Raw genomic sequence first — 57671 nt, 5'->3', positions numbered from 1 at the left:
CGGCAGTGAAGTTCGTGTCGCCATGGTCGCCGTTCCCGTTACTTCGGATTCTGGCGAGCAGATTGCGAATTATGCTATATACCGGGATATCACAGAGCAAAAACATGCAGAAGAACGGCTGCGGGAAAGCGAGGCGCGGTTCCAGGAAATGGCCGATACGGCGCCGGTGCTGATTTGGATGACCGGGACGGATGGCCTTTGCAATTATTTCAACAAACCGTGGCTTGAGTTTACTAACCGAACCATGGAGCAGGAAGTGGGCACGGGATGGATCGAGGGCGTGCATCCAGACGATGTGCAAGGTTGCTTCGATGGCTTCCTGCCTGCCTTCCATGCACGAAAGCCGTTCAGAATCGAGTATCGCCTGAAGCGGGCGGATGGTGAATACCGGTGGGTGACTGAAAGTGGCATTCCCAGATATACCGGCGCGGGAGACTTCGCGGGTTATATCGGTTCCAACATTGACATCACGGACCTCAAGAGGGCAGTGGAGGAGCGAGAGAGGCTGCGCCAGCTAGAGTCAGATCTCGCGCACATCAATCGCGTGAGTATGATGGGCGAGCTGGCGGCATCCCTGGCGCACGAGGTCAAGCAGCCGATCGCTGCTGCTGGCATCAACGCCAATGCCTGCATCCAGTGGCTCATGCGCGATACGCCGGATATTGCCGAGGCATGCAAGGCGGCCTCGAGAATGGTCAATAACGCGAAGAGCGTTGCCGATATCCTCGACCGGGTTACCTCACTCTACAGACGAGATAACCCACAACGGGAACTGGTGAATGTAAACGAAATCATTCGAGAGATGATCGTTTTGCTGCGTGAAAAGGCGAATCGCAACTCCGTTACAATACGCACAGAGTGCGACGCAGGGCTTGCGGCGATCATGGCGGATCGCGTGCAACTGCAACAGGTGTTGATGAACCTCATGCTCAACGGCATCGAGTCGATGAAAGAAACGGGCGGGGAATTGACCGTCACATCGAAGAACACTTCCGATAGTCAATTATCGATTTCTGTCAGTGATTCTGGTATCGGAATCGCTCCTGATCGAGTCGATAACATTTTCGAAGCGTTCTTCACCACCAAACCGCAGGGCACAGGCATGGGGTTGTCGATCAGCCGAAAGATTATCGAGTCGCATGGCGGTCGCTTGTGGGTAAGCGCCAACTCCGGACGGGGCGCAACCTTTCAATTTACATTGGCATCCTCATCTCCCACCGACTAACCCGGAATGTAGGCGACATCCTGATAATGTGCTACCAACGCCAATCGCGAAGTGGGCGAGCTTCCTAACGAGAAGCTCGATGCAGCCCTAAACCCAGGTGAGGACAACATGGCAAAGACGGTGGCCGAAATATTCATCGAAACGCTGGCGAACGCAGGCGTAGAGCGTGTCTATGGCGTAGTAGGAGACTCCCTGAACGGATTAACCGATGTCATTCGGAAAAGTAAACAGATCGAATGGCTGCATGTAAGACATGAAGAGGTGGCTGCGTTTGCGGCCGGCGCGGAAGCTCACCTCACAAGAGAAATTGCCGTGTGCGCGGGCAGTTGCGGTCCGGGCAATCTGCACCTCATCAATGGTCTTTTCGATTGCCATCGGAATCGCGTGCCAGTGCTTGCGATTGCGGCACAAATTCCTAGTCACGAGATTGGGAGCGGCTACTTTCAGGAGACCCGTCCAGACCATCTGTTCAAAGATTGCAGCCACTACTGCGAGCTGGTTTCGCAACCAGAACAGATACCGCGAGTTTTGGGCATCGCCATGCGCACGGCTATCACGAAGCATGGCGTTGCCGTGGTCATAATTCCCGGTGACGTGGCGTTGCGCGAGTGTTCCGCGCCCGCGCTTTCGCTCGGCATCGAGAGTTCAGCCTCGCGCCTCTTCCCATCGGACGATGAACTGCGCAATGCCGCTGACAATCTTAACAACGCGCGCAAGGTCACCATCCTTGGTGGAGCTGGCTGTGAGGGCGCTCATGCGGAACTGATTGCAGTGGCCGAGCGATTGAAGGCGCCGATTGTCCATGCGTTGCGTGGAAAGGAATTTATCGAGTACGACAACCCTTATGACGTGGGGATGACCGGACTGCTGGGTTTCTCATCCGGCTACCACGCCATGATGAATTGCGATGCGCTGCTCATGCTGGGAACGGATTTTCCCTATCAGCAGTTCTATCCGAAGAGCGCGAAGATCATTCAGGTGGATCGGCTCGGTGACCAGATTGGACGACGCACTCCGGTGGATCTGGGCCTGATTGGAAATGTGAAGGACACGCTGGAACGGTTGATTCCGCTGATTGAAAGTAAGTCTGACCGTTCCTATCTCGATCTCTGCCTCAGCCACTACAAAGATGCGCGCAAGAGTCTCGACGATCTCGCCGTGGGTGAACCGGGCCGCACTCCGATCCATCCACAGTACGTTGCAAAGGTTTTGGATGAGCTAGCGGCCGAAGATGCAGTCTTTACCTGCGACGTGGGCACCCCTACGGTCTGGTCTGCGCGCTATCTCCACATGAACGGCAAGCGCAGATTGCTCGGCTCCTTCACGCATGGCTCGATGGCGAATGCTCTGCCCCAGGCTATCGGCGTGCAGGCCAGTCATCCTGGCAGGCAGGTCATCACCCTTTCCGGCGACGGCGGGCTCGCGATGCTGCTCGGCGACCTGCTGACGCTCCGACAGCTCAAACTGCCAGTAAAGCTGGTGGTTTTCAGTAACAGCTCTCTGGGCTTTGTAGAACTGGAGATGAAAGCAGCCGGACTGGTCGATTATGGTACAGACCTGGTCAATCCGAATTTTGCGAAGCTGGCCGAATCAGCTGATATTTTTGGTGTTCGCGTGGAAAAACCGGAAGAGCTGCGCCCGGCGCTGACCAAAGCGCTGGCGTACAAGGGCCCTGCGCTGGTTGAGGTGCTGGTGAATCGTCAGGAGCTGTCTATGCCGCCGACTATCAGTGTTGAGCAGGCCATGGGCTTTAGCCTCTACCTGATTCGCGCTGTGCTGAGCGGGCGAGGCGACGAAGTGATCGACCTCGCCAAGACCAACCTTATACGCTGAGCAATCGTAACCGGATCATCGGAGAGATGAATCGGAACCGCGAATCGCAGACAGCATGTCGGCAATCTCCGGACGATTTGCCATCTGTTTTCTCGGGGCTGGTGAGCCTCCGCATTCCATCGTCGTTGGCTATTTTGCTGCGGTAGTCGAAAGTTCGTGCTCATAGCTGCCGGTGGTTGACCCGGGGCTGTTTCAGCCGTGCCGCCATGCAAATAACAAATTTCGGCCTCCGGAGATCCACAAACAGGCCCATAATTGATGTGCGAATGGAGGGTGGTCATGAAGACGAATTTCTCCCGCCGGGAATTTCTTGCTGCTGCGGGTGTGGCAGTCGGCGCTGTGGCCGCGCCGGGCGTGGCATCGGTTCTGAAAACGCCGGCTGCGCGCGTCGCCATCGGCCAATGCGCAGAATACAACCGCCAGGTCACGGATGTGCTCGCCGTGATGTTTGATCAGCTCGGCGGCATCGGGCCGCTGGTGCGGGGCAAGACTGTCGCAATCAAGCTGAACATGACCGGCACAACCCAAATGAAGCTAGGCAACCTGCCCAATCAGACCACGCACTGGGTGCATCCGCAGGTCATCGGTTCTTTGATTACGCTGCTTGGCTCGGCCGGTGCGCGGCGCATTCGCCTGCTCGAAAGTGTGCCCGCTGGAACCAAGCCAATTGAGGAATTCATGATCGCGTCGGGCTGGAAGCCGCAGGATTTCGCCGGCGCCGCAAAGTCGGTCGAATTTGAAAATACCAACTTCCTGGGCAACGCCAAAACCTATGCGCGCTTCATGGTCCCCGGCGGGGGCCTGATGTACGCAGGTTACGATCTGAACCATTCCTATCGAGATTGCGATGTATTCATTTCGCTGGCCAAACTGAAAGAGCACCGCACGGCAGGGGTTACGCTGTCGATGAAAAACTGTTTCGGCATCACGCCCTGCACCATCTACAGCGACGAGGTGCCAGAAGACGAACCCGCCATCGTCCCCATCGGCTACCGGGGTCCCATGCACTCCGGCTCACGCACGCCTCCCAAGAGCGCGCCCCAGCCGGTGGCTCAATCCACAGATCCGGGCTTCCGCGTGCCGCGCATCACCGCCGATCTCGTTGCTTCGCGGCCCATTCACCTTGCCGTCATCGATGGCATCTACACCATGACCGCTGGCGAACTACCCTATCGGGACGGCGGAAAGTGGGTCAATCAGGCCATCCATCCCGGCCTGCTGGTTGCAGGCATGAATTGCGTGGCGACCGATGCGGTGGCTACTGCGATCATGGGCTTCGACCCAATGGCCGATCGCGGAAAGCCGCCGTTCCAGAAGTGCGACAGCACGCTGCGGCTTGCAGAGAGCCTGGGCGTGGGCACACGCGACCTGACCCGCATTGAAGTCGTCGGTCCTCCCATTGAAAAGGTGCGTTATCCCTATCCGCTGCTAACGCACTGGGGATGATCAAGCTGCAGATACATCGCGTGGGTAGCCATTCCAACCGCTGCGCTTTTCATCGATTGCACATACCTCGATCCGCAGGTCCAAATCTTTAGTACCCGCAGATACGTCTATTGGCAGGTTAGAATTGCGTTGCCAATCCGCGCCATCTCTATTGCGCATATAAAGGAAAAACGCCTTGCCCATTTCGCGCCGAAGATTCTTCTCCTCCGTTGCCGGTGCCGGCATACTCACCGCCGCTTCGCGCTTTACCCTGGCCGATTCGCAAACCGAGCGCGCTACCCGCGCCATGCCCATTCCGCGCATCAAGGACATCAGCGTCATCGAGTGTGAGCCGCAAGGCGCGCGCCTGACCGTGGTCAAAATCACCACTGACCAGGACGGTCTTTACGGCTACGGCTGCGCCACCTTCACGCAGCGCGCCGACTTGGTGAAGCCCGCGGTGGAGCGATACCTCAAGCCCTTCCTCGTCGGCAAAACCACCGATCGCATCGAAGACATCTGGCAATCCTGCTACGACAGCTCGTACTGGAAAAACGGCCCGGTCCTGAACAACGCCATCAGCGGCATCGACCAGGCGTTATGGGACATCAAGGGCCGCCAGGCCGGCATGCCCGTCTACCAGCTGGCAGGCGGCAAGTGCCGAGAAGCCGTCGATGCCTACACGCATGCCAGTGGCGCTGAGTTCGAGGAAGTTGTGGACAACGCAAGGAAGCTGATGGCGCAAGGATTTCGCAACGTGCGGGTACAGGTGGGCCTGCCCGGCATGGCGGGGTACGGTTCGCAGCACAAGGATCAGGGAAGACCAACGGCGCTGCACGACAAGCCTCTCTTTGATCGTGGGGCACAAATGCGTCGCGCGATCAAGCTGCTCGAAATCTGCCGCCACCAGCTCGGAGACGAGGTCGAGCTGCTCCATGACATGCACGAGCGCCTCTCGCCTAACGAAGCCGTTCAGTTCTGCAAAGAGGCCGAAGCGTTCCGCATGTTTTTTCTCGAGGACCCGCTCTCGCCCGAGGACCTGGGCTACTTCCGCCAGATCCGCCAGAACTGCGCTACCCCCATTGCCATGGGCGAGCTCTTCAACAGCCCGCACGAGTGGCAGCCGCTCATCACCGAGCAGCTCATCGACTACATCCGCGTGCATGTTTCGCAGGCGGGAGGTTTCAGTCCGGCGCGCAAGATTGCAATTCTCGCCGAGCAGTTCGGCGTAAAGACCGCGTGGCATGGTCCCGGCGATGTTTCGCCCGTGGGCCATATGGCCAATGTAACTCTCGACTTAGTAAGCTATAACTTCGGCATCCAAGAGTACACGCCCTTCAACGAGCGAACCCAGGCCATCTTTCAGGGATGTCCGGAGATGCGCGACGGCTACCTTTGGGTCAGCGAGAAACCGGGCTGGGGCATCGAGATCGACGAGAAAGAAGCAGCCAAGGCGCCCTTCACTGCGAGCCCGCTGAATGGCGGATGGGGCGAAATCCGCCTGCGTGACGGCACCGTGATCAAGCAGTAATGCTCATGAATGAACAGAATGCGCGTTGCCGAATTGCCCGCGATGCAACCAGAAGCCACTAGACAGGGCCGAATCGATCTTGGAAACGTGCGTTGGCCTGAAGTCGACTTAAAAACATGAGAGACCGGCTACTATGATCCATGGATTGAGGAGACACAGATTATGCTGCGCTTTGTTTTCGTATGGTTTCTGGCCCTCTTAGTATTCACACCAGTCCGGGTAAAATGTGCACCGCAACATGATCATACGTCGGATCAGCCAGACCGGATGGGAACAGTCCACTTCGACACGTCATGCCGCCCAGAGGTGCGCGACGAATTCGATCAGGCGGTCGCGACTTTACATTCCTTCGGCTATCGGAAGTCAGCGCAGTTATTTGCTGACGTCTTGAGCACAGATCCCAATTGCAGCATGGCAGAGTGGGGCATTGCGATGAGCCACTACCGCCAATTGTGGGATCCGCCGACTAAGGACGATCTTAGGATCGGCCTCGAAGCCGCTCAAAAAGGTTTGTCGATGGGGCCGAAGACTCAAAGGGAACACGACTACCTGGGTGCTATTCAGGGCTTCTATCAAAACGCTGGCTTAGAGAGTCACAGCATCCGCGCCAAACGGTATGAGACTGCAATGGAGTCACTGTACGGCCGGTATCCACAGGACAGCGAAGCTGCCATCTTTTATGCTCTGTCTTTGATCGCGAATGCTCCGCTCAATGACAAGACCTACGCCAATCAGAAGAAGGCGACCCAAATTCTCGAGCCGATCATTTTGCAGCAGCCGCGACATCCGGGTGTAGCGCACTACATAATCCATGCCGACGATAATCCGGCGTTGGCTCAGCTAGCTTTGGATGCGGCGAAGAACTATTCCCAGATTGCCCCTGACTCGCCTCACGCACTGCATATGCCCTCTCACATTTTTACAAGGCTCGGTTTATGGGACGACTCTATTGCCTCAAACCTCGCCTCGGCCGACAGCGCGCGCAAACTGAAGCTGGCCGGCGACGAGTTACATGCCCTGGATTACCTGGTCTATGCGTATCTGCAAACGGGGCGCATAACGGAAGCCCGCAAACTGACCCAACAACTTCCCGTTGTAGAACCGGGCGATGCGGCCCGCTATGCCGGGCGATACGCGACAGCTGCGATACCAGCCCGGTATTGGATCGAGCGCCAGCAGTGGGAAGCTGCCGCAGCCCTTCCCTTGCCTCCACAAACCTCTCCAGGGGACGCATATGCATCGACCCAGGCGGCTCTTCATTTCGCCCGCGCGCTTGGCGCATCAAGGCTCGGAGACATTAAGGCAGCCCAGGCTGCAATGCAACCTCTGCTTTCCTTGCGCGACGTACTTGCGCAGAGCGGCGACAGAGATGCGGATCAGGTGAACGTTCAACTGAAGATTGTGAGCGCCTGGATCAAATGGGCGGATGGTGATCACGATGCGGCCCTGCAAGAGATGAGAACCGCCGCAGCAATGGAAGACGCAACCGAAAAATCTCCTGTCAGTCCAGGCTCCATCGCTCCCGCGCCGGAGATGCTGGGCGATATGTTGCTTTTGGCAAAGCAGCCGAAGCTCGCGTTGGCGGCCTATGAGTCAGCCCTGAAATCCACCCCGGGACGCCTCAGAGCAGAATACGGCGCCGCTGTTTCCGCTCAGGAGGCAGGACTACGGCTCGCCGCGGAGCGGCATTACCGCAGGCTGCTCACAAACTGCAGCCATGCCGATTCAGATCTTCAGGAACTCGCGCAGGCAAATTCCTTTTTCGGCAAAGACTAGCTCCGTTTTGATTCGGTGCCCACGAAACTCCACTCGCAGACAAGAAGGTCGCCTTACATCCGCTCGACACCTTCAGCTCTCAGCAGGCTGAAGACCGCGCTCGCGATTTAGAGTGGCAAACCGACAGCATGCCAGTTAATGCAAAATCGCCGATCTACTCAAGCACCTCCCGATCTGAGTTTGCCGAAATTTCTGACAATACTGGTCGAATTCAGTTCCTACAGAGGAGATGCGTCAGCGGAAGTCGTAGAGTTCTGCTTCAGGCAAGTCAGATTCTCACTGCATGGTCACGTGGCGCCTGGTCCTACCGTCTTCGGGTCCGCAGCGATTAACATTGAAGCATGGCTATTCAAGAGATCGTCACTGCGATTGACGCATACATCGCCAGATTGAAGGCGGCACGAGATCTGCTTACGTCTCCGTATACACCGTCAGAAACTAAAGACACAAAACCAACGCGGCGAAAGAGCCGGAGAAATCCGCAATCTATTCAAGTGCCCGTTGCACTGCCCAGCGTTTCAGAAGTCGAAGTCCAAATTGTTCCAGCCCGGATGCCGCGTCAACGACGGCATCCGGAAAGGCCTGTATCACACACGTTCTCCGCACTCGGCGGCCCGGTTCCCAAAGGACCGGTGGTCATTCGTTCATCCGACCTGGCTCGCATGCGGTCTGGGCTAAGTCAAGCCCATCCCACGGCCCCGTCACAGCAAGACACGGCATCTCGTAACGCCTTGGAAGAGCTTGCTCAAGAAGTTGCAAAGCGCCTTGCGTCGGGTGGGGGGCTTCATAGAGATTGATGGACCGACGCCTATTCTCTAGCATAGGGAGCACCGCTGAAGTCTGGGATACGGCTGTACTCAATTGCCGAAGGCGCAGAGCCGCCAGACCGTACAATGGGATGTTCTGGTTTACGGCCAGATTCGATTGCCTGGCTCACCCTCCAAACTTCGGTTGCACTGCTGCAAAAGATCGCAGCAACTCCACCACGATTCTAACTTCAGTGGGACGCCGCCGTTGGTGGAATAGAAGTGGTGATTTCGTTGAGTGCATGGACACATTCGTATATTTTGCGGCGACGCATACGGAGCCGGCAACCGGAGCTCAGTCTGAGTTGGGTACGATTTGCGTCATGGGGCCAATGGAGGTGGTTTATTGCGGGTGGCGGAGCTTCGGATATATGCGGCATAGCGCTTGAGGCCTTGCAAATCCAGGATACTCACATCGCGACCTTCCACAGCGATTAGCCCCTGGTGTTTGAGCCGGGAAAAAGCCCGCGAGACCACGTCGCGCACAGAACCGATGCGACTTGCGATCTCATGATTCGAAAGGCGCAGGCGAAATGATATCGGATGATCTGCGGACAAGATGGTAGATTGCACTTCCGAAAGAAGAAAGAGTGCGAGGCGCTGTCCAACCTCATGAAGTGACAGCGCCTCGACGAGCGTTGCATGCTTCCTGACCTTACCTGCCATCAGCCTAAGCGCTGCGATCGCTAGAGATGGATACTTGGCGCAAAATTCATGAACATCGCTCTTTTCAATAAAGAGCACATTCGCATCTGCTTCCGCGATCGCCGAGGCCGGATAAGGTCCATCATCAAACACAGGAACGTCCCCGAGCACAGAGCCAGCCGCATCAACGTACATCACCTGTTCGCGTCCATCTTCATTCTGTTGGAAGGCGCGAATTTTGCCACTGACAACGACAAAGAGCCCTCTCGCCGGTTCCCCCGATAGGAACAACATCTCGCCTTTCTGAAGGTGCAATTCTACGGTTCGCAACGCGATGTCGGTGAGCGCTTCGACTGTCAGGCCGCCGAAGAGTGCCGTGCATTGCAGAGCCGCGATCCGCTTCGTTTTCATGACATCTCCGCAATTCGCACGATGGTCTGCAAAAAGGTGCGGTTCTCTGACTTAAGTCATAGCATGCTCGGTGGCCTCGGAATACTCTTTGGTCAGAGCAGGCTCCTCGGTGCTACTGAGGAGGAAAACGATGGTTGCGACTCAAAGACTTCGTGAAATTGGCCAGAGTCTCTGGCTCGATAACATCCCCCGCGGTCTGCTCGCCAGCGGTACGCTTGAGCGCTACATCCGTGATCTCCCGATCACCGGTTTCACCTCGAATCCCACGATCTACGATCATGCAATTAAGAACACTCACGACTATGATGACGCCATTGGCCGGAAACTAAAAGAGGGCAGGTCGGGCGAGGCCCTATTGTTTGAGTTGGCGATCGAGGACCTCAGGCAGGCCGCCGACCTTTTCCGGCCGATCCACGACCGGACAAATGGTGTGGATGGTTGGATGTCTCTTGAGGTTTCGCCCCTGCTAGCCCGCAGCACAGAAGGCACTCTTGCTGAGGCCAACGCTCTCCACGCTCGCGTAGACCGGCCCAATCTCTTTATCAAGATACCGGGAACGAATGCTGGTCTCCTGGCAATTGAAGAGGCTATTTTTGCCGGCGTGCCGATTAACGTAACGCTTCTTTTTTCTGAAACACAGTATGTTGGAGCTGCCAAAGCCTACTTGCGCGGGATCGAGCGGCGCATCGCCACGGGCCGGAATCCCAATGTGGGCTCCGTGGCTTCGCTCTTTGTCAGTCGCTGGGATGTCGCGGTAAGAAACAAAGTGCCAGAGGATTTGCACAACAAGCTTGGCGTCGCCATCGCCTCGGAAGTCTATGAGAGATACCGCATCTTGCATGACTCGCCGCGTTGGCAGCGCATTTTAGACGCTGGCGCCCACTCCCAACGCCTCCTTTGGGCCAGTACCGGAACCAAGGATCCCAAAGCCTCGGATGTCCTTTATGTCCAATCGCTCGCCAGACCCTTCACCGTGAATACTGTACCTGAGGCCACACTGAAAGCGCTCGCCGAACATGAAGAATTCGGCGAAGCATTACCCGTGGATGCCGACGCGGTGCTGGCCAAATTCGCCGGGGCTGGCATTGATACTGAGCGTTTGGCAGCGCAGCTTCTTGAAGAAGGGAACGTATCATTCGAGAAATCCTGGAACGATCGGCTGGTGTGCATCGATTCTAAAAACGATGCGCTCAAAGCTGCTTAACTTCGTACACGATGAAGATGGAAAGCCGAAGGTCGGTGATGACGATTATTCATCCGGTCAGCGGTCGCTCGATTGCATTAAGTTTTACTGTCTTAAGGGAGAGAGGAACATGTACTTGATCTGGGTCCTGATTGCGATGCCCTTTGTGGGTCTGCTTTGGTTCATCTACCTGGTCGTCCGAACGGGAAGAATGCACCCACCGTAGCTCTTACGAGTATCGAAGCATACGCGCCTCACTGAATTTATTCTGACAACCTGCTTGCGCACCACTCCACGAACATCAACCTGAGAAAGCAGGGGAAAGACGATGTTGGGAGGATATTTCAAGCTTTGTTTGATCGTCGGATGCTTTTCCCTGGCGACCCTTTCAGCAACTGCTCAAGAGGTGGTACATGCCTTGTGCGGTACGGTTCGTTCGATCGATTCGTCTGCCAAGACGATCACGGTCAGCACCGATGATGGCTCCGAGGGGCTCTTCAGAGACTTCCCGAGGTCGAACGCCAAGCAAGACCTCCTGCAGTCTTATAGAGAGCGATGCAGGAATTACAGTCACAACGGGCACCTTAGCGGCTTCATGAAGAACTTAGACTTGGGATAGCTACTAATGGAGTGCAAGCAATGATCAAGATAAAGCGCGTGTACGACACAGTCGACGTCGAAGACGGAACCCGATTTCTCGTTGACCGATTATGGCCGAGAGGGGTTGGGAAGGATGAAATGAAGGTAGATACTTGGCTTAAAGATGTGGCTCCCAGCACGGAATTGCGAAAGTGGTTTGGCCACGATCCCACCAAGTGGAGTGAATTCCGCCGCCACTATTTCTCTGAGCTAAGAACAAATCCAAATGTGTGGCAGCCAATTGTCGAGGCCGAGAAGAAAGGAGCCGTAACTCTGCTCTATGGCGCGAAGGACGAAACATACAACAATGCGGTTGCCCTTCGTGAATTCTTGAACGCTCATTTGTTTCGTCCGAAATGAACTAAATGCGATTCCCCTGACCTCGCGCGCAATATGAAACCATGCTTGCCCGTGATCTTGCACACATGGAGTTGCGCGATATTCAATATCGTGTCACGATATATATATATGAACAACCAACCAGCTGTGCCTGGCCCGGACTTGCTACTCAGGACATTAGCTGAATTTCGCTATGAACTGCGGCGTTTTTTGCACTTCAGCGAATGCGCGGCTTTGGAAGCGGGATTGCAGCCGCAGCAACATCAACTTCTGCTCCAGTTGGCTGGCGCTCCCGAGAATACGGCTCTAACGATTTCGTATGTGGCCGAACGGCTTGGACTGAAGCACAATAGTGCTGTTGAACTCGCTGACCGCTCGGAGCGCGAGGGACTGCTCGAACGTACGGCTGATGTGGATGACAAGAGGCGAGCTATTTTGCGTGTCACCCGCAAAGGCAGGCTGCTTCTTGGCCGACTCGCTGGCGACCATGCGAAAGAGCTCAATGAACTCGCGCCTCGGCTGACAAAGGCGTTGAAGTACATCTCATTCAATATGCACAGATCAACCGATGCGGAGGCTCGATGAGGTCTCGACCTTCCGCGTTGCGCGACTTCACTGTGGATCGACGGGTATGGCTTTTGACAGGAGTGGCGCTGTTTATCGGCGCGGGTGCGGCAGGTTTGGCTGTGCTCTTGCTGCGAGCCATTGCTCTGGCGACAAACCTCTTTTACTACCATCGTTTGAGCTTGGCTTTGGTCGGCCCTGCGGGATCTCCGCTCTCACCGTGGATCATGCCCGTTGTACCAGTTCTTGGCGGACTATTGGTAGGATTCCTCGCACACTACGGGTCAGATAAGATACGCGGGCACGGAATCCCAGAAGCAATTGAAGCAATCCTGCTACGCGGCGCGCGCGTAGAGCCCAAGGTAGCGCTGCTTAAACCTCTTTCTGCAGCGATCGCCATCGGCTCGGGTGGGCCGTTCGGCGCGGAAGGGCCGATCATCATGACTGGCGGCGCCTTCGGCTCACTTGTTGCACAATGGCTACACCTTACGGATGCCGAACGAACTACGTTGCTGGTGGCCGGCGCGGCTGCGGGTATGTCTGCAACGTTTGCAGCGCCGATCGCTGCGATTCTGCTGGCGGTCGAGTTATTGTTGTTCGAGTGGAGGCCACGTTCTCTGGTACCAGTCGCAGTGGCAAGTGTTGTCGCTGGCGCATTGCGGATCAGCTGGCTCGGAGCGGGGCCATTATTTCCCGTCGAACTGCACTCGTCCACTCCAACGAGCCTGGCGCTCCTTGTTGCCTGTCCAATTGGAATGCTTGTTGGCCTTGCCTCTGCCGGCCTGAGCCGCTTGATGTATAGCCTCGAAGATGGGTTTGAGCATGTTTGTGGTCATCTGAATGTGCATTGGATGTGGTGGCCGGCGATTGGCGGCCTCGGCATTGGCATCGGCGGTTTCTTTTTCCCGCGTGGGTTGGGTGTTGGGTACGATAACATTGCGGAATTGTTGCGCGGGAACGCTCCAATTTCGATGCTGCTGGGGCTGCTTGTCGCCAAGTCGCTGATGTGGACATTTTCGCTGAGTTCCGGTACATCGGGCGGCGTATTGGCTCCTTTGTTGATGATCGGCGCTGCGCTGGGGGAAACGGTTGCTCGACTGGCGCATATGCCAGGCGAAATACAGGCTCTTTGGGCGTTGATGGGGATGGGAGCAATGCTCTCGGGAGCGTTGGGTGTGCCCCTTACGGCGATCCTCTTCTCACTGGAGCTGACCCATGCTCTGCCTGCTCTATTACCTATGACACTCGCATGCACAGCTTCGTACCTTGTTACCTCACTGATCATGCCTCGGTCTATTCTCACGGAGAAGCTGAATCGCCGGGGGTACCATCTGTCTCGCGAATATGGCGTGGACCCACTTGAGATGGTCTGTGTGGGGGATGTGATGGCGGAACTGTCAGCCGAAATTGAGGAGGCCAGCGACGAGCTAGAGCTTCAGCCCAATGTGCTTGCATATACAGATGAGACTTGCCGGTCCGTGGCGGAGGAGATGGCAATGACAGGGGTGGTGAAGATGCAGGTGGTAGATCGCGAGACTGGTCAGGTCTGTGGAAGTATCAGCACGCAGGAACTATTGATTGGACGCAGGCGAGCTATCGTGCGCGAGTTGGAGCGGAACAGATCTTTCCAGCTTGAGTCACAAAGAGAGGGATAACTCTAGGCGGATTCGAACGTTGAACAATTCACGTTCCCAAGAGCTCATCGTCGACCACGACGCTGTTGGGTTCGCTCTATGTGCCGCCCCATGATTTGGATTCCAGAACGCGTCTTCGTTGTCGGCATCGCTTCCGTCTAAACAGGCAAAGTCCTTCTCGACGAGTACTGCCAGCACTCCGCCACGAACGGAAAAATCACGATAGAATCCGACCTGGTCGCTTTCACACCATCCGCGCGTATCTCCGGTCGAGAGCAGGACCACAACCTCTTGCGGCCGGTAACGAAGCGACATCTCTGTTATGACGTCTGAGTGTTCCAAAGCATACGTCCGCTTTGCGCCATCCTCTGGAGCAAAGTGGATTGTCTTCTCGATTCGTCCGCGTGTGCCAAGCGAGCTGTCTCTGAACGCGTGACCCGAAGTCGTAATGAATTTCCTTTGATTCGCAGCTTCATATCGTTATTTCTGAACATTCTCTCTTGCAGACAACGAACTGCAGTGGCCAAGGCCCTCTGTGTCAGCAGTAGCATTTCCACCTGCTTGAATGTGAGTCGACGACTTGGTTGTGAGTCGACGAACAGTATCTTGGTTCGTCAATACACGTCTCGGTGATAGCGATGATCTTCCTTCAGGGTATGCACATATTCTTCGGCCACCTGCGCCGACATGCCGCCCTGTGTTTCTACAATGCGATGCAACGTAGCATTTACGTCCTTCGCCATGTGTGATGCATCACCGCACACGTATACGCTGGCGCCATCCTGCAGCCAACTCCAGACAACGGCGCTTGTTCAAACATTCTGTCTTGTACATAGATTTTGTCGTCTTGATCGCGTAAGAAAGCGGTGTCGAGGCGAGTCAAGTGGCCATCCATACCCGAAACTTCGATCGCGTGCGGGATTGAAGACGCTGTGGAGTGAAGCGAACTCTTCGTCAACACTACTCAAACACTATTGCCTTCGCAAGCTGCCAAAACCGCAAGATGATAGGCTTGGATGTGCCCGATCGGCGTTATGTGGGCGCGTCTCGTATTGAACCTGGCCTGGAGGGCATACAAGTAAGAGTTGGCGTTGATGCGCTGCGTCTGAATCTCTGCCGACAGAGAGACGCTTGCGTTTCCCATTCTCGTGCCACTCCTGGTAGTAGATAGCGGAGTCATACCTCTCGGACCTGCCGTTTACCAGCACCCGATTCGGCTTTAATCACCCTTTTGCAGCGATGACCACCGGGTCTTCTATCGGGTGTGTCGATTCGCTTGGTGAGATTCCCTTCCATAATTAGAAAGTGTGGCAAAACGGTATCCGCTACCGTACCCACGGCTGGAATGTTCATCTTAAGCTATAGAAGGAATTGTGTTTATTTTGGTCGGGGCGGAGGGATTCGAACCCCCGACCCTCTGCTCCCAAAGCAGATGCGCTACCAGACTGCGCTACGCCCCGATACCGGTCCTTCGATAGACGCCGCTTTCAGTTGGTCCGAATGCGGAATCACTCTTCGATTGTACCCTGACTCGGAATTGTTGTCCTTGGTCTCAACCAACAGGCCGCCAGTGAGCCAGCATCGTCACAAGCCAGATCACGAAGGCAACAGGAATGGCGAAGACGATGGCGATGCCTGCGCCAAGAACGAAAAGGAAGCCCCAGTCTCGCCAGGTATGGCGGTGCGGCTCGGCGATGGAGCGGGTGAGCAGTCGGTAATTGCGGCGGTTGGCCTTCCAGAAGATGTCGAAGGCGTCGCCGAGGATGGGAATCGTTCCGATAAGCAGGCCGATGGAGACATTGGTCAGCATTCGCACGAGGGTGATGTAGGGAGTACCGCGGATCCAGGCAACGAGTGGAATGACGAGCGAGAGAATCCCAACCAGGACGTCTCCCAGGCCGGGGATAAGGCCGATGATGCCGTCGATCCCAAATCGAATGCGGGTTCCCGGGATCACGAAGGCTTCGTCGAGAAGAATCTCAAGCCATTGGAGGCGGTCGTCGCTCAGAAGCATGCTGCCTTGGTTCCAGCGATTTCCGGGTCGGGCGCTGGCGGTTTGGCCTGCCCTGCGGCTGGGTTCGGGCGGCTCGACGAGTCCTTGCGGTTGATAGGACGGCATTGGTTTCCTCCCGCCTCACCCGGAAGCGGCGAAACAGATCGCGGTCTCAAGACCGTATCTCAGCTTCGATGCTACAATCAGACATGCGGATGGCGGCTATAGTTCAGCGGCAGAACGCCTGACTGTGGCTCAGGATGTCGTGGGTTCGATCCCCACTAGCCGCCCCAATTCTCGCACAAATCCAGAAGATTCTGTTCTAATCGACTTCGTGATCCCGCCGATTCTTTCGGACGATTCCTCATCAACTCCAGTGCAGAGCATATCGGCCAGCCAGGTCGACGGGCGGCATTCGTCTTTCGAGCGCCCGCATGCGGACTGGTTTACGCCCTTTGAACCGCTGTCGTGGCTGCGAGGCGGTCATGCGCAGACTTTGGCTGGAAACTACTGGCCGCGCGTTCTCCGCGAGATTCCGCATGATCCGGTGGCAGTTGACGTTGATCCTGCGGACCGCAGCCGGGTTTTGTGCCATTGCCACTGGCAGGCGGAACAGGTACGGGCGGATAGGCTGACTCTAGTGCTGCTGCACGGCTTGGAGGGCTCTTCGGATTCGCGCTACATCCTTGGAATCACGCAACTGGCCTGGGATGCCGGTTGCAACATCATTCGCATGAATATGCGGAACTGCGGCGGCACGGATACCTGGTCTCCCACGCTCTACCACTCCGGATTGTCGGCAGACGTGGAAGCTGTGCTGCATTATTTCGTAGATCTGTACGGGCTCCGGCGGGTGGCTATGGCCGGTTATTCGATGGGTGGGAATCTGGTGTTGAAGCTGGCGGGTGAGCTTGGCGCACAGGCCCCCGAGTGGCTGGTGGGCGTCGTGGGAGTAAGCCCGGCGATCGATCTGGCAGCCAGCGCCGATGCGCTGCATGAACCTTCCAATTGCATGTACGAGCGTCATTTTTTGCGCAACCTCATGCGGCGGTTCCGGCGCAAATCCGAGCTGTTTCCGGATATCTATTCCATGGACGGCTTGGGGCAGATCCGGACGATTCGGGAGTTTGACGACCGGATCACGGCGCGCCACAGCGGATTTTCTGGGGCAGACGATTATTATTTCCGGGCGGCGAGCGCCAGGGTGGTTGCGCGAATTACGATTCCAGCGCTGGTGCTCCATGCTTTAGATGACCCCTTCATTCGTCTTACTCAAGAATCGAGACACGCCTTGATGGCGAACCGTGCCGTCACGCTGGTCGAGACACAGCACGGAGGCCATTGCGCATTTCTCCAGAAGACGAATAGAAGCGATGCGACGAGCTTTCCATTTGTTCCTCGAGATTGCCGTCACTGGGCCGAAGCATCGTTGGTTCGCTATCTGATGGCCGTGGCGGGGCATGGCGATGGAAGCTGACTGGGAAGTTGAGATCGGCCCCGGGGCGCCAATTCTGGATGCGCTTTGGCCGGGGTTTGTGGATCTGAGATGTTTTCCCGAACGCGTCTGCGATTTGGAGGAGGCTAGTCTGTTTCCCGCGCTGTCCGGCGCTCTTCTGCGGTTGAATGGACCGGATTCACATCCCGAGTCTAGCGAAGAGGATGGAGCAGGAGTTTTGTCCGTTTGGACCTCCAAATGCGATGTCTGGCGCCTGGAAGGCGGTATCGAGCAGTGCGATCCGGATGAAATGGACGCCGACCCTCTGGATTGCGTGGCTGGAGTGGCTTGCTATATCGATCTTTTGCCAAGAGACCGGGTTACACTTGCGGAGATCGATCGATTGGAAGCGTGGATTCGCAGCAAAGTAGAGAGGATTCGGCAGATGACGGCGCACCGCTGCCGGGCCGATCTGGTGATTCGGCGCGCCTTCGTCGGCGAGCAGGACGGTCTTGGCGTCACAGCCTACCTATCCGCTTGTGGCGCGACCCCCGCTGAAGCCGATGAATCGCTTGGCTGGGCGCTGGCAGTTTTTGCGAAAGCCATCCATGAAACCACGCGGATTCCGACAAAGCACCGAACGAAATTTGAGGCGATACAATAGTTTTGCGGTAAGCCTGTGGGCGAGTAGCTCAATTGGATAGAGCACCGGCCTTCTAAGCCGGGGGTTGCAGGTTCAAGCCCTGCCTCGCCTACCATTTAGAATCAATAGCTTATAAGGTATGTCCATTTCGATTGGACTTTATTTTGTGGACTTTTGTGGGAGTCCGGCTCAGGTCGATCTTTCGAGAACACCATGCCAAACACATCAACTGCATCCCTCTTGGCTTGATTTCGAACGCGAGTGGTGCTCAAGAATTTGCATTCGACACGTGGCAAGGCCCAACACGCTCCATCAGAGAGCGTCGCGCCGCCTATCCAATTTGAGGGGCAGGGACGGATTTCAGTTGCTGGCCATTGCGGGAAGCTGGGCCTTGATCCAGCGGTTGACGCGGGCGTCGAGGAGGTCGAGCGGGAGCGCGCCGCCGGAGAGGATTTCGTCATGGAAGGTCTTCAGGTCGAACTTAGAGCCCAACTGCTGTTTTGCGCGTTCGCGTAGCTCGCGGATCTTGAGCTGGCCGAGTTTGTAGCTACATGCCTGGCCCGGACCGGAGATGTAGCGGTCGGTCTCGGCCTGGATGGTGGGTTCGTCGATGGCGTGGGAACCACGCATATACTCCACGACCTGATCGCGGCTCCAGCCCTCGTCGTGAATGCCGGTATCGACAACCAGACGGACAGCCCGAAATAGCTCCGAACGAAGGCGGCCATAATCGGAGCCTGGGTCCTGATAGAAGCCAATCTCTTTGCCGAGTTCCTCGGCGTAAAGGCCCCAGCCCTCGGTGTATGCGGAGTTTCCGCCATGTTTACGGAACTCTGGCAGGCCGGTGAGGGACTGCTGGATAGTGATCTGAAGGTGGTGTCCGGGAACGCCCTCGTGATAGGCGACAGCCTCGTCGTTGATATAGCTGCGATGGGTGGGGTCAGAAACCGCGACGGAGACGCGGCCGGGACGCTTGCCATCCGGGGTTCCACCCTGGTAATGCGTGGCGGCGGTAGCCTGGAAGGGCGGGATCGGCTCGACAGTGACGGCGGTTTTGGGCAGCAGATTGAAGAGTTCAGGCAGGCGCGGCTGCATTTGAGCAATGTACTTGCGGAAGTCTTCGACGATGGCTTCTGCGGAGACAGCCTGATACTTGGGATCGTTTTCGACGTGGTCGCGGAAGCTGGCGAGGTCCGGATAGCCGTTGGCCTTGGCGAGTGCTGTCATCTCTCCGGTGATGCGGTCGACCTCCTTAAGGCCGATTTCGTGAATCTGCGTGGCTGTGAGGTCAGTCGTGGTGAAGCGGCGGAGAGTGGCCTGGTAGCGGCGCTTGCCTCCGCCGAGGGAGTTGATAGAGAGCGTAGTGCGGGTGTGGGGGATGTAATCCGTAGTGATGAAGGCAGCAAACTGCTTGTAGGCCGGAAAAACCTCATTGTTGACCGTGGATGTGATCTCGTCCGTGAGACGCTTTTTCTCCGCATCGGAAAAGCTAGCGGGGAATTTCTTCAGCGGCAGGACGAAGGGGTTGGCAGCGATAACGCCCTCGGCCTGGCCAGGAATCTTTTCGGCGATGAAATTGACGGGCACGAGGTGATCGCTCACGCCGGCGCGGAGGACATCCTCGGTCTGGAGGAAGGCCTTGGGGATCTGATGGAGGCGAGAGATGTAGTCCTCGTAATGCTTTACCGAGTCGAATGGCATGGACAGCGGAAGGTCAGCGAGGTTGGCATGGATGCCCCCTCCGCCGCCTGACGCACTGAGAGGCATCTCGAACTCTTTGAGGTCGTAGTCCTCGACGCGCTGCTGGAGCTGGCGGAGAAAGAGGTCGTGAGAGATCAGATCCTGCTCGGGAAAGCCTGTAGCATCAATGGCCTTGATGCTGGCCAGGTCCGCGAGGTCGCGCTGGTGCCGGGCGGCAGAGGCAGCGAGGGAGTAATCGCCGAGTTGGTCGTTGTAGCGATAGTCGGCGACGGCAGTCGCCAGGATGGGATTCATCTTGAGGGTGGCCTGCCACGAGTCGTCAAAGAGGGCGTTCTGGGCGGCGAGGCGCGATGCCACGGATTCGTGCGGGGTTGCGGGCGTTTGGGCTGAGGCGAACGGAGAAACACTAGCCAGAAAAAGGGCGGTGGTAGCCAGCAGGTTGGGACGCATGCGGACCAGATTAGCAGAGCACTTCGAACCGCGGACGGAAAAGTTCAGCGGGCGAAGTCAGTGCTTACGGTCTCGGGGGCCTCGATTCTGGGACTCACAACGGTGTAATTCATCCCCTTTATGCATATCGAAAAAGGGCCTTGAAGCCGTAGTCCATGTGCTGCTGGATATGGCAATGGAACAGAGCAAGCCCGGGCTGATCCGCCGTAAAGTCGACGACGGCCCGGCCATAGTACGGCACGACAACCGTATCCTTAATTATGCCGGCGGTCTTTTTCCCATTGATTTCGGCCAGCTCCCACAGATGGCGGTGCAGGTGCATGGGATGGGCATCGTCTGTGCGATTTCGCATGACAAGCCGATAACGCGCGCCTTGCTGCAACACAAATTCCCGTTCGTGCGGATAAGGCTTGCCGTTTACAAGCCACAAATTGAATTTGCCGGCTCCGCCCGGGATCTTCTCAAAGATCAACTCGATCGTCTGTTGCGGCGCGGGTGAGCTGGAACCGGCGGCCCCGAAGATGGTGTAGTCCCAGCGCGCTTTAGGCGGATCGACCCACTGCGGTGGACGGTGCTGGTCCGCGTATTCGACCACAACGCCCAGTCCCGATTCGCGCACCGTCTTCTCCGTCGAGCCAAGAACCCAGACCCCAGGATTCTTCATTTCGACCTCGACATCAATGCGTTCACCCGCGCCGACAAAGATCGAATCGAGCAATTGCGGAGTTGGGACAGGGTTTCCATCCAGCGCGATTACTTTCATCCGGTGTCCGGCAAAGGCAATGCGGCGGTTTTCAATCGCGCTGGCATTGAGGAAGTGAATCAACAGCCGCTGGCCCTGGCGGACACGGATCGGCTCGCCCGATCCAAGAGCCTTGTCATTGATCGAGTAGGTCATCGAACCAACTTCAAGGCCGTCCGGATCGGTATTGAGCGTGGCTGGCTTCTCCAGCAACGGCCCATCATGCGTATCGTCGTCTTCATCGTCCATCGTGCCGGTAAAAAACGGCTCCCAGTCTCGCAGCGCGAGGAAGAGCTCCTGATCGTATTGGCCCGGATCGCGACCGTTCTCGACATACACAAAGCCAAACTGACCGGTGTAAGCGCCCTTGTGTAGATCATCCATCGCCATTGCGTGGGAGTGATACCAGCGGCTTCCGGCAGGTCCGGGAGTGAGATTAAAGCGCCGCTTCCCGCGCGGAGCCACAACCGGCGCACCTTCTTCCTCCGTGCCATCGACCTCCGGAGGGATCAGCATCCCGTGCCAATGCACCAGTTCCGGTGTATCCGTATCGTTGATTACCTCGACCGTGACCGGCCTACCCTCGCGCATCCGCAGCACCGGCCCGGGCGCAATGCCGTTGTAGCCAATGGTCGAAAGAATATGCGAGCGGTCGAGCTCGACGGTCACCGGAGCGATCCGCAGAGTGTAATCGGCTTTGCTTTCAACGGCTGCGGCCTGTGCGCCAAACAGAATTCGTGACGCTCCGGCCTGCGCCAGAGCCATGCCGCCAAGCTTGAGGATTTCGCGTCTGTTCACAATCACGCCGGAGGGAAATCAGGGCCGTGCAATGACTGCATCCTCTCACGCGCAAAGCTGCCCAGACAAGTTGCTCAGACAACCAGCCACGCACTTGAGGCCTGCACGCTCAGGGCGCTGCAACCAACCGCCGGGTTGGACCGTCTAACCGGCAAACGTCTTCGGTTCTCGCGCGTTTTCTCCACGCGGAGGTTCCTCCATGAAGATTTCGCGTATTGCCATCACGGCGATCTCAGCCATGGCCTTCTGCGGAGCCCTCTGGGCCTGGCAGCAGACGGCTGACTTTGGCTTTGGCAACGACGACTCACCCACCAATGTGAAGGCGGAGTTCTACTGGTCCCGCCTGGCTTATTCCTCGCGCCTCTCTTACGCTGCGAGTGCCCAGACCTTTGGTGGCTATGGCCGCCGCTGGTTCAATTCCTGGTCGCGCGACTATCCCAAAGCTGACCGCCAGTTTCTCATTGCCATGCACCGGTTGACCCGCATCGACGGCCGCCCTACGGAGCAGGTGGTAACGCTCGACTCCGATGAAATCTTCAATTATCCCTGGATTTACGCCGTTCAGGTGCAGAACTGGGCCTTTACAGACGCGGAAGCCAAGCGGCTGCGGGAGTATCTCCTCAAAGGCGGCTTTCTCATGGTGGATGATTTCCACGGCACTGAAGATTGGGAGAATTTCATGAATGGCATGCGGCAGGTGTTGCCCGACAAGCCTATTGAAAACCTCCAAAGCGGAGATGAAATCTTCCACACCCTCTACGACATCGACGATAAGATGCAAATACCCGGCGAACAATACGTCTGGTCTGGCCGCACTTACGAGAAAGACGGATATCAGCCTAAGTGGCGTGCGATTCGCGACGACAAGGGCCGCATTATCGTCGCTATCTGTCATAACATGCACTTGGGCGATGCATGGGAGTGGGCGGACGATCCGAACTATCCCGAAACCTTCGCGTCGATGGCCTTTCGTGTCGGGCTGGATTACATCATCTATGGAATGACTCATTGAACTCTACCGGGCCAAGATAAGAGCCCAGCACAGCAATCGGTTTACGGAGAACTGGAAACGCGGATGTTTCAGTTCCTATTCAAGTACCCGAGCCCGGTGTTTACCAAAGGCCGGTTCGCGCTGCTCAGTGCGTGGCCGGCTTGGCTGCTGCCTGTATTCATCTTGATTTCCGTCGGAGGGCTGGCTCTGCTCATCCGCTGGCGATTGCGACACTCAGAAGCGAAGGTCCACGGCGGCAGGGCAGGCGCGATCTGGGGCATGCAGTCAACCTTGGTTGCGCTGCTGCTGCTCCTGTTGTGGCAGCCGGCCATGATCGTAGGCGAACTGAGTTCGAGGCAGAACATCATCGCCGTAGTAGTCGATGGATCGCGCAGCATGGGTATTGCCGACGGCGACGGAAAAACGCGCGAGGACGCCGCCATCGCAGCGTTGGATAACGGTGTTTTGGCTGGACTGAAAAATCGCTTCCAGACGCGCATTTACCGACTTGGGGGAGGACTGACGCAAGTCGGTGCTCCGAATGAAATCGCGCCCGTAGATGCTGCTACTCACATCGGTCAAGGGCTGGAGCAACTCGCGCAAGAAACTCGAGACCTCCCGGTCGGAGCCATACTCCTGTTGAGTGACGGAAGCCAGAACTCAGCAGGCATCGGCAGCTCCGGTATCGGCTCAGATGCGTTGCAGGCCCTCAGGGAGCGCCATTTGCCCGTGCACACCATAGGGTTCGGTAAGCCCGAACATGAACACGATGTAGAGATCGAAGACGTCAGTGTGGCGGCAAGCGCTGTGGTGAATGCGAAGATTTCAACCGCGGTCACTCTGATGCAACACGGCTATGCGGGGCGCCAGGCAACGCTCACTGTACGTGACGGTGATAAGACTCTCGCGCAGCGCCAGATCACATTGACGACGGACGGCCAGTTGCAGACCGAACCGTTGTTTTTTCCCGCTGGCAGTGCGGGCGCAAAGAGTCTCGCCTTTGCAGTAGAGCCGCTCCCCGGCGAGGAATCGATCACCAACAACGTGATGACGCGTCCCATCGTGGTCGGCAACGCCAAACGGCGCATTCTCTACATTGAGGGCGAGCCGCGCTGGGAGTACAAGTTCATCCGCCGCGCAGAAGAGGATGATCCGACAGTACAGATCGTATCTATGTTGCGCACAAGCGAAAACAAGATCTATCGCCAGGGCATCAGCGACCCGGCCGAGCTCGCCGGAGGCTTTCCCGTGCGCGCCGAGGATCTCTTCAGCTACTCCGGCATCATCATCGGCTCCGTCGCCGCCGATTACTTCACCCCCTTGCAGCAGGAACTGCTGCGCGAGTATGTCGATCGCCGTGGTGGCGGCCTTCTTTTTCTCGGCGGCAGTTCTTCTCTCAGCGACGGAGGCTGGCGCGCCTCCAGCTTGAGTGAATTGCTGCCCACATTTCTGCCATCGGGTAATCACAACTTCCGCCGCAATCCCGCCACCGTAGAACTGACTGCGGCGGGCATCGACTCACCCATCACGCGCCTGCTCGACGATCCCGAAAAAAATGCGGAGCGCTGGAAAAAGCTGACCTATCTCGCGGACTATGAAGACCCCGGTTCCCTCAAACCAGGCGCGACCGAACTAGTCGATCTACATACCGGACGTCGCACATTGCCGCTGCTCGTCACGCAGAGCTACGGAAGCGGGCGCACGGCCATCCTGGCCACTGGCGGAACCTGGCGCTGGCAGATGAGTGAAGCGCTTGGCGATCCCTCCCACGATCTTTTCTGGCAGCAACTCCTGCGCTGGCTGGTTGCCGAGTCACCCGGTCCGGTTGCTGCCTCTATTCCGTCGCGCCTGCTCATGGATGAGGGAAGCGTGCAGCTTATCGCGCAGGTACGCGACCGGACATTTCAACCTGCAGCAGACGCGCATGTCACCGCACACATCGTCGGCCCCGGCGGTGTCGATGCCCTCGTCGAACTAACGCCCTCCCAAACCACGCCAGGACAATACCAGACAGAGTGGACGGCGGAGAAACCCGGCACGTATCTGGCGGAAGTGGCAGCGGAATCCGCAAGCAGCCAGCAGCAGGAACTGGGCCGCGACGTAGTCACGTTCCAGCGCGAGAACGGCGTCGCAGAGAACTTTCACACGGAGCAGAATCGCGCCTTTCTCGAACAACTCGCATCGCAAACCGGCGGTCGCTATTGGAAACCCTCCGAATTGAAGAATCTGCCGCGTGACATCTCCTACTCCGAAGCCGGCATCTCAGTCCGTACCGTCAAAGAGCTGTGGAACATGCCCATCGTGTTCCTATTCCTGCTAGGCCTGCCAATCGCCGAGTGGCTGCTGCGGCGAAAGTGGGGAATCGTATGAAGCGCGCGATCTTATTGGCTTCCGCGTGTTTCTTCGCGCTCCAGGCGCACGCCACGACTTACTACGTCATCGTCGCTGGTCTTGGCGGAGAGCTCGACTACGAGCAGCGTTTTACATCAGCCGCAAAGGACCTTGACCGCATCTTCCAATCCTCAGGCCCCACCGCACACGTCGTTACTCTCAAAGGAGCGCAAGCCACGGCAGCGCAGTTCCGCGACGCGATGAGCTCAGTCGCGCGCGAGGCGAAAGCCGAAGATGACTTTGTGCTGATCCTCATCGGCCACGGCTCATTCGATGGCGTTGAATACAAATTTAATCTCATAGGCCCTGACGTGACTGCAGGCGAAATCGCCGCCTTGTGCGGCCGCATCCCATCGCGCCGCCAACTCATCGTCGATACCACCAGCGCCAGCGGCGGCGCGGTGTCGGCGCTCGAGAAGTCGGGTCGCGCCGTCATCGCCGCGACCAAATCCGGCACTGAGAAAAATGCAACCGTCTTCGTTCGGTATTGGATAGAAGCATTGCAAGACCCTTCCGTCGACACAGACAAAAGCGACTCCGTCAGTGCCATGGAAGCCTTTCGTTACACAACACAGAAAACCGCTGCTTTTTACGATGCTGAGAAACGGCTTGCAACTGAACACGCGGTCTTCAACGACGTGGGTCACGGTGAAGCTGTGCGCGAATCCGGCAATGGTGAGGGATCGCTGTTGTCGAGCTTCACGCTGCTGCGCCTCGGCGCGAGTCAAACGGCCGCCAACGATCCGGCGAAGCTCGCGTTACTGGCCAGGAAGGAAGAACTGGAGCAGAAGATAGATATCCTGAAGTATCAGAAAGCGGCGATGGATCCTGCGGATTACAAGAAACAGCTCACGGATGCTCTGGTAGAACTGGCACAAGTGCAGGGGAAGCTCGATGAATAAGACAAAGCCAATACGACACGTCACTTGGCTTCCGGCCATCCTGCTCACGTGCTTCGTGTCGGCCCGGGCCGTTGTCCCTGACGACTGCTGGATGCAGCGCAAGCACGGCCATGATGCTGAAGCGCAGGCCTGCTTCGAAGCGCTCATGCGAAGCTCTGATGTTTACCTCCGCGCCGAAGGCTTCTGGGGAGTCGAAGACTGGGATCGCGCCAATGAGCAGTTCCGTCTCGCCACACAGCCAGCAGACAGCAATGCGCTTTACAAAGTGCGCTGGGGTCTGTTGCTGCACGAGCGTTTCAACCAATCCGATGCTGCCGATCTCTTTCGTGAAGCACTCCAGAAAGATCCCGGGAATGCCGAGGCATATCTCGGACTTGCGCGCGTCTCCGCCGATGGCTTCGACGGCAAAGCCGCAACCTATCTTGCGAAAGCCATCGAACTCGATCCGAAATTCTCCGAGCCCCATGAGCTGATGGCTGAACTAGCTCTTGAAAACGATGATCGCGATGCAGCCGCTGCCGAGGCCGAAAAAGCTCTCGCCCTTGAGGCTGATTCGCTTGATGCCATGGCCACACATGCAGCTATCGAATTGCTGGCCGATCGCGCTCCCGATGGATGGTTCACTAAGATGGCGGCCATCAACCCCCATTATGGCGAAGGATACGCGCAGGTCGCACATCAGCTTGAGTTGCACTATCGCTACGAGGATGCAGTCACGTATTACCGCAAGGCGATCGATGCTGCCCCGCGTCTTTGGTCAGCTCATTCGGCTCTGGGCATCGAGCTGATGCGGCTGGGCAAAGAAGACGAGTCGCGCCAGCAACTGGAACTGAGCTACAACAATGGCTATCGTAATAAAGCCACGGTCAACAGCCTGCGACTGCTCGACAGCTACAAGAACTTCGATACGATCCGCGATAACACAACGATTCTGAAACTCCATAAGTCAGAGGCCGCGCTGCTTCAGCCCTACATGCAGGCGGAACTGCATTCGATTCTCGCCGCTTATGAAAAGAAATACCAAATGAAGCTTCCCGGCCCTGTGCAGGTCGAAGTCTATCCCGACCACGAAGACTTTGCTGTGCGCACCATGGGCATGCCTGGGTTGGGCGCTCTCGGCGTGACCTTTGGCGACGTGGTCGCAATGGACAGCCCATCGGCGCGCAAGCCGGGAGACTTCAACTGGGGCGCAACGCTCTGGCATGAGATGAGCCATGTCTACATCCTTACCGCGACCAATCATCGCGTGCCGCGCTGGTTCACAGAAGGCCTCGCTGTGCACGAAGAAGGCGAGCGCTCGCCCGAGTGGAGCGATCGCGTTACGCCTGATGTACTCGTCGCGATACGCGACAAGAAGCTTTTGCCCGTCGTCAAGCTGGATCGCGGCTTCGTCTATCCCGAGTATCCCGCGCAGGTCATTGTTTCCTACTTCCAGGCCGGCGCCATCTGCGAGTTCATCAAGGAAAAGTGGAGCGAAGGCAAGCTCCTCGACATGGTTCATTCGTATGCAAAGATGCAGAGCACGCAGCAGGTGATCCAGCAGGACCTCAACCTCGCGCCAGAGAACTTCGACAAGCAATTCCTCGCGTGGATCGACCAGAAGTACGGCCCGGAAGTCGCGCATTTCGATCAGTGGCGCGATAAGCTCAAGGCGCTCGTCGCTGCGGCGCAGCAGCAACAGTATGACGTTGTGCTGAAGGATTTACCTGCCGTGCTTGCCATGTATCCCGAGTACGTGGACGAAGCAAACGCCTACGAATTGATGGCCGAAGCGGACAAGGCTCACGACGATTCCAAAGCAGAAGCTGCAATCCTGACTGCATATGAACATCAGGGCGGCCAGATGACGAATATGTTGAAACGCCTGGCTGCACTCGAAGAAGCTGCCGGAGAAAAGGCGGAAGCCGTAGCAACGCTTGAACGCCTGAATTACATCTACCCAGTGAAAGACGAAGATCTGCATAGGCATTTAGGCGACCTGCTCTATGCGCAGCAGCAATATGGCCGCGCCATCGTTGAATATAACGCTCTCATAGCGTCCAATCCCGTAGACAAGGCCGGCGCGCAGTTCAGTCTTGCGCAAGCGTACTTCGCTGCAAACCAAAAGGACAAGGCCGAAGAAAGCGTACTGGCCGCGCTCGAAACCGCGCCTGGCTATCGCCCCGCGCAGAAGCTGCTTCTGCAACTGCAACAAGCATCTGCAACTCCCAAATGACGCGAAAGGAATTCGATGACTTCATTTACTGGATTGGATGAGGATGCAGAGCTGCTGCAACAACGCATCGAACGCTTCCATGTAGTGCGCGAAAAAATTCTGCGACAGGTGCGAGAGGTGATCGTGGGCCAGCACGAGGTGCTGGAACAGATCCTCATCGCTCTCTTCGTAGGCGGCCATTGCCTCATGACCGGTATGCCCGGTACTGCTAAAACGCTGATGGTGCGAACCATGGCCGAGGCGCTCGGCCTTGAGTTTCGCCGCATCCAGTTCACGCCCGACCTGATGCCCTCGGATATCACCGGCACCGACATCATTGAAGAAGATCTCGAAACCGGTCATCGCAAATGGACCTTCGTCGAAGGGCCGATCTTCGGCAACATACTGCTGGCCGACGAGATCAACCGCACTCCACCGAAGACGCAATCCGCCCTTCTCGAAGCCATGCAGGAGCACTCATGCACCGTGCGCGGCCACATCTATCGCCTGCCCGCGCCGTTCTTCGTGCTGGCAACACAAAACCCCATCGAGCTCGAAGGCACGTATTCACTGCCGGAAGCGCAACTCGACCGGTTCCTCTTCAATGCGCTCCTCGAAGACCTGAGCGCCGAAGACGAGTTGAAAGTCATCGACCGCACCACGACCACTCGCCAGACAAAGGTCGAAGCTGTGACCTCAGCCGAAGACCTGCTCGACTTCCAGCAGCTCGTGCGCATGGTGCCCATTGCCGAAACTATTTCGCGCTACGTCATAAGCCTGGTACGCGCGACGCGGCCCAGGAATGAGACTGCGCCAGCATTCATCAAGAAGTACGTCAACTACGGAGCCAGTGTGCGCGCCGCGCAGTTTATCGTTCTGGCTGCCAAGGCGCGGGCGCTCTCATATAAGCGCTATCACGTCACGTACGACGACATCACAGCCATGACCACACCAGTACTGCGGCATCGCGTTCTGCTCAATTTCCATGCAGAATCCGACCGCATCGACACAGACGAGATTCTCAGGCAGCTCGTGGCGTATGTACCGCGGCCCAGCGAGAAATAAAGGAAGAATGGATGCAGCGTTTCCTCGATCCCGCAGTGCTAGCCGGCATCTCCTCGCTCGATCTGCTGGCGAAGACGGTCGTGGACGGCTTCGTCGCCGGCTTGCATCGTTCCGCCGACTTTGGCTTCAGTCAGGAGTTCGCCGAATACCGCGCCTATACACCGGGAGATGATCTGCGTCACGTCGATTGGAATCTCTTTGCCCGAACGGAACGCTGCTATCTCAAGCGCTATCGCGGCGAAAGCAACAGCCAGCTCACGGTGCTGCTCGACGCCAGCAACTCCATGCAATACACCTCGGGCGTGCCAAACAAAATGGACTACGCACGCTACCTCGCCGCTGCGCTCTTCTATCTGGCGATTCACAATCAGCGCGATGCCGCGGGACTCATTGTTTTCGACGAGGATGTGCGCGAATACATTCGTCCCTCCACGCGGCAAGGACAGTTGGCGCGCCTCTTCGCGGGCCTCGAACAAGCCACGCCGCAAGCACAGACTGATTTCGCCAAGCCGCTCCAACACTTGCAGAATGCTCAGCACCGGCGAGGCATCGCCATCGTCATCTCGGACTTCTATGAGAGTCCTGAAACGATCATGAACGACATTGCGCCACTGCGCTTTCGCGGCAATGAAGTGATTCTCTTTCACATTCTCGACCCACAGGAGATCAGGCCTGCGATGAAGGAGTCGGCCATCCTCGTCGATCTCGAGACTAACCAGAGAATTGAAGTCGTGCCCGAATACACCAGGACCGCATATCGAGCCAGGATCGACGCGCACATCGAGCAGCTTCGATCTCTCGCTCGCGGAGCAGGCATGGATTACCAGCTTCTCATCACCAGTCAACCACTCGATCTGGCGCTGCGCGAGTACCTCACGCTGAGACAGACAGGCAACTGATGGGCTTTCTTGCGCCATGGTTTCTCGCTGGCCTGGCAGCGCTCGGCGTACCCGTATTCGTGCATCTGTTGCGCCGTCATGTCACCACACCGCGCCCGGTAAGCTCGCTCATGTTCTTTGAGCGCGGCACGCAGAGTTCGACGCAGCACCGGCGGCTCCGCTATCTGCTGTTGTTCGCCCTGCGCTCTGCCGTATTGCTGCTGCTCGTGCTTGCCTTTGCTAATCCGTTTGTGCGGCGCTCGACGGCCGATGCCAATGGACACACGCATCTGATCGTGCTCGACAACTCATTCAGCATGCGTGCAGGAACGAGCTTTGCCGACGCCAAACGGCAAGCTTTTGCAGCACTCGCAGCAAAGCCTCATAACGACAAAGCGCAGATCATAGCCCTTGGCGGACAACTCGAAATCCTCACGCAGCCTATCGCCGACGACGCCCGACTTCGCTCTGCGCTCGATAGCATCCAGCCAGGCGACGGTCATGCCAGCTTTGGCGAACTCGCACGAGCCGTCCGCTCCCTCGCAGAAACCGTGCATGGTCCAATCGATCTTCATCTCTTCAGCGACATGCAGCGCAGCGCGATGCCGGCCAGCTTCGCCGACGTGGTTCTGCCAGTTAATGCGAAGCTGTTTCTGCATCCTGTTGCGGAAGGAGCCCCGACGCCGAACTGGACAGTCGAAAGCGTGGAAGCTCCCTCTGCATTATCCGATCCCAAAGATCCCAGGCGCTCCCGCGTCCGTGCTGTCATTGCTGGCTTCCACACGCCTGCAACGGCCAAGACCGTATCGCTCGTCGTGAACGGAAAGGCGATAGCGACGAAGAAAATTGATGTACCGGCGAATGGCCATGCAACCGTCGACTTTGCGCCGCTCGATGTCGGATATGGCTTCAACCGCTGCACTGTAACCATTGACGGTGACGCGTTTCCCAACGACGACCAAAGCGTCTTCGCAGTGCGGAGGTCCGATCCGGAGCGGGTGCTCTTTGTTCATGCCGCTGGAGATACGCGCTCGTTCACTTACTTCAGCGCGGCGTTGGCAGCCGCAGCGCAAGGATCGTTTGTGCTGCAATCAATGTCGTCAGAGCAGACCGCCGATATCGATCCATCGCGGTTTGCCTTCGTAGTGCTGTCGGACGCCGTGGCTCTGCCATCGATCTTCGAACATACGCTGGCGCAATACGTCACCAAGGGCGGCAGCGTGCTGATTACCCTGGGCACGAACGCGCCACGCCGCTCGGCCATCCCATTATGGGGCGGCGAGGTGCGGGATACGCATAATTTTGCACGCAGCGGCGATCCGGCAGCCGTCGGCCAAGTCGACTTCAGTTTTCCAGCTCTTCAGCAGACGCAGCCTGGTCGAGACAACGGCGGCTGGGCCGATGTCAAAGTCTTTTATGCGGCGGAGGTGAATCCCGACCAGGCGCGTGTGGCGGCACGGCTCACCGGCGGCACGCCGCTCTTGCTGGAAAAACAGCTTGGCGAGGGCCGCATAATGCTCTTCGCTTCGGGGTTCGAAAACTTCACCAACGATCTGCCGTTGCATCCCGTCTTCGTTGCCTTCGTGGATCACACCGCCCGCTACCTGTCGGGTTCGGAGGGGCTGAGCGGGTCGAGAATCGTGGATTCGTTCGTCCAACTGCGCGCAACGGCTGCGCCCGTAGGAACAGTGGCAAATGTCGAAGTGATTGATCCGGATGGGCGTAGGCCGCTTTCGCTAAGCGAAGCCCGCGCCGCGCAAACCTTTCGCCTCGCCCGTGCGGGCTTCTATCAGGTCCGCTTCGCCAACGGGCGCAACGCGGTGATTGGAGTGAATCCCGACCGCCGCGAATCGGATCTGGAGCCGCTGTCCAAAGACGTGCAGCAGCTCTGGAGCGGAAACTCCGGCAACGGCGCTTCGCAGGATGGAACTGCTGTAGACCATCAAGAGAAATATCACCCCATATCACTCTGGTTCTACGTTATGCTGCTTGCATTGGCAGCCACAATTGCCGAAATGGCGGTTGCGAGCGGCTACATGGGCACGCAGCGGGAGGAAACATGAGCTACCGCGTTGAGCTCAATTCCTATATCGCGCAACTACAGAAAAGACTGCGGTTGGGAGCGTGGCTGCGCGGCGCAGCTATCTTTACCGGCACGGCGCTCGTGGTTACGGTGGCTCTGGTGCTGGTGCTCAACCAGCTAGCCTTCCCGGCCCAGGGTGTCACGCTTTCTCGTGTCGTCATTCTAGCCGTGCTCGCTGCCGCCGCAGTATTCGGGATCGCGTTGCCTATTAAGCGCTTGACTGAGGCTCAGTCAGTGCGTCATGCCGAAACGGCCAATCCCGAACTAGGTCATCGTTTGACAACCTTCCAGGAACGGGCCAGTCAGGGAAACAATCCGTTCCTCGAACTGTTGGCCGCAGACACTCTGGCCTATGCCCAGGATGCCGAGCCAGCAATACTCGTGCCAGATAAACATCTCTTCGCTCTTGGCGGCGCTGGTCTCGCCTGCCTCGCTGTCCTCGTTTGGATAATCGCTGCCGGACCCGGCTATCTCGGCTACGGAGCGTCGCTGCTCTGGGCCGGTCCTAAGAAGAACGCCGCTCCTCTGTACGTACTCTCCGTTGCCCCCGGCAACGTAACCGTGCGCCGTAACAGCGACCAGCTCGTCACTGCCAACATCACCGGCATGCAACCCGGCAAGGCGCAGATATTTGCGCGCTACCAAAGCGCCGCCGGATGGGAACCAGTCGCGATGCAGCGCACGCCCGGTTCTGGTTCAAACTCCGGCGCAACCTTTCAGTTCCTTTTCGCCGGATTGCCGGAAAACGTCGAGTACTACGTGGGAGCTGGACCGCTCGTTTCGCCGCACTATAAAGTCCGCGTGGTCGACCTGCCGTCCGTCAACGAGATTCACGTCACTTATCACTATCCTGCGTGGACCGGCATGAAACCCGTAACCGAAGAGCACTCCGGCGATCTGCGCGCCATCGAAGGTACCGACGCCACCATTCAGGTTGAGACAGACCATCCGTTGAAAGACGGGCAGTTCGTTTTGGATAACGGTCAGACGGTCCATCTAAGCGGAGGCCAAAACAATCTTTACCAAGGCTCCATTCATATGGAGAAAGACGGCGCCTATCATCTTGCCGCGATCGATGAAGGCCAGCCGGTCCGCCTCTCCGAAGACTACTTCATCGCCACGGATAAAGCCGCTCCGCCTGAAATCTCCATCGTCCGGCCCGGCGGCGATTACCGCGCCAGCCCCATTGAAGAGGTCACCATCGGCGTGAAAGGTACGGCCGAGTTCGGCCTGAAAGACATGCACCTGCATTACTCCGTCAACGGTGGTCCAGATCGCGAAATGAGTCTGTTGAAAACTCCAGACGCAAGAAGCGCGGACGGCTCCCACACGCTGCCGTTGGAGGATTTCAAGTTGGCTCCCGGCGATCTGGTCAGCCTCTACGCAACTGCCAGGGACGGTCACAGCGAGGCACGCACCGACATTTCTTTCATCCAGATCGATCCCTTCGAGCGCGAGTTTTCCCAGTCGCAGCAATCCGGCGGTGGAGCAGGCGGCAGCGGCGGCCAGAGCGGCGATCAGACTGAGATCTCCAAGCGCGAGAAAGAGTTGATTGCCGCCACATGGAAGCAACAGAACGACAAGACCGCAACCCCAACCAGCGCAGCAGCGCAGGGCGAGTTCCTTTCCCAGGCACAACAAAAGTTGCGCGATCAGGTCAACGCGCTTTCCGTTCGCATGCAGAGCCGCGACATCTCCGAAGCCAACCAGGAGTTCACTGATTTCGATCGGGACATGCGCGACGCGGCCGTCGCCATGGCGCCATCGGCGGAAAAACTGCAATCCATGCAATGGAAGGATGCGATTCCGCTCGAACAAAAGGCGCTCCAGGCGCTGCTGCGCGCCGAAGCCACCTTCCGCAAGATTCAGGTCGCCTTCGGTCAGCAAGGCGGCGGTGGTGGCGGAGGAGGCAATACCGGTCGCGACCTGGCGAGTCTCTTCGATCTGGAGTTAGATACGGCGAAGAATCAGTACGAAACTGCGCAGAGCGCCAACCCCGCCCAGCAGCACGAAAAGGATGTTGAAGACACGCTTGCCAAGCTCGATGCCTTAGCCAAACGGCAGGAAGACCTCGCCAACCGGCAGCAGAATCCGCAGCAATCCTTCCAGGAACGTTGGGAACAGGAGATGTTGCGCCGCGAAGCAGAGCAGCTGCAACGGCAAATGGAGCAACTCGCGCAAAATGGCCAGCAAAACTCGAATGGCTCGCAATCGGGCCAAGCGAGTTCGCAACGAAGCACATCCTCCGAGAGCCGTTCTGGCGGCCAATCCGGTGGCCAGGCCGATTCTGAAAACCAAACCAGCTCTTCCTCACCTCGTCAAGAATCTGGTGGCCAATCGTCTGGCTCTCAATCCTCCGATTCTTCGTCAAGCCAGTCCTCCGGCGCGTCATCCGATCAGCGCATCGAACAAGCGCTGAGCCGACTGCGGCAGGCAACGGATGCGATGAAGCGCAGTGGAGATCCCGGTAGCAATGCCAACGCGCAGCAAGCCGCCGAAAAACTGAATCAAGCCTCAAACCTCCTCGCAGGCACCCAGAAACAGCTCGCCTCGGGCAAGATGGACTCTTTGGCGCGCGAAGCCGAGCGGCTGAGGCAAGAGGAACGCGCCCAGGCCGGACAGATCGGCAAATTTGCCAATCAGCAAGACGCTCCCGACGTTACGGATTTGAACGCGATGCTGGCGCGCCGTCACGAGCTTACGCAACTTGCCCAGGATCGGCAAAAACTCTCCGATAGCCTCTCAAATTTGCAGAAGAATCTTCGCGAAACTGCACGGGAGATGGCCGCCAATCAGCCCGGTGTTGCGCAGGGCCTTCGCAATGCGCTTACTGAGATGGATAACTCCGATCTCGACAATCGCGTACAACGATCGGCCGACTGGTTGCGCCGTGGCATCGACCCCACCGCCAATGGAGCGGAAGACAAGGTCGCCCAGGGACTCGCGCAGTTGAGCCAACAAATTCAACAGGCACAGAAGGGAATGGGGCAAGCGAAACAAGGAGGAAAACAAGGTGCCGGGCAAGACAACGCCGAACTCGTCGATCAGGTTGAGCGGTTGCGGAATCAGATCGAATCTCACTTCGGAGCAATGCCCCCGTCGAAAGGGAATAACGGACAGCTTGGCCGGAACGGCCAACCGGGCACGGACGGGCAAGCTGGACAGAACGCACGAGGCCAGAGCGGCCGGCAATCCAACTTTGGCTCCGGCCAACCCGGCGGCAACCAGCAAACGAGATCCGGCGGCAACCAGCAAACGAGATCCGGCGGCAACGGCTCCCCAAGTAACCAGGAATCGGGCGCGCTGAGCGGAGAAGTTCGCTACGGCGGCGGCCAATCCGTTGACGGTACTGTGTGGAACAACATCAACACCGGCAACAATCGCTACGGTCATCCGCCGCAACATTCTGCGGCAACTGGCGCTTCCGGCAATCCTCAAGATGCCGAGGGGAACGATCAGTTCGCCATGCGTGAACTGAATCAACTACGCCAGATGGTCACAGCCGATCCGCAGGCTGCCAAAGACATAGCCGAGCTGACCCGGCAGATGCAACACCTTGATCCAAGCCGCTTTCCTGGGAATCCCGCAATGGTCGAGCAGATGCACCGCGAGATACTCTCCTCTTTGGACCGGATTGAGCTTAGGTTACAGCGCGAGGGCGTTTCGTCCGACATCCGTACAGGGAAGCCGGACTCCGTGCCAGTCGGTTATCAGGAATCGGTTGCCGAATACTATCGACAACTAAGCAAGAATCCATAGACGTTCCGCGCTCTACTCTTCGCGCAGCAGGATCATGGGATCGACCGCGAGTGCGTGCCGTGCCGGGATCCATGCAGCGACAAGGCCCACGACGAGCATCGTCAGGATGACTCCGCCGAGTACGACCGGGTCTTTCGGCGTGGCCTGGTAGACAATGTAGGACAGCACCCGGGTTGCGAGCACACCGAGGACCATGCCCGCCAGCGAGCCAATTGCGAGCAGGCGAAAAGCGCGTCCCAGCGCGGCATTTAACACATTGCGCTGATTCGCACCGAGCGCCACACGGATGCCCAACTCCCGCAGACGTTTGCTCACCGAGTACGACGCCATGCCGAAGATGCCGGTGATGGCGAGCATCGCACCCAGCAGGCCCAGCACACCCAGGGATACAGTGGCTACGCGGGCGGCGAACAGAGCGGAATCCAATTCACTGTTCCAGGTCTTGATCTCAAGCGGCAGTGCGGGATCGAGTTTACGCAGCGAACGCTGTAACGCGGCGGCGATCTCCTGCGCGTCGCGCTGCGATCGAACAATGATCCAGGTATTGTTGGAGGGCTGCTGCAGGAACGAGTAAAACATGGCCGGTTCAGGATCTTCCGTCAGGGTTTCGTACTTACCGTCTTCCACCACGCCCACGACTTCAACTCGCGTGCCACCCCAGACTTTGAAATGACCGCCTACGGCTTTATCGACCGTGCCAAGAACCTTGCGGGCAAATGTCCGATTGACGACAGCGACCATCGGTGCCTTGCTCTCATCGTGCAGTGTAAAGGTTCGCCCCGCCAGGATCGCAGTCCCGGCTGCGGTGAAATAATCCGGTGAGACATTGAACTGCTGCGCATCCGCGACGGAATTCGTGGGCCGGAAGTCCGTCGTGCTATCGGTGAAAACGGATGAGTCGTTGCCGCCGATACTCAGCGGCAGCCGGTCCGAATAGCCCACCGCAGTTACGCCAGGGATGGCCTCCGCGGCATCGAGCATGTGCCGCTGCATAAGAGGTCGTTGATCGCCGTCATAACCTGCCATGTGCAGATCGGTGTTGACCAGCAACGCTCCCTGCGGCTGGAAACCGTAATCGCTTCGTAGCGACCGCGCCAAGCCGCGCACCGCGACCAGTGATGCGGTGACCAGAACGGCGCAGATGGCGATCTGCAGGCTCAACAACACGTCACGCAGCGTGAAGCGGCGCAAGCTGCCCAACCCAGAAGAGCCTGAACGGATGACCTGCCAGGGATCGGCGCGCAGCACCTGCCGAACTGGAACCGAGCCGAACAGCAGGCCACTGAAGAGGGCGAGCAGCAGCGCCACGGCGTAGGTTCTTGCATCCGGATTGACCGGCACATTGATCGGTATGCCGGGGATTGGCCTCCATGTGCTCAACACGCGCAGAATGGCCACTGCTCCCACGATGCCGCACACTCCTCCGGCCAGGGATACGAGAAGCGCCTCCGTGAAAAGCTGGCGGAGGATGAGTTGGCGGCGGGCTCCAAGAGCCATGCGCAACGCGATCTCCCGCGAGCGATCAGCCGCGCGCGCGGCGAAGAGACTGCCGAGGTTGGCGCAGGCGGCCAGCAGGATGAGCGTCGCCAAGAGCATAAGACCAGCCATGAAGGCGCGCGCCGGGCGGCCGAGCGTATCTCCCACGAGCCCTGGCCGCGCCAGGGAGAACTTCAGGCCATCGTCGTCTTTCGGATACGATTTCGCCAGCGAGGCCGCAATAGTGTTCAAATCCGAGGTCGCCGCGCCAGGCGTCACCCCGGGCTTCAGATGGCCGATCACCCAGGTGAAGTGCGAGCCGCGCTCCTCCAGCGGGTCCCATCCGCCAATCTGTTGCAGATCCACCAGCGGCGCCCAGAGATCAGGCGCGAAGAAGAGTTCTGTACCTCGGAAATCGCGCGGCGCAACCCCCGCAATCGTGTACGGATGCTTGTTGATTTGAACGGTACGACCCACGGCGGCGGGATCGCTGTTGAAATGACTGTGCCAGTAGGCATAGCTCAGGACGATGTAGGGCACACTGTTCTTTCCATGCTCGTCGGAACTATGCAGGAAGCGGCCCAGATAAGGTTGGATGCCGAGGGAATCGAAATAATTGCCGCTCACCATGTAGGGCCAGACGACGGAGGGACTCCCGCTGCCGGTATCGAGCCCAACGCCACCGATAATGTCATAGGAGATCAGGGATTCGAAGCTGCGGTTCTGGTCGCGCAAGTCCAGGTAGTCGGGATACGCTTGCGAAGGAGCACTTCTCTCGCCGTAGGCCCGTTGCACCATGAACAGATTTTCCGGGTGTGGCACCCTGAGCGGGCGCAACACCAGCGCATTCAATACGCTGAAAACGATTGCATTGGCGCCAATGGCCAGCGCAAGCGTCAGCACTGCGGTCACAGCAAATCCGGGCGCCTTGAACAACTGACGCAAGGCAAGTCGTATATCGGCGTTCATACTCCCCCCTGATAGAAGACCAGGCGCGAGCATCGTCTTCTACTCGCGCTGGGGCTAACCTGGGATACGGGCGAACAAGAGCTATTGTTCCAAATATTCCATTGAATATTTGCCACGATGCGGGGGTGCGGATATAGGCGAGTATTCAGGTTTGGAGCGAGTCAGCGGCAATTCGGAAGCTGAGCAGGTTCCGGAACGGCGAGGCTTATCGCCGAAGTGGCTAGGCAAGTGCGAGCGGCACGGCCTGTTCCCAACGTCCCTGTGCCTTCAATATGAGCTCGATTACCTCACGCGCGGTGCCATGTCCGGGGAGCCGGCGGGTCGTAAAGTGGCAGACTGCGGCCAGCTCGGGAGCGCCACCGGCAACGCAAACCGCCAGTCCGGCCCGACGCGCCAGAGGAATGTCCGGCAAATCGTCGCCCATATAGGCGACCTCTTCTTCGGTCACGCCTGCCTTCTGCATGCACTCCTCAAAAGCCTCGGTCTTCTTCGCCTGTCCCAGGTATACAAAAGGGACTTTCAGTTCTTGCGCGCGCCTGGCCACGGCTGGGGAAGATCGGCCGGTGATGAATCCCGTCTGAATCCCCATGGTATGTGCAAGCGATAGTCCCTGCCCATCCTGCGCATTGAATACCTTCATCTCCGAGACAACCGGGTCTCCGGCGCCGTCCGCGGTCGTCGTCGAAATCAGACAGACGCCGCCATCGGTCAGCGTGCCATCCACGTCCATTAGGAAGAGTTTGATCTTACGGGCACGGGCCAATACGTCAGGCGAAGCCAGGGAAGCAAGGGCGAGGTTGGACATACAGCGATTTTAATGCAATGGCACGAGGGGCCAAAACGACTGAAGCGGGTGGTTCCTGCGCGGACCAACGGAATTGTGCCTCTCGAACAACCGCTCGGCTCTCTAATACTTGAGGACATTCGGATATGGGCGTTCGTGCAATTTCCCTGTTGGTGACAGGTTCTCTCGTATTGGGTGCGGTCATCTTTTCAACCGGCTATAAGCGCCGAGTTGTGCGAGCTGCCGCTTCAGACGAAGCAAAATCGTCGGCCAAGCCAGCAGGCCGGATGCCGCCCGATTTCGACAAGGAGGTGGCGAGAGTCGAGGCCGAAGTAGACCGGATCGAGGCAGATACTCTTGGCCATGCAGTAAGTACCACCCTCGATCGCCAGGGGCAGGTGCGGACTCTGGGCAAGTTGCTGCTCTTCGACAAGCATTTCTCTGTCCATCAGAACGAAGCGTGCAGTTTCTGTCACATGCCGGAAACGGGATTCACCGGGCCAATTCAGTCTCTGAATGAAACTACGGTATCGTATCCAGGGTCCGAGCGAACCCGGTTCAGCAATCGAAAGCCGCAGAGCTACATGTATGCTCCCTTCGCGCCCGTGCTCCACTTCAACGAACTGCAAGGCGATTTTGTCGGCGGCAATTTCTGGGATATGCGCGCCAGCGGCTATCGGTTGCAGAGTCCAAGCGCTGAACAAGCGCAGGGACCGCCTACGAATCCTGTTGAAATGGGATTACCGGATTCAGCCTGTATCGCCTTCCGTCTTTCCTCTGCTCCCTATCGCAAGCTCTTTGAGACGGTGTGGGGGATAGATTCGTTCCGCATTCAATGGCCTGAGAACGTCGAAAAAATCTGTTCAACTCCAGGACCGCCACCCGAGAACGATCAGTATCCTGTCCATCTCAGTGCGTCAGACCGGGCTCGGTCCGATCATGTCTATGACGGCTTCGCCCTGGCGATCTCCGCGTACGAATTCTCGCCGGAGGTAAGCCCGTTTACATCGAAGTATGACGCAGTGCAGGCAGGGAAAGATCAATTCACGGCCCAGGAAAAGCTGGGTTATGAACTGTTCCGGGGCAAAGCCAGATGTAATGAATGTCATCGCGACGGCGGCCCGGGAGAAGAGCCGCTGTTCACCGATTTCACTGCCAGTAACCTCGGTGTTCCGCGGAATTCCGCATTGCAGTACTACTACGAAGAAGCGCCCGACCAGCGCGGCTATAGCGCCAATCCTGACGGAACGGCATATGTCGATGCAGGAGTAGGACATTTTCTGCGCAAGCTGAAAAGCCTGAGTGGGCAACTGAATCCCGACTCCGGATGGATTCAGTTGGCGCCTAAGTTCGACGGCAAGTACCAGGTGCCCACACTTCGCAATGTGGATATGCGGCCAACTCCCGATTTTGTGAAGGCGTACATGCACAATGGCTACTTCAAGAACCTCAAGGATGTCATGCACTTCTACAACACGCGGGATGTTCTTCCCAGGTGCGGGCCCAACGATCCCGGAGAAAAAGTGACCTGCTGGCCCACGCCCGAAAATCCAACCAATATGAATAAGCGCCAGCTCGGCAACCTCAAGCTGACGAACGAGGAAGAAGATGCCGTTGTCGCTTTCATGAAGACGCTCACCGACGGTTACAAAATCCCAAGCCAGCGGGCCGCAAAATAGATTTGCGCGGCCCGCGTCGACGGCGCATACTCACCGTTGAACTCAGTTTTGATCGGTACCTAAGCGCCGCCAGAAGGCAACTCTTAGAATATGGGTGTGTGGAATGAGCGGCGTTTGAGGCGTGCTTATCAAGTGGCGTTAGGCTTCGCTGTTCTGAGCGGGCTTGCGCCGTGCCGGCAAATCCATGCCACTCAAACGACGGCTCAATACTCGGTAACCGCATGGGGGCACAAAGACGGACTCCCCTCGACCTTCATTTATGCAGTTGCGCAGACCCCCGACGGCTTCCTCTGGCTTGGTACAGCCGACGGCCTGGTGCGCTTCGACGGAGTGCAATTCACGCAGTGGCGCTCGGTCAGACCGAATGGCCAGCCGCTTGGACGTGTGACAACCCTGAATCTCCTCCGCACGGGAGACCTGCTTCTGGGGACGGGTAGCGGCCTGCTCGGAAAGATGCGGAACGGCGATCTTCAAACCAGCCCGCTGCGTTCCTACGTGGAATCGATTCAGGAGGCGCAAGACGGTTCTCTCTGGGTAGCGACCAGCAAAGCCCTCTGGCATCTCGATGCAACGACTCTCCAGTCTCTGCGGCCACCTCTTGATCTGCCGATGGGCTGGCTCTCCGGACCACAGCAGGACCGCGACGGCAGCGAATGGATCACCACCGGCAAGGGAGTATTTCACGTTGACTTGCAAGGCCGGATGATCCAATTCCCGGCCCAATCCCCAGCCCCATCCCCGACTCTCCGATCATGGCTCTTGCATACTCCGGATGGTCGCCTCGAATTGCTCGACGAACACGGCAGCTTGCAGTCGCCGGGGAGCGGGAAGACGATCTGGCAGTCAAAAGCACCTCTTCCCAAACCGTCCACGATCTCGGGAGCGACTGTTGACAGCGACGGAAACGTATGGATCGCCCTGCTGGGGAGCGGCGTCCTTCGCCTCACGCCTGCAGATGGACACGCATCCGAGGAGCGATTTACGCGCGGTGAGGGACTCTCCAGTGATTTCGTGCGATTTCTCTTTGAAGACCGAGAACACAATCTCTGGGCGGCGACCGAAAACGGTCTCGATCGGCTGCGGCGAAACGGTATCCTTTCGCTAACCCGTCGCGAAGGCTTGCTCAGCGACACCGTCACCTCAATCGCCGCGGGGAGAGATAACTCCGTCTGGCTTGGCACTTCAGAAGGCCTTGAGCAAATAGTCGGCGAGCAACATGCCGTCTATCTGCGAGGAACACGAATTCTCTCCCTGCTGATGGGCCGGGATCAGAGACTATGGATAGGAACCAGAGGTGGGCTCATGCAGTGGACAGATGGGCGCATCGCGTCCCTGCGCCAGGATGCGAACTTCCTTGCGGTTACGGAGCTCGCCGAAGATTCAACTGGAACGCTTTGGCTCTATGACACCGATAAAGGACTCTTCTACCAAAAGCCCAGCCAGCCTGCTGCGCCAGTTACAGACAGCTCCCTTGTCCGGCAGACGATCACAGCCATGTACAGTAGTCGCGATGGCGTGATCTGGTTCGGCCTGGAGAACGGCGGCATCGTCAACTATCGGGATGGTAAATTCCACGCATATTCGCCGCAGGACGGTTTGTCGGGGGGCGAAGTTCGCGGACTATCCGAAGGGGCCGCAGGAGAGCTCTGGGCGGCCACGGAACGCGGCCTGTGCTTCTCTAACGGCGAACACTTCGAGTGCAGGAATACAAAGAGCGGTTTGCCCGGCGACCGGCTGCTATGGGCGATCCCTGACGTCGGCGGAAATATCTGGCTTGGATATAACTTCGGCGTCGCGCGCCTCGATGCGCGGGAACTCCGTAACAACGCGTCTTCAAGCACCGAAGGGATTCAGGGCAAGCTCTTTGACGATGGAGATGGAATCGAGAACAGCCCCGATCGGGAAGGCAACGCTCCAGCTGTCCTTGCGCCGGATGGTCGTCTCTGGCTGACAACCTCGCAGGGTATCGCTGTCGTCGACCCGGCACACCTGCGAACAAACCCGATCCCTCCACCAATTCAAATCCTGGGACTCGAAGCCGACGGGCAGCAGGTCGATCTCTCGCGGGCAATCAGATTGCAGCCGCTTACGCACAGCATTCAAATTTCGTTCACTGGACTATGCATGTCCGATCCGCGAAAGGTGCGCTTTCGATACCGGCTCGTGGGCTTCGACCGGGAATGGCACGACGGCGGATCGCGGCGCGAGGCATCTTACACAAACCTGCCTCCGCGTCGCTATATGTTTCGCGTCCTGGCGGCAAACAGTGACGGCGTGTGGAATGATACCGGAGCCACACTGGACTTCATCCTTGCTCCCGCGTACTTTCAAACCCTCTGGTTCGGACTGCTATGCGCAGCCGTCGTACTCGCCTGCGTGCTCATTATTTTCAGAGTCCGGTTGAGAACAGCGCAGCGGATGATGAAATTGCGGTATGAGGAACGTGTCGAAGAACGCACCCGCATTGCGCAGGAACTTCACGACCATCTCCTTCAGGAGATGGTGGGCATCGGAATGCAATTGGAGGTTGCACACGACCTCATACAAGAAGACACGGGCGCGAAGAAACCGCTTCAGCGAGCCCTGTTTCTTTCGCGTTCCGCAATCGCAAGCGGACGGCTCACCCTCCAGTCCCTGCGCGATCGCACGATTACCGGACCGACGCTTCTGGAGGCGCTGAGAAGAACCGCGGAAGCGTATCCGGACAAGGACCGGATACCCGTGCGATATCTCATGGAAGGAAACGAACGGCCATTGTGTCCTGAAATTGCCGAGGATTTAAGTGAGATAGGACAGGAAGCATTGCGCAATGCGTTGAAGCATGCAGGCGAAGCAGCGATTACGGTGCGCCTCCATTTTGGCCGGGCATCTCTCGATTTGAGTGTTCACGACGAGGGACCGGGCGTTGACGAGACAGTGTTGCGAGCGGGAGCACCGGGCCACTATGGACTTGTCGGTATGCGCGAACGCGCAGCCCGCATAAGAGCTGAGTTTATGATACAAAGTGCGCCGCGAAGCGGAACAACGGTGCTCATCTCGGTTCCAGGAATCCGAGCGTATCAAAAGGACTCGGCTGGCGAAGCGGACAATCGCTCTGGATGGCGATTGTGGGAACCTTTTCGTTTGCGACCGCGAGAGGAGAAAGAGAAGTGAGTTCGACGAAGAAAATCCGAATCCTATGCGTGGACGACCATCCTATCGTTCGCGAAGGCCTTGCGAGCATCATTGCCTTGCAGCCTGACATGGAACTGGCTGGCGAGGCCGAATCCGGAGCCGAGGCCCTGCATCTCCTTCGCGCCTTGGCCATCGATATCGCTCTCGTGGACCTGCGGCTCAAGGATATGAGCGGACACGAACTCACTCGCCAGATCCTCGCGCATGAGTCCGGCCGTCAGGTCATCGTTCTGACCTCATACGAAGGAGACGCCGACATCCAGCGCGCCTTTGCAGCTGGTGCGCGAGGCTACGTTGTGAAAGGAACAGGACGTGACGAATTGCTCGCTGCCATTCGTACAGTGCATGCCGGACGGCGGCATATTCCAGGTTCTGTAGCGGAGAAGATTGCGGAACATCTGGGCTCCGAGAAGCTCACCGATCGGGAGCTGCAAGTGCTCGCTGAAATTGCCGCTGGCAAACGGAACAAAGAGGTCGGCGCCGCGCTTGGAATTGCTGAAGACACCGTGAAGATGCATGTGAAGAACATACTTGAGAAGCTCGAGGTCAACGATCGAACGGAAGCCGTCACCGTGGCGCTGCGACGAGGCATTCTTCATCTTTAATTCGGAATACACCCGAAAGAGTTAGTGCATACCTGCCTAGTCTCGCGTTTCGTACTCTCACGAATATCCATAGTCTGAATTCAGGCACTGGGACTGGTTCTCTTCAATCACACATTCCCACCCTCCCGCAAGTGCCTGAGCCTTCTATGTGGATTGTCAGAATTGCACTTTCGCGGCCCTACACGTTTATCGTCCTGGCGCTCGTGCTGTTTCTCTTCGCACCAGTGATGTTGATGCGTACGCCGGTCGATATCTTCCCGGAGATCAACATTCCGGTCGTGAGCATCATCTGGACCTACAGCGGGCTTGCGCCCAGCGAAATGGGCGACCGCATCACGTCTGTTTATGAGCGGGCCCTCACCACGACCGTCGACAACATCGAGCACATCGAATCACAGTCGCTCTATGGCGTTGCGGTTGTTAAGGTCTACCTGCAGCCCGGCGCCAATGTGGATGGCGCCATCGCCGAAGTGATCGCCGAAGCGCAGGCCACAATGAAGCAGTTGCCGCCCGGTATTCAGCCGCCTCTGGTGATTCGCTACAGCGCTTCGACCGTTCCGATTTTGCAGATAGGCTTGAGCGGAAAAAACCTCAGCGAACAACAACTGAATGATTACGCCACCAACTTCATCCGTCCGCAACTCGCCACCATTCCCGGAGCCGCTGTGCCGATTCCTTACGGCGGCAAGGTGCGGCAAATCATGGTGGATATTGATTCGCAGAAGCTGCTCTCCACCGGCCTTTCACCGCAGGACATTGTCTCCGCGGTAAATGCTCAGAACATCGTATTGCCCACCGGCACCGCCAAGATCGGAGCGCGGGAATATAACGTCGGATTGAATGGGACTCCCGAGACGATTCAACAACTAAACGACATCCCGGTGAAGACCGTAAGCAGCGCCACGATTCATCTGGGTGACATTGCCCACGTGCACGATGGCTTCGCGGTCCAAACCAACATCGTGAATCAGGATGGACACCGGGGCGTGTTGCTCACGGTGCTCAAGTCCGGCAATGCGTCGACGCTTTCCGTAGTCTCCGCGATACGCGCGGCGCTGCCCAAGATTGCAACCACTCTTCCGCCTGAGCTGGTGATGCGGCCGCTTTTCGACCAGTCGATCTTTGTGAAGGCATCGCTCAATGGAGTCATTCGTGAGGGAACGATTGCCGCTGCGCTTACTTCAATCCTGATTCTCGTCTTTCTCGGCAGTTGGCGTGCAACGCTGATCATCTGCGTTTCCATCCCGCTCTCTATCCTCACGTCGCTGCTGGTGCTGAGCCTCACCGGCCAGACCATCAACATCATGACACTGGGCGGCCTCGCGCTAGCAGTCGGAATTCTCGTGGACGATGCGACAGTCGAAATCGAAAACGCCGAGCGTCAACTAGCTGCGGGCAAGCCGCTGGAACAGGCGATCCTCGACAGCGCGCAGGAAATCGCCGTGCCTGCCTTCGTTTCAACCCTGTGCATCTGCATCGTCTTTGTGCCGATGTTCCTTCTTCACGGTGTTCCGCGGTATCTGTTCGTCCCCTTGGCCGAAGCAGTGATCTTCGCGCTGTTGGCTTCGTATTTCTTTTCGCGCACCATCGTGCCCACACTGGTGAAATTCCTGATGCGCGCCGAAGTTGAGCATCGCAAGAACGCGAATGCTGCGAATGCGGGATGGTTTGCGCGCCTTCATCAGCGATTCGAGCATGCGTTTGAGCGGCTGCAGGGGAGATATGAGAATGTTCTTCAAGCTTGCATCGCCAACAGAAAACTCTTTGCAAGCGGATTCCTGGGCTTCTGTCTTCTCAGCCTGCTGCTTGCACCGTTTCTGGGAAGAGACTTTTTCCCCGAAGTGGATTCGGGCCAATTCCGCTTGCACGTTCGTGCTCAGACCGGAACACGCATTGAAGAGACGGCTCGCCTGGTCGATCAGGTGGAGCGCACCATTCGCAAGACCATTCCCTCCTCGGAGCTTGGAGGGCTTCTCGATAACATCGGGCTTCCGGTGAGCGGTATCAATCTTTCGTACAGCAACGGCGGCACCATCGGCAACGCGGACGCCGAGGTACTTGGATCATTGCAGCCGAAGCATCAACCGACGGCCGATTACGTCTCGCAATTGCGCACTGAGCTGTCGAACAAGTTTCCTGGAACGACGTTCTTCTTCGAGCCGGCGGATATTGTCTGCCAGACGTTGAACGTTGGAGTGCCTGCGCCCATCGATATTCAGATTGTGGGCAAGGATCTTGTCGCCAACATGGAAGTCGCAAAGCAGATCGCCGCGCAGATACGGCATATTCCCGGAGCCGTCGACGTGTACATCGGCCAGCAGTTCGACGAACCTCGCCTGCAGTTCAACGTAGATCGAGTACGCGCGCAGCAGATGGGTTTAACCGAATCGGACGTCGCCAACAGCATGCTGGTATCGCTGAGTTCCAGCTTGCAGACAAGTCCGAATCTCTGGCTCAATCCGAAGAACGGCGTCTCCTACTTTCTGGTCGTGCAAACGCCACAGTACAAGATCAATTCGCTCGATGCCGTGCGCACAATTCCCATCAGCGCGCCTTCATCTGCTGCTCTTGCAACCAACAGCTCAGGAACTGGCATGCCCGGAACCGGCGCGCCTCAGCTTCTTGAAAATCTGAGCTCGATGCATCCTACGGAAGAGGCAGCGGACGTCAGTCACTACAACGTTCAGCCGGTGATCGATGTCTTCGCCACCGCGCAGGGCCGCGATCTTGGTTCAGTCGCAAGCGACGTTGCAAAGATTACGCAGCGAGCGGAGAAGACTCTGCCGCGAGGCAGTCACCTCGTCACACGCGGTCAGGTCGAAACCATGCAGTCTTCTTTCGTCGGGCTTCTCGGCGGCCTTGCTTTTGCAATCGCGCTGGCCTATCTGCTCCTCGTAGTCAACTTCCAGTCCTGGAGCGAGGCTTTCATCATCATCACAGCATTACCCGGTGCGCTGTCCGGTATCTGCTGGATGCTGTTCTTGACGCGCACTCCGCTCAGCGTTCCCGCACTGATGGGGGCAATTATGAGTGTTGGCGTGGCGACAGCTAACAGCATTCTGGTCATCAGCTTTGCCAACCAACGCTTCAGTGAGACGAAGGACGCATTCCGTTCGGCCGTCGAAGCCGGCGCAACACGGCTGCGTCCCGTAATGATGACCGCAACTGCGATGATGATCGGCATGGTGCCGATGGCGCTGGGCATGGGAGAAGGCGGAGAACAGAATGCGCCGCTTGGACGCGCCGTAATTGGCGGCCTGCTTCTAGCGACAGTGGCCACGCTCTTCTTCGTGCCGACCGTCTTTGCGTTAATTCGGCAGAAGAAAAATGCAGATGGGCCCGGCACTCCATCCTCCGCCTTGCATCCGGAAGGGGCCGGCGAATTGGCCCTGGGTTGCCAGTGCGAGCTTCGGACGAACGGGCATGCGACAGGATTTCTGGGGCGGATGATTCACCTTGTCGAACGCGTGATGCGGAAACACCGCTAATTTTGGGAGGAAGCAAATGAACCAGCGATCGAATCAACCAACAAAGAGAGTCCAGGCTTCCGGCCGTAGGAAACTGCTTTGGTTTCTCGTTCTTCCAGCGGTGCTCTGCGTAGGCGGACTGGTGACTGTAGCGGCCCGCATGCAAACCGAAAAGGTTCTCGCAACGCAAACACAGGCTTCCGCTGCAGAGCCGGTTGCCGTTTTCCATGCCGCGCCCGGTGACGCGAGCCAAGACCTTGTCCTGCCGGCCATGCTTCAGGCCTTCGATGAATCACCGGTCTACGCTCGCGTCAACGGATACGTAGCGAAGTGGTACACGGACATCGGCCAGCATGTGCAAGCAGGTCAGGTTCTTGCCACCATCGATGCACCACAGGTCGACCAGCAGTTGGTGCAGGCCCGCGAAACGCTCAACCAGGCGCGAGCCACTCTTTCACTGGCAGACACCACCACAAAGCGCTACCAGGATCTGATCGTAAGCAACTCCGTCTCGCAGCAGGAACTCGATCAGAACCTGCAAAACCAGGCGGTGCAGCGAGCCAGCGTACAGTCCGCGACCGCGCAGGTTGCGTGGCTCGAGCAGGAGCAGCGCTACGAGAAGATCATTGCTCCGTTTGACGGCGTGATCACCGAGCGGCGCACGGACATCGGCGATCTCGTAAACGCCGGCAACGGCGGCCTGGGCACTGAGCTCTTTCGGGTTTCGAGAATCGGCATGATGCGTATCTTCGTGTCCGTGCCCGAGGCGTACAGTGAACAGATTCAAAATGGTATGAAGGTGAATGTCGGGCTCACGGCTCTTCCCGGTCAGATGTTTGCAGGAAGCGTCACTCGCAGCGATCACGCCATCAATCTCCAGTCGCGAACGTTGTTGGTCGAAGTCGACGTGCCCAACCCAACGGGCAAGCTGATGCCCGGTGCGTATGCGGAAGTACATTTCGCGCTGCATTCCCCGGTCCGTCCACTCGTCGTACCTTCAGGCTCGATTCTCTTCCAGTCAGCCGGTCCGCAGGTAGCCGTTGTCAACAGCAAACAACAGATCGAACTGCACAAGGTGGTGCTGGGTAAGGATCTTGGCGGAACGATGGAGATCACCAGCGGAATTACGCAGCAGGACCAGCTCGTCGCCAATCCGCCTGACTTTCTTGTCGATGGCATGCATGCATCGATACAGCACAGCGATAATGCTCAGGCGAAGTGAGGATTCTGATGTCGAATGTGCAACGCGTAACCAAAGTTCACTGTCTTCTCGCAACCGCCTGCATTAGCATGCTGGCCGGCTGCACCGTGGGACCAAACTACCATAAGCCTGCTGTCGCAACTGCCCCGGCGTTTGAAGAGCCGCATGTCGAGGCCTCTGCGCAGGCCCAATCAGACATCGCGTGGTCGAACTGGTGGACCGTCTTCAGCGATCCGGTTCTCAACAACCTGGAAGATCAGGCCGCCGACGCGAACCGCGACATCAAGATCGCGGTCGCGCAGGTTGACGAGTCAGGCGCGATGGCGCGTGTGGCGCACTCCTATCAACTTCCAACCATCGGCGCAGATCCATCGATCTCACGCACACGAGAGGCGCAGTATCGCCCCAACAACGGCAATACATACGGCTTGGCCTCCACGTACAACGACCTTTTATTGCCCCTCACACTGAGTTACGAAATCGATGCGTGGGGTAAGATCCGGCGCATGGTTCAATCCGCAAATGCCATGAAGCAAGCCTCGGATGCAGACTTGCGATTTGTCCAGCTTTCGGTGAGTGCCTCCGTGGCCGTCGATTACTACAGCCTGCGCCAGACGGATGCACAGTTGGCGATCTTCGATGAGACAGTGAATGCGCTGCAGCAGGGCTACCAGATCGTCGACAACCAGTTTCAGCACGGACTCGTGAGTGAACTCGACGTGAAACAGGCGGAGACACTGCTCAATCAGGTGCGCAGCCAGAGAGATGCGCTGCACATCCAACGAGATCAACTCGAACACGCAATCGCTGAACTGCTGGGCCGCACGCCGGAAGGGTTCCACATTGCCGTCGACACAAGACTGCAGGCTCCCCCCACCATTCCCGCTGGAGTTCCTTCGCAGTTACTCGAACGCCGTCCGGATATCGTCGCGTCCGAGCGATCCATGGCCTCCGCCAGCGCACAGATCGGAGTGGCGAAAGCAGCCTATTTCCCGCAACTATCGCTCACCGGTTTCGCAGGATATGAAAGCGCCAATCCCGGCGCAATCCTGGATTGGCAGAACACCATCGCCTCCCTCGGAGCCGGCGTGGTCGCACCTATCTTTACAGGAGGCCGCATTCGCGCCAAGGTGGACAATGCGCGCGCCGCTTATCAGGTCTCGGTTTCGCAATATGAAAAGACGGTGCTGACTGCATATCAGCAGGTCGAAGATCAACTCGCGGCCCTCCGTTTTCTCGCCAATCAGGAGCATGACTCTGCAAGCGCTGTGGCCAGCGCCCGCGACCAGCAAAGGATCTCATTGAACCGCTACAATGCCGGGCTCGTGAGCTACTTGAATGTCATCTATGCGGAACAAACGTTACTCGACAACGAGCAGTTGGAAGCCCAGGTCAGCGGACAGAGACTTATTGCCACCGTCGTACTTGTCAAGGCGCTTGGCGGAGGCTGGGAGGGGAGGCCATCAGGGCAGGTTAGTTCCCATCTTGATGCCACCCAGACGACTCCAGCCATCAGCGATGCAAAAGCCCGCTAGCTCAAGGGCTGTCCCAAACGATAGAGCCGGCCAATCGTCATCATTGGCCGGCCAGATAAATCCGCAACCTAAACCGTCACGTAGCTATATCCCCCCTCGCATTGCAGCAGAGCGATCGCAGATACCATCGACGCAACGACCAGGACGCCAGGAACCGCATGCGCCAGCATGTCATGTACGATCGTTTCCGGGTCTTCAGAGAGACTGTAATGTTTGATCAGTTGCCGCACCTGCTCCTCTAATGCCGTGTGGCAACTTAGAAAGCGTACACCGCGCCGCTTCAGTCCCTCCATGCTCGCATCCTGCAGGGGAGAGGCTTCGTCGCTCGGGTCCATTCCCGATGTAATCCGAGCGGCGTCTCCCGTGAACTTGCTGAAATAATACGGATTTTTCACCGAAGGCTCGCCAGTGCGAGGATCATTGATCTTCAGCCATGCGCCAATCTTGTATTTTTCCCAGACATAGTCGTCATAGCAAAGGAGATTGGCTTGTCCATGCATGCCGCAAATGATTTTGATTTGATCCACTGGCACACCAAACCCGTAATGAAGCCCATTCAAGGAATTCTTCACCTTAGCGAGCGACGCTCCATCTTCAACGCGCGTGATGTCGAAGAGCTGCTTCACTCTTGCCTTTTCATGCAACAGTTCTTCAAAGGAAGCGAGCTTCCATTGCGAAGTACTCCATACGATCTGTGCTTGCGCCGGTTGGTTCAGATCTAAAGCCATTCCGAAAGCTGCCATCCCGGCAAATGCTTTCGACGCAAAACTGCGACGGGTTAAATCACTCATACTTATCCTTCATTTCACCTTAGTTGGAATATCTTCATCGAGGAATCTGCTGAACCTTTTGCTGGCGTAACTTCACGCCGGGCGCCAGGAGAATCTCCCGTGCCCCGCACGAGCCGGCGAGCGAACTCCATCGAACGACGAAAGCTTTACGCGCAGGGCTCAACAGTCAAGTTTCCGAATCTGTTGCAGGCTGTTCCGCGGAACGGCTCAAATTAACTCTCAAAGATTCGATGCTCCTATGTGACCGATCGTCTCAGCGGATCTGCCGGAACCGAGCCGGAACCTGAGCGTCGAAGTGCGAATGGGCTCCAGACCGACAGGTGCGGCGGAAAGCGAGGATGCTTGCAAGAACGATTGTGCAACTTAGCAGGAGCCGGATATAGTGATCCTCACAAGAAAGCAGGCTGGTTCACGTCGACCGGGAGCACATCTCTATTGCGTGTTTCAGCCTGTCAGGAAATTGTCCCGCCGCAACGCGCGCAGAGATCAGGCTAAGTGGCGCTCGGTTGATTTGTTGTCGAAATGAAAAGAAAAGACTTATGTCTATTGGATAGTCTTTTGGCCGCTTTTCGAGTGTCTGCTAACACAGCTTTGGCGCGACGGTGAAGACGCTGGCAAGAATGAAGGATATTGACAACTAGCGAATAAGCATATGAGCCCGCCCTCCTCCTCCGAAATCACCCTACTGCTGCACGCTTGGCGCAGAGGGGATCAGCTTGCGCTTGAGCAACTCACGGATATCGTCTACCACGAGCTTCATCGCATGGCGCAGCGTTACATGGCGCGGGAGAAAGATGGGCACACCCTCCAGGCCACAGCCTTGATCGGAGAAGTCTATCTGAGGCTGATCAAGGCGGGCGAAGTGGATTGGCATGATCGGGCGCATTTCTTTGCCGTCTGCGCGCAGCTTATGCGCCGTATCCTCACTGATTTTGCGCGCGCACGCGGGTATCAGAAGCGCGGCGCGGGCGCGCAGCACATTCCTCTGGACGAAGCGATGGTCATCTCGGCGGAACCGGACCTCGATCTCGTCGCGCTGGAGGATGCGCTGACGCGTCTGGGCGAGACAGACCTACGGAAGAGTAAGGTCGTCGAGCTGCGCTTCTTTGGTGGTCTTACAATCGAGCAGACCGCGGAAGTATTGCAGATTTCCGCTGAAACAGTTGTGAGAGATTGGAGCGTGGCTCGCGCGTGGCTGTTGCGGGAATTGGATGGAGAAGCACATAGAGGCACGAACGGGAGTGCAAGTCATGGAGCGTGATCGCTGGCAACGAATCGAGCGGATTTATCACGAGGCAATGCAGCGGGAACCCGCCGAGCGCGGCTCTCTGCTTGAGGTTGCCTGCGCCGAGGATGAGGACCTGCGCTCCGAGGTCGAGTCGCTGATTCGGTACGGCGAGCGACCGTCGAATTTCCTCGAAAAGCCTGCTATGGAATTTATGGCGCACGTACTCGCCGAAGATCTTCGAGCCATCGAGAACAGCGCGTCCGACACAATGATCGGCACGCGCATTGCGCAATATCGCATTATCGGCAAGTTGGGCGAAGGCGGAATGGGGGATGTCTATAGGGCTGTCCGGGCCGATGACCAATTCGAAATGCAGGTCGCGATCAAGCTTGTGCGTCAGGGACTGGACAGGAAATCCGTAGAAGCACGCTTCCTGAGAGAGCGCCAGATTCTCGCCGGATTTGAACACGAAAACATAGCGCGACTGCTCGACGGAGGCACTACCGAAGAAGGCCATCCCTACTTTGTGATGGAACTGGTGGAAGGGAAGCCGATCGACGAATATTGCGACTCAGCAAAACTGGGAACGACAGCGAGACTTGACCTCTTTCGCAGCGTTTGCTCCGCGGTGCAATATGCGCATCAGCGGCTGGTAGTGCACCGAGATATCAAGCCAAGCAATATTCTCGTAACGGCGGACGGTGTTCCGAAGCTGCTCGACTTTGGCATCGCCACAATTCTGAGTCACGATGCGACCTATCCTGAGCTGGAGCGGACCGACACCGCTCTGCGCATCATGACCCCGCAGTACGCGAGCCCGGAACAGCTTCACGGCCAGCTCATCACGACGGCAACGGATGTCTATTCTCTCGGAGTCGTTTTATATAAGCTGTTGACGGGGCGAATGCCCTATCGTCTTGACAGCAACTCTCCATACGATCTGGCGCACGCAATCTGCGAGACAGCTCCGGAAAAGCCGAGCAGTGCGATCATCCGTCCCGGTCAGATTACCGGTCGGTCCGGTTCAGGCAGTACCAGCCCAACGCAGCAGACTAGGGTGGAGCTTGTCAGCAGTTGCCGGAGTTCCACGCCAAAAAGACTGCGGCGCATTTTATCCGGAGACCTTGACCAGATCATTCTCAAGGCGCTGCGCAAGGAGCCGGAGCGTCGCTATGCTTCGGCGCGGGAGTTCGCCGAGGATTTGCGTTCTTACCTGCGCGGCTTGCCGGTCACAGCCCGGCGTGGCACTTTTACCTATCTATCTCTCAAGTTCGCCATTCGCCACAATCTGGTCCTCGCGGCGACGGCGATTTTTCTTCTTGTAGGAATGATCGGCGTCGCGGTGATTGTGCGCGAAGCACGGGTGGCACGCATGCAAGAGGCTCGCGCCGAGCGCCGCTTCAATGATCTGCGCAGCCTCGCAAATTCGCTGCTATTCGAGATTCACGACAGCATCGCTGATTTGCCTGGATCGACCGCTGCGCGCAAGCTGCTTGTCGACCGTGCCTTGGTTTATTTGGACAGCCTCTCGCAGGAATCCGCTGAGGCACCGGGTTTGCAGCGTGAGCTGGCGACGGCCTATGAGAGAGTTGGGGATGTCCAGGGCAACCCTTACTTCGCTAACCTGGGCGACACCGCGGGCGCGATTGAAAGCTATCGCAAAGCTCTCAAAATCCGGCTTACACTTGCGGATGACAAGCGCGGATATTTCGAAGACCGGTCAGCGCTGGTGGGGGCGTATCTGCGGCTTGGGTTGGGCTTGGAAGCAGTCAGCGATTTTGCTGCATCCCTGGATGTGCTGCAAAAGGCCTATGCCATCGCTGAAGCACTAACGGAGGAGCGGCCAAACGATGTAGAGGCTCAGGAAAGCCTTGCAGGAGTGTGCTTCCATCTCGCAGGCACTTTGGCGGATTTGGGAAATATGAGGGCTTCACTGGATTACTATCGCAAATCGGCCGCAATTCGAGAGGCAATCAAGTCTGGCTCACCTGAATTCCTGCAGCAGATGGAGACGAGGCTTGCGGGCGTGTACGGCTATATGGCCGGGGATCTCGCTTCGAAGGGAGATCTGGATGGTGCGGTCGCTCTCGAGCACAAGGCTCACGATATACTTGCGCGCCTGGCCGCCTCAAATCCGAAAAGCGCCAGGCTGCAGCAGTTTTTGTTGGAGAGCGAGTATTGGAACGGAGTCTACCTGGCGCAAAAGGGATTACAGCGTCAGGCTTTGCCATACTTTCGCACAGCGCTTGCAGGCTATTTGAAACTGACCAAGGCCGACACGCACGACGTTCTTGCGTTGCGCTACGCTGGCAAGTGCTATATGGGCGTCGGCTCGGCTCTCGTCACCTTGGGCGCGCCTGAGCAGGGAATTCAGAGTGCGCGCAAAGCGGTGCAGATCTTTGACACTTTGGCTGCCGGGGACAAGGCTGATAATTTTTTCAAACCGGTCGATCTTGCTTATGCCCGCTCTACGCTGGCGGACACGTACGAGCATCTTGCCTTGACTTCGAGGATTTCCGGAGCTCTAAAGAACAAGTATTGGAGTGAGGCGCGGTCGTGGTATCAGGAAAGCCTTGATACATGGCTTCAACTCGAAAGGAAGGCGCCACTGGGAAACGCCGATGCCGCGCAGCCACACAGGATACAACACGAGATCGCGATCTGCAACGCTGCTCTCGCCAAGCCTTGGAGTATGCTGCCGTAGTCCCCGCCTGCGGGTTCGTGGCGGCTCCATTTGAGCATCGTCGCACAGGTTTGCATCATCCAACGGAACGAAGTAGCCGGCCAGCAATGATCTGGCCTTGCAGTGAATTTCATAGGAGAAGTTTGGATGGATTATGTAAATCTCGGAACGACCGGGGCGAAGGTTTCGCGCCTTTGTCTGGGTATGATGACCTACGGCACGAGTCAATGGCGCGAGTGGGTGCTGAATGAGGAAGCCTCGAAGCCGCTGATTCGACAGGCAGTGGAGGCGGGCATCAACTTTTTCGATACCGCTGATATGTACTCTCTTGGCGTGAGTGAAGAAGTCACCGGACGCGCTCTTAAGGAATTCGCCGGGTCGCGCGATAACGTCGTAATTGCCACTAAGGTCTTCAATGCGATGTCCGATGCGCCGAACGACCGGGGACTCTCGCGCAAGCACATCATGGCCTCTATCGACAAGAGTTTGAAGCGCCTTGGTGTGGATTACGTGGACCTGTATCAGATTCATCGCTTCGATTCGCAAACGCCGATCGAGGAGACGGTAGAGGCGCTGAACGACGTAGTGCGAGCCGGGAAGGCTCTGTATCTCGGCGCGTCGTCTATGTACGCATGGCAGTTTCTGAAGATGATCCAGACGCAGCGGGAGCATGGCTTCGCACGTTTTGTCACCATGCAGAATCACTACAACCTCGTCTATCGCGAAGAGGAGCGCGAGATGATTCCACTGTGCCTCTCGGAAGGGATTGGGCTCATCCCCTGGAGTCCGCTCGCTCGTGGCTTTCTCGCAGGCAATCGCAAGGCGAATGAAGACAAGAAGCAGAGCGAGACAACGCGTGCCAGAACAGACGAGTACGCTCACAGCCTTTACTACCGAGCATCGGACTTTACAGTGGTCGATCGCCTCACTGAGATCGCGCAGGTGCGCGGCGTCAAGAATGCACAGGTAGCCTTGGCGTGGATACTCTCACGTCCCGGCATGACCGCACCGATCATCGGCGCAAGCAAGGCATATCAACTAGACGATGCGCTGGCGGCGATGAGCATTCGGCTCACTCCGGAGGAGATTACAAAGCTGGAGGAAGCCTACGAACCGCATCCCGTTCTCGGCCATAGCTACAGATAGTCACGTATGACGATCAGCCTGAGGGTCACGATTTCGCACTGGTGCTTGATTTTGCCGCAATCGCATCGTCAATCGCTTTAACAATGTGGCCGAAATCCTTCGGGCCGTCGTGCCGCCGGTCGTTAATGAAAAAGGTTGGGGTGCCATTGACTCCACTGCGCATCCCGCCACTAAAGTCGTCGCGTACATGCTTGGTAAAAGTCTTCTTCTCCAGGGATTCGTGCAACGCGGCAGGGTCGATCTCCAGTTTTTTCGCGAGCTCCGTGTAAAGGTCATCTCCCAGGCGTTTCTGATTTTCCAACATCAAATCGTGCATCTCCCAGAATCGCCCTTTGGTTCCCGCAAACTCAGCAACCTCGGCAGCAGCCTGCGCATTGGCATGAAGGTTCGTCATGGGGAAATTGCGGAAGACGAAGCGGAGTTGTTCCCCAAAGTGCTCCTGTATCTGCTTGACGAGGGGATATGCCTCCCCACAGTTAGGGCACTCGTAGTCGCCATATTCGACCAGGGTGCAGGGAGCCTTCGCATTTCCCTGGATATGATCCTGACTGCCGACTGGATTCTTCAGTATGGCCATGCCGACCCCCTACTTTTCCAGAGCTTCCAGAGCTTCGAGGATACCATCCGCGCCTGGATTCACGGCGATCGGTGAGCAGTAGCTCCAACGGATGATGCCATCCTTGTCGATGACAAATAGAGCCCGTTCGGTGATGCCGGCAGCCTCAAAGTAGGCTCCGTAGGCCTTCGCAACTGCACCCTTCGGTTCGAAGTCCGCCAGCAACGGAAAATGCAGATTGCGGTCCTTGGCAAATGCCGCGTGACACCAGACACCATCAACCGAAATTCCGATCAGTTCGGCGTTATGCTTCTGAAATTCCGGCAGGATTTCGTTGTACA

The 57671-nt window shown here is 57.5% G+C and carries 39 protein-coding genes, 3 tRNA genes and 1 pseudogene (2 of these 43 running past the window's edge); 30 read left to right on the top strand and 13 right to left on the bottom strand.

All coding sequences use genetic code 11. The features are described 5' to 3' along the window. From OHL23_RS27085 to OHL23_RS27065, 5 genes are all read left to right on the top strand, one after another. Positions 1-1225 carry the 3' portion of a PAS domain S-box protein gene (locus OHL23_RS27085; protein WP_263355185.1) on the top strand. 731 nt of this gene lie to the left of the window's left edge, so only the last 1225 of its 1956 coding nucleotides appear in the window; its start codon lies beyond the left edge, outside the window; the stop codon is at positions 1223-1225. A 108-nt stretch (positions 1226-1333) separates the two neighbouring features. Continuing rightward, a complete protein-coding gene (poxB, locus tag OHL23_RS27080; RefSeq protein WP_263355184.1) occupies positions 1334-3058 on the top strand; it encodes a ubiquinone-dependent pyruvate dehydrogenase in 1725 nt (574 codons plus the stop codon). 279 nt (positions 3059-3337) lie between these two features. After that, positions 3338-4504 (top strand): DUF362 domain-containing protein, encoded by a 1167-nt coding sequence (locus OHL23_RS27075; protein WP_263355183.1) that lies wholly within the window; start codon positions 3338-3340, stop codon positions 4502-4504. 175 nt (positions 4505-4679) lie between these two features. Continuing rightward, the gene (locus OHL23_RS27070) at positions 4680-6014 is read left to right on the top strand and encodes an enolase C-terminal domain-like protein (protein WP_263355181.1); all 1335 of its coding nucleotides are present in this window, start codon (positions 4680-4682) and stop codon (positions 6012-6014) included. A gap of 267 nt (positions 6015-6281) precedes the next feature. Beyond that, entirely contained in the window at positions 6282-7790 is a 1509-nt protein-coding gene (locus OHL23_RS27065) for a tetratricopeptide repeat protein (RefSeq protein ID WP_263355180.1), read from the top strand. Positions 7791-8917: 1127 nt separating this feature from the next. Here OHL23_RS27065 and OHL23_RS27060 read toward each other — a convergent pair. Then, positions 8918-9652, bottom strand: coding sequence for a Crp/Fnr family transcriptional regulator (locus OHL23_RS27060; protein WP_263355179.1), 735 nt, complete (start codon positions 9650-9652; stop codon positions 8918-8920). Positions 9653-9782: 130 nt separating this feature from the next. On the opposite strand from OHL23_RS27060, the gene tal reads away from it, so the two are divergent. The 4 genes from tal to OHL23_RS27040 all read left to right on the top strand — a co-directional run bounded on the left by tal (position 9783) and on the right by OHL23_RS27040 (position 14032). Beyond that, entirely contained in the window at positions 9783-10856 is a 1074-nt protein-coding gene (gene tal, locus OHL23_RS27055) for a transaldolase (RefSeq protein WP_263355177.1), read from the top strand. Positions 10857-11474: 618 nt separating this feature from the next. Next, positions 11475-11834, top strand: a complete 360-nt coding sequence (locus tag OHL23_RS27050) for a DUF488 domain-containing protein (protein ID WP_263355176.1) — start codon at positions 11475-11477, stop codon at positions 11832-11834. Positions 11835-11942: 108 nt separating this feature from the next. After that, positions 11943-12398 carry a MarR family winged helix-turn-helix transcriptional regulator gene (locus OHL23_RS27045; RefSeq protein WP_263355175.1) on the top strand — a complete coding sequence of 152 codons (456 nt, stop codon included), beginning with the start codon at positions 11943-11945 and terminating at the stop codon, positions 12396-12398. Continuing rightward, entirely contained in the window at positions 12395-14032 is a 1638-nt protein-coding gene (locus tag OHL23_RS27040; protein WP_263355173.1) for a chloride channel protein, read from the top strand. The genes OHL23_RS27045 and OHL23_RS27040 overlap by 4 nt, the downstream gene beginning before the upstream one ends. Here the strand turns inward: OHL23_RS27040 and OHL23_RS29100 are convergent. The 5 genes and pseudogenes from OHL23_RS29100 to OHL23_RS27020 all read right to left on the bottom strand — a co-directional run bounded on the left by OHL23_RS29100 (position 14015) and on the right by OHL23_RS27020 (position 16130). Then, positions 14015-14487, bottom strand: a pseudogene (locus OHL23_RS29100) (DUF7009 family protein). The gene OHL23_RS27040 and the pseudogene OHL23_RS29100 overlap by 18 nt on opposite strands. A gap of 138 nt (positions 14488-14625) precedes the next feature. Further along, entirely contained in the window at positions 14626-14754 is a 129-nt protein-coding gene (locus tag OHL23_RS27035) for a hypothetical protein (RefSeq protein WP_263355172.1), read from the bottom strand. 221 nt (positions 14755-14975) lie between these two features. Continuing rightward, positions 14976-15155: a hypothetical protein gene (locus tag OHL23_RS27030; RefSeq protein WP_263355170.1), complete on the bottom strand. Its 180-nt coding sequence runs from the start codon at positions 15153-15155 to the stop codon at positions 14976-14978. A gap of 239 nt (positions 15156-15394) precedes the next feature. Beyond that, positions 15395-15471 (bottom strand) — tRNA-Pro (locus tag OHL23_RS27025). A gap of 92 nt (positions 15472-15563) precedes the next feature. After that, the gene (locus OHL23_RS27020) at positions 15564-16130 is read right to left on the bottom strand and encodes a DUF4112 domain-containing protein (RefSeq protein WP_263355169.1); all 567 of its coding nucleotides are present in this window, start codon (positions 16128-16130) and stop codon (positions 15564-15566) included. Between the two features lie 92 nt (positions 16131-16222). On the opposite strand from OHL23_RS27020, the gene OHL23_RS27015 reads away from it, so the two are divergent. The 4 genes from OHL23_RS27015 (at position 16223) to OHL23_RS27000 (ending at position 18197) form a co-directional block, all read left to right on the top strand. After that, positions 16223-16297 (top strand) — tRNA-His (locus OHL23_RS27015). Then, on the top strand, positions 16270-17481 hold the full coding sequence (locus tag OHL23_RS27010; RefSeq protein ID WP_263355168.1) for a YheT family hydrolase: 1212 nt from the start codon (positions 16270-16272) through the stop codon (positions 17479-17481). Before OHL23_RS27015 ends, OHL23_RS27010 begins: the two co-directional genes overlap by 28 nt. Further along, a complete protein-coding gene (locus OHL23_RS27005; RefSeq protein ID WP_263355167.1) occupies positions 17465-18103 on the top strand; it encodes a hypothetical protein in 639 nt (212 codons plus the stop codon). Before OHL23_RS27010 ends, OHL23_RS27005 begins: the two co-directional genes overlap by 17 nt. A gap of 17 nt (positions 18104-18120) precedes the next feature. Next, a tRNA-Arg gene (locus tag OHL23_RS27000) sits at positions 18121-18197 on the top strand. A 245-nt stretch (positions 18198-18442) separates the two neighbouring features. Here the strand turns inward: OHL23_RS27000 and OHL23_RS26995 are convergent. Beyond that, complete coding sequence (locus OHL23_RS26995) at positions 18443-20233, bottom strand: DUF885 domain-containing protein (protein ID WP_263355165.1); 1791 nt, start codon at positions 20231-20233, stop codon at positions 18443-18445. A 118-nt stretch (positions 20234-20351) separates the two neighbouring features. Further along, the gene (locus tag OHL23_RS26990) at positions 20352-21773 is read right to left on the bottom strand and encodes a multicopper oxidase family protein (protein WP_263355163.1); all 1422 of its coding nucleotides are present in this window, start codon (positions 21771-21773) and stop codon (positions 20352-20354) included. A 199-nt stretch (positions 21774-21972) separates the two neighbouring features. On the opposite strand from OHL23_RS26990, the gene OHL23_RS26985 reads away from it, so the two are divergent. The 8 genes from OHL23_RS26985 to OHL23_RS26950 all read left to right on the top strand — a co-directional run bounded on the left by OHL23_RS26985 (position 21973) and on the right by OHL23_RS26950 (position 36036). Continuing rightward, on the top strand, positions 21973-22785 hold the full coding sequence (locus OHL23_RS26985; RefSeq protein ID WP_263355162.1) for a DUF4159 domain-containing protein: 813 nt from the start codon (positions 21973-21975) through the stop codon (positions 22783-22785). A 63-nt stretch (positions 22786-22848) separates the two neighbouring features. Further along, a complete protein-coding gene (locus OHL23_RS26980) occupies positions 22849-25134 on the top strand; it encodes a hypothetical protein (protein ID WP_263355161.1) in 2286 nt (761 codons plus the stop codon). Then, the gene (locus OHL23_RS26975; protein WP_263355160.1) at positions 25131-26057 is read left to right on the top strand and encodes a hypothetical protein; all 927 of its coding nucleotides are present in this window, start codon (positions 25131-25133) and stop codon (positions 26055-26057) included. Before OHL23_RS26980 ends, OHL23_RS26975 begins: the two co-directional genes overlap by 4 nt. Next, complete coding sequence (locus tag OHL23_RS26970; RefSeq protein ID WP_263355159.1) at positions 26050-28272, top strand: peptidase MA family metallohydrolase; 2223 nt, start codon at positions 26050-26052, stop codon at positions 28270-28272. The genes OHL23_RS26975 and OHL23_RS26970 overlap by 8 nt, the downstream gene beginning before the upstream one ends. A gap of 15 nt (positions 28273-28287) precedes the next feature. Continuing rightward, on the top strand, positions 28288-29316 hold the full coding sequence (locus OHL23_RS26965; RefSeq protein ID WP_263355158.1) for an AAA family ATPase: 1029 nt from the start codon (positions 28288-28290) through the stop codon (positions 29314-29316). Positions 29317-29327: 11 nt separating this feature from the next. Beyond that, positions 29328-30215: a DUF58 domain-containing protein gene (locus OHL23_RS26960; RefSeq protein WP_263355157.1), complete on the top strand. Its 888-nt coding sequence runs from the start codon at positions 29328-29330 to the stop codon at positions 30213-30215. Beyond that, entirely contained in the window at positions 30215-32257 is a 2043-nt protein-coding gene (locus OHL23_RS26955) for a vWA domain-containing protein (RefSeq protein WP_263355156.1), read from the top strand. Before OHL23_RS26960 ends, OHL23_RS26955 begins: the two co-directional genes overlap by 1 nt. Beyond that, positions 32254-36036 carry a hypothetical protein gene (locus tag OHL23_RS26950; RefSeq protein ID WP_263355155.1) on the top strand — a complete coding sequence of 1261 codons (3783 nt, stop codon included), beginning with the start codon at positions 32254-32256 and terminating at the stop codon, positions 36034-36036. Before OHL23_RS26955 ends, OHL23_RS26950 begins: the two co-directional genes overlap by 4 nt. A 12-nt stretch (positions 36037-36048) precedes the next feature. On the opposite strand, the gene OHL23_RS26945 is transcribed toward OHL23_RS26950, so the two are convergent. Together OHL23_RS26945 and OHL23_RS26940 are read right to left on the bottom strand one after the other, a co-directional pair. Next, a complete protein-coding gene (locus tag OHL23_RS26945; protein WP_263355154.1) occupies positions 36049-38481 on the bottom strand; it encodes an ABC transporter permease in 2433 nt (810 codons plus the stop codon). 220 nt (positions 38482-38701) lie between these two features. Further along, positions 38702-39286: a KdsC family phosphatase gene (locus tag OHL23_RS26940; RefSeq protein ID WP_263355153.1), complete on the bottom strand. Its 585-nt coding sequence runs from the start codon at positions 39284-39286 to the stop codon at positions 38702-38704. A 125-nt stretch (positions 39287-39411) separates the two neighbouring features. On the opposite strand from OHL23_RS26940, the gene OHL23_RS26935 reads away from it, so the two are divergent. The 6 genes from OHL23_RS26935 to OHL23_RS26910 all read left to right on the top strand — a co-directional run bounded on the left by OHL23_RS26935 (position 39412) and on the right by OHL23_RS26910 (position 50926). Then, the gene (locus OHL23_RS26935) at positions 39412-40944 is read left to right on the top strand and encodes a cytochrome-c peroxidase (RefSeq protein WP_263355152.1); all 1533 of its coding nucleotides are present in this window, start codon (positions 39412-39414) and stop codon (positions 40942-40944) included. A gap of 114 nt (positions 40945-41058) precedes the next feature. Beyond that, positions 41059-44097: a sensor histidine kinase gene (locus tag OHL23_RS26930; protein ID WP_263355151.1), complete on the top strand. Its 3039-nt coding sequence runs from the start codon at positions 41059-41061 to the stop codon at positions 44095-44097. Next, on the top strand, positions 44094-44723 hold the full coding sequence (locus OHL23_RS26925; protein WP_263355150.1) for a response regulator: 630 nt from the start codon (positions 44094-44096) through the stop codon (positions 44721-44723). Before OHL23_RS26930 ends, OHL23_RS26925 begins: the two co-directional genes overlap by 4 nt. A 146-nt stretch (positions 44724-44869) precedes the next feature. Next, positions 44870-48211, top strand: a complete 3342-nt coding sequence (locus tag OHL23_RS26920; protein WP_263355149.1) for an efflux RND transporter permease subunit — start codon at positions 44870-44872, stop codon at positions 48209-48211. Between the two features lie 16 nt (positions 48212-48227). Next, positions 48228-49412 carry an efflux RND transporter periplasmic adaptor subunit gene (locus OHL23_RS26915; protein ID WP_263355148.1) on the top strand — a complete coding sequence of 395 codons (1185 nt, stop codon included), beginning with the start codon at positions 48228-48230 and terminating at the stop codon, positions 49410-49412. Between the two features lie 8 nt (positions 49413-49420). Next, complete coding sequence (locus OHL23_RS26910; protein ID WP_263355147.1) at positions 49421-50926, top strand: efflux transporter outer membrane subunit; 1506 nt, start codon at positions 49421-49423, stop codon at positions 50924-50926. Between the two features lie 68 nt (positions 50927-50994). Here the strand turns inward: OHL23_RS26910 and OHL23_RS26905 are convergent, their stop codons facing one another. Continuing rightward, a complete protein-coding gene (locus OHL23_RS26905) occupies positions 50995-51717 on the bottom strand; it encodes a hypothetical protein (protein WP_263355146.1) in 723 nt (240 codons plus the stop codon). Positions 51718-52369: 652 nt separating this feature from the next. On the opposite strand from OHL23_RS26905, the gene OHL23_RS26900 reads away from it, so the two are divergent. The 3 genes from OHL23_RS26900 to OHL23_RS26890 all read left to right on the top strand — a co-directional run bounded on the left by OHL23_RS26900 (position 52370) and on the right by OHL23_RS26890 (position 56774). Further along, complete coding sequence (locus OHL23_RS26900; RefSeq protein WP_263355145.1) at positions 52370-52978, top strand: sigma-70 family RNA polymerase sigma factor; 609 nt, start codon at positions 52370-52372, stop codon at positions 52976-52978. Continuing rightward, entirely contained in the window at positions 52968-55649 is a 2682-nt protein-coding gene (locus OHL23_RS26895) for a serine/threonine protein kinase (RefSeq protein WP_263355144.1), read from the top strand. Before OHL23_RS26900 ends, OHL23_RS26895 begins: the two co-directional genes overlap by 11 nt. Positions 55650-55775: 126 nt before the next feature. Then, on the top strand, positions 55776-56774 hold the full coding sequence (locus tag OHL23_RS26890) for an aldo/keto reductase (protein ID WP_263355143.1): 999 nt from the start codon (positions 55776-55778) through the stop codon (positions 56772-56774). A 25-nt stretch (positions 56775-56799) separates the two neighbouring features. On the opposite strand, the gene OHL23_RS26885 is transcribed toward OHL23_RS26890, so the two are convergent. Next, positions 56800-57351 (bottom strand): DsbA family protein, encoded by a 552-nt coding sequence (locus tag OHL23_RS26885; RefSeq protein WP_263355142.1) that lies wholly within the window; start codon positions 57349-57351, stop codon positions 56800-56802. Positions 57352-57360: 9 nt separating this feature from the next. Continuing rightward, positions 57361-57671: the 3' portion of a redoxin domain-containing protein gene (locus OHL23_RS26880; RefSeq protein WP_263355141.1), read on the bottom strand. 157 nt of this gene lie beyond the right edge of the window; 311 of the gene's 468 nt are visible here — the last part of the coding sequence; the start codon falls outside the window, past its right edge; it ends in the stop codon at positions 57361-57363.

It is taken from the genome of Acidicapsa acidisoli, assembly GCF_025685625.1.
Lineage (GTDB): Bacteria > Acidobacteriota > Terriglobia > Terriglobales > Acidobacteriaceae > Acidicapsa > Acidicapsa acidisoli.
The sequence above is the reverse complement of the archived record's forward strand: the minus strand, read 5'-3'. Positions and strand labels throughout refer to the sequence as shown.

Coding starts and splice junctions, on each gene's coding strand:
- poxB (WP_263355184.1), top strand. CDS start 1,334: ATGGCAAAGACGGTGGCCGAAATATTCATCGAAACGCTGGCGAACGCA.
- OHL23_RS27075 (WP_263355183.1), top strand. CDS start 3,338: ATGAAGACGAATTTCTCCCGCCGGGAATTTCTTGCTGCTGCGGGTGTG.
- OHL23_RS27065 (WP_263355180.1), top strand. CDS start 6,282: ATGGGAACAGTCCACTTCGACACGTCATGCCGCCCAGAGGTGCGCGAC.
- OHL23_RS27060 (WP_263355179.1), bottom strand. CDS start 9,652: ATGAAAACGAAGCGGATCGCGGCTCTGCAATGCACGGCACTCTTCGGC.
- tal (WP_263355177.1), top strand. CDS start 9,783: ATGGTTGCGACTCAAAGACTTCGTGAAATTGGCCAGAGTCTCTGGCTC.
- OHL23_RS27050 (WP_263355176.1), top strand. CDS start 11,475: ATGATCAAGATAAAGCGCGTGTACGACACAGTCGACGTCGAAGACGGA.
- OHL23_RS27045 (WP_263355175.1), top strand. CDS start 11,943: ATGAACAACCAACCAGCTGTGCCTGGCCCGGACTTGCTACTCAGGACA.
- OHL23_RS27040 (WP_263355173.1), top strand. CDS start 12,395: ATGAGGTCTCGACCTTCCGCGTTGCGCGACTTCACTGTGGATCGACGG.
- OHL23_RS27035 (WP_263355172.1), bottom strand. CDS start 14,754: ATGGCGAAGGACGTAAATGCTACGTTGCATCGCATTGTAGAAACACAG.
- OHL23_RS27030 (WP_263355170.1), bottom strand. CDS start 15,155: ATGGGAAACGCAAGCGTCTCTCTGTCGGCAGAGATTCAGACGCAGCGC.
- OHL23_RS27020 (WP_263355169.1), bottom strand. CDS start 16,130: ATGCCGTCCTATCAACCGCAAGGACTCGTCGAGCCGCCCGAACCCAGC.
- OHL23_RS27005 (WP_263355167.1), top strand. CDS start 17,465: ATGGCGATGGAAGCTGACTGGGAAGTTGAGATCGGCCCCGGGGCGCCA.
- OHL23_RS26995 (WP_263355165.1), bottom strand. CDS start 20,233: ATGCGTCCCAACCTGCTGGCTACCACCGCCCTTTTTCTGGCTAGTGTT.
- OHL23_RS26985 (WP_263355162.1), top strand. CDS start 21,973: ATGAAGATTTCGCGTATTGCCATCACGGCGATCTCAGCCATGGCCTTC.
- OHL23_RS26980 (WP_263355161.1), top strand. CDS start 22,849: ATGTTTCAGTTCCTATTCAAGTACCCGAGCCCGGTGTTTACCAAAGGC.
- OHL23_RS26975 (WP_263355160.1), top strand. CDS start 25,131: ATGAAGCGCGCGATCTTATTGGCTTCCGCGTGTTTCTTCGCGCTCCAG.
- OHL23_RS26970 (WP_263355159.1), top strand. CDS start 26,050: ATGAATAAGACAAAGCCAATACGACACGTCACTTGGCTTCCGGCCATC.
- OHL23_RS26965 (WP_263355158.1), top strand. CDS start 28,288: ATGACTTCATTTACTGGATTGGATGAGGATGCAGAGCTGCTGCAACAA.
- OHL23_RS26960 (WP_263355157.1), top strand. CDS start 29,328: ATGCAGCGTTTCCTCGATCCCGCAGTGCTAGCCGGCATCTCCTCGCTC.
- OHL23_RS26955 (WP_263355156.1), top strand. CDS start 30,215: ATGGGCTTTCTTGCGCCATGGTTTCTCGCTGGCCTGGCAGCGCTCGGC.
- OHL23_RS26950 (WP_263355155.1), top strand. CDS start 32,254: ATGAGCTACCGCGTTGAGCTCAATTCCTATATCGCGCAACTACAGAAA.
- OHL23_RS26945 (WP_263355154.1), bottom strand. CDS start 38,481: ATGAACGCCGATATACGACTTGCCTTGCGTCAGTTGTTCAAGGCGCCC.
- OHL23_RS26940 (WP_263355153.1), bottom strand. CDS start 39,286: ATGTCCAACCTCGCCCTTGCTTCCCTGGCTTCGCCTGACGTATTGGCC.
- OHL23_RS26935 (WP_263355152.1), top strand. CDS start 39,412: ATGGGCGTTCGTGCAATTTCCCTGTTGGTGACAGGTTCTCTCGTATTG.
- OHL23_RS26920 (WP_263355149.1), top strand. CDS start 44,870: ATGTGGATTGTCAGAATTGCACTTTCGCGGCCCTACACGTTTATCGTC.
- OHL23_RS26915 (WP_263355148.1), top strand. CDS start 48,228: ATGAACCAGCGATCGAATCAACCAACAAAGAGAGTCCAGGCTTCCGGC.
- OHL23_RS26910 (WP_263355147.1), top strand. CDS start 49,421: ATGTCGAATGTGCAACGCGTAACCAAAGTTCACTGTCTTCTCGCAACC.
- OHL23_RS26905 (WP_263355146.1), bottom strand. CDS start 51,717: ATGAGTGATTTAACCCGTCGCAGTTTTGCGTCGAAAGCATTTGCCGGG.
- OHL23_RS26900 (WP_263355145.1), top strand. CDS start 52,370: ATGAGCCCGCCCTCCTCCTCCGAAATCACCCTACTGCTGCACGCTTGG.
- OHL23_RS26895 (WP_263355144.1), top strand. CDS start 52,968: ATGGAGCGTGATCGCTGGCAACGAATCGAGCGGATTTATCACGAGGCA.
- OHL23_RS26890 (WP_263355143.1), top strand. CDS start 55,776: ATGGATTATGTAAATCTCGGAACGACCGGGGCGAAGGTTTCGCGCCTT.
- OHL23_RS26885 (WP_263355142.1), bottom strand. CDS start 57,351: ATGGCCATACTGAAGAATCCAGTCGGCAGTCAGGATCATATCCAGGGA.